The organism is Herbaspirillum sp. YR522, assembly GCF_000282575.1.
In the GTDB taxonomy this organism is placed as follows: domain Bacteria; phylum Pseudomonadota; class Gammaproteobacteria; order Burkholderiales; family Burkholderiaceae_D; genus Herbaspirillum.
On the sequence record NZ_AKJA01000024.1, the window covers coordinates 1 to 57,467 of the forward strand.

Here is a 57,467-nt window from a genome sequence, read left to right on the forward strand (position 1 = left end):
GGTCCAGCACATCGCTCTGGCGGCCGCCGAATTCGCCCGCCAGAGCGATGTGCTGGACCGGATGGTCAATACCTCCGACCGCACGCGCGCCGAGTTCGATTTCACCCAGCGATTCCCGGCGCCGCACCTGCCGGAGATGAATGCCGCCACCCGCCCGCTGGGGATGGAAAACGCCTGGGTCTATGGCCTGATCCGCCAGGAATCGCGCTTCATCAAGTCGGCGCGCTCGCATGTGGGCGCCTCGGGCCTGATGCAGCTGATGCCGGGCACGGCCAAGTTCGTGGCCAAGAAGATCGGCATGACCGAATTCACGCCCGAGCAGGTCAACGACATCAATACCAATTTGCTGCTGGGCACCAGTTATCTCGACATGGTGCTCAACAACATGAATGGCTCCGAGACCCTGGCCACGGCAGGCTACAACGCCGGGCCCGGCCGCCCGCGGACCTGGCGCGCGACACTGCCGCGCACGGTCGAGGGCGCGATCTTCGCCGAGATGATTCCTTTCAACGAGACCCGTGGCTATGTCAAGAACGTGATGTCCAACGCGACGTACTATGCTGCGATGTTCGAGAACCGCCCGCAGTCGTTGAAGCAGCGCATGGGCAACATCGCCCCCAACGCGGACGTGGCGACCGACCTGCCCTGATCCGCTTGCGGGCCGCATTCCAGGAGGCAAGGCATGGCTGTACGCAATATATTGGTATTGGGTGGCACCGGTTTCGTCGGCACCCGGCTGGTCCGGCTGCTGGGCAGCAGCACCGACTATCGCGTGATGGTGCCGACGCGCCGCATCGAGCGCGCCAAGCATCTGCTGGTCTCGCCGGTGGTGTCGGTGGTGCAGGCCGATATCCATGACGACGGCGTGCTGTCGCAATTGGTGTCGCAGGCCGATGTGGTGATCAACCTGGTCGGCATCCTGCACTCGCGCCCGGCCCGCAAGGGCCAGGCCTACGGGCCCGACTTCGAGGCCCAGCACGTGGCGCTGCCGCGCCGCATCGTGGCCGCCTGCCTGCGCCACGGCGTGGCGCGCTACCTGCACATGAGCGCGCTGGGGGCAGATCCCCACGGGCCATCGATGTACCAGCGCTCCAAGGCCGCCGGCGAAGCCGAGGTGACGGCCCAGCCGGGGCTGCCGGCGGTGATCTTCCGGCCGTCGGTGATATTCGGCGAGGGCGACCGTTTCATCAACCTGTTCGCCGGGCTGCAGAAGCGTTTTCCGGTGCTGCCGCTGGGTTCGGCCGAGGCGCGTTTCCAGCCGGTGTATGTAGGTGACGTCGCGCACGCCTTCAAGCAGGCGATCGACCAGCCGAAACTGGCGGGCCAGTGCTTCGAGCTGGGCGGCCCGCGCGTCTACAGCCTGCGCGAGCTGGTGCGCCTGTCCGGCTGGATGGTGGGCCGCAACCGGCCGATCCTGCCCTTGCCGTCCTCGGCGGCATTGCTGCAGGCCTGGTTGCTCGAACACCTGCCGGGCAAGTTGATGAGCCGGGACAACGTGGCATCGATGCGGGTCGACAACGTGCTGGCCGCCCCGATGTCGAGCGCACTGCAATGGGTGCCGACCGCGCTGGAAGAGGCGGCGCCGCTGTACCTGATGCCGCGTAACGAGCAACGCCAGTTCGATCTTTTTCGCAGCAAGGCAGGGCGCTGACGCCGCGCCCGTCTTTCAACCTTCCACAGAGCCCTTATGCAAGATACAGAACTGGACCCGGTACTGTCCGAAGCGCTGAAGAAAGCCGGCCGGCAGATGCCCACGCTGGTGATCGGCAACAAGAACTATTCGTCGTGGTCGATGCGCGCGTGGGTGGCCATGACTGCCTTCGATATCCCATTCAAGGAAGTGCGGGTGCTGCTCGACCAGCCCGACACGGCCGCCGAGATCGCACGCTATACCGCCTCGGGAACGGTGCCGGTACTGCTCGATGGCGACACCGCGATCTGGGATTCGCTGGCCATCTGCGAATACCTGGCCGAGCAGTTCCCCGACCGCGCCCTGTGGCCGGCAGAGGCCGATGCCCGTGCCATCGCGCGCAGTATCTGCGCCGAGATGCATTCCGGTTTTACCGGCCTGCGCAGCGCCATGAGCATGGATATCCGCGGCCGTTATCCGGGCCAGGGACGCACTGCGGCGGCGCAGGGCGATATCGGACGGATCTGTGAAATCTGGGAAGAATGCCTGGCCCGGTTCGGCCATCACGATTTCCTGTTTGGCGATTTCTCGATTGCCGATGCCTACTACGCGCCCGTGGTGATGCGCTTTGCCAGCTACCAGGTGCCGCTGGCGCCGGCATTGCAGGCCTATGCCGATCGCGTGCGCGAGCACCCGGCCGTGGCGCGCTGGATCGCCGAGGCGCTGGCCGAAAAAGAAATCCTGCCCGATCACAAATGAAGATCTACACCGTCGGCGGCGCCGTACGCGACGGCTTGCTGGGGCTGCCGGTGAAGGATCGCGACCATGTGGTGGTGGGCGCCACGCCGCAGCAGATGCAGGCACTGGGCTACCGCGCGGTCGGACGCGATTTCCCGGTGTTCCTGCATCCCGAGACCCATGAGGAATACGCACTGGCCCGTACCGAGCGCAAGACCGCGCCCGGCTATCATGGCTTTGCCTTTCACGCCGCTCCCGACGTCACGCTGGAACAGGACCTGGCCCGGCGTGACCTGACCATCAACGCCATCGCCCAGGACCAGGATGGCAGCCTGGTCGATCCGTATCATGGCCGCGACGATATCGCGCAACGGCTGTTCCGGCACGTCTCGGAGGCCTTCGTCGAGGATCCGGTGCGGATCCTGCGGGTGGCCCGCTTTGCCGCCAGGTTCGCCGACTTCCGGGTCGCGCCCGAGACCAATGCCCTGATGCAGCGCATGGTCGCCGAGGGCGAGGTCGACGCGCTGGTGCCGGAACGGGTCTGGCAGGAGCTGGCGCGTGGCCTGATGGAGCAGCGCCCTTCGCGCATGTTCGAGGTGTTGCGCGCCTGCGGCGCCCTGCGGCGCATCCTGCCCGAGCTGGACGCCTTGTGGGGCGTGCCGCAACCCGAGAAATACCATCCCGAGATCGACACCGGCGTGCACGTGATGCTGGTGGTCGACTGGGCCGCCAGGCAGGGACATGCCTTGCCGATCCGTTTTGCGGCGCTGCTGCATGACCTGGGCAAGGGCAGCACCCCGGCCGCGGAGTGGCCGCGTCATCACGGCCATGAGGCGCGCAGCGCCAAGCTGGTCGAGCAGGTCTGCACGCGCCTGAAGGTGCCGGGCGAATGCCGCGACCTGGCGCTGATGACGGCGCGCGAACACGGCAATGTCGGGCGCGCCTTCGAGATGCGGCCGGCTACGCTGGTGACGCTGTTTGCCCGCTGCGATGCCTTTCGCAAGCCGCAGCGCTTTGTCGATATGCTGCGCGCGGCAGAATGCGATCATCGCGGTCGCACCGGCCTGGAGCACCTGCCGTTTCCGCAGGCGGCCTATCTCGAAGGGGCGCTCAAGGCGGCCCGCGAGATCGATGCCGGGGCCGTCGCCAGCCAGTACCAGGCGCAGCCGCAGAAGATCCAGGACGCCATCCATGCCGCCCGCAGCGAGCAGGTGGCAGCGTTCGTGGCGCTGCATCGTCCGGCCGCGGGGTGACTGCGGTCATGACGTCCTTCCTCGCCCGCTTCAGGCGCCGCGGCGGCGCGGCCCCGCCGCCGGCACAGCCCGAGCGCCCGCTGGTGTTCGTCAAGGAACTCTCGGCGCGCTCGCGGCGCCACCTGATGCGCCATTTCCTGGCGCTGGGCGAGGCAGACCGACTGCTGCGCTTCGGCTCCAAGCTGTCCGATGAGCTGGTGGTGCGCTACGCCGAGCAGATCGATTTCGAGCGCGATACCGTCTTCGGCGTCTACGACCGGCGCTTGCGACTGCTGGGGGTCGGCCACCTGGCGTTCGCGCCGCGTGAGAGCTCGCGCATCAGTGGCGCCACCATCAAGCCGGTGGTGGCCGAGTTCGGGGTCTCGGTATCGGCCGCGGCGCGCGGCATGGGAGTCGGCACGCGGCTGTTCCTGCGGGCATCGATGCGTTGTCGCAATGCCGATGTCGACACGCTCTACATGCATTGCCTCTCGTCCAACAAGGTCATGATGCACATCGCCAAGAAGGCCGGCATGGAGATCCACCGCGACTATGGTGAAGCCGACGCCTACCTCAAGATCAAGCCCGCCAATTCGGCCACCCTGTTCCAGGAAGCCATGCAGGAGCAGGTTGCCATGCTGGACTATATCGTCAAGGCCAACTTCAAGGCCTTGCTCAAGTGGGGCGCGCGGGTCACCGGCCTGGGCCAGCGTCGCAAGCCGGACGACCCGGCCGGCCCGCGCTAGGGCGGCACCAGGGCGGCGTTCTACGCGACGCACGTGGGCTGGCGCGCAATGGCGCATAATATGCGCCTCGCACCGACATCAGAGCTTTCATGAGCACCACCCCCGATACCGACGACTTCTTCGCCACCGTCGCCACCAAGTCCGACAGCGGCGCCCTGCGCGGCGACTACAGTGGCGCCGACGCCAACTACGTCGTGCCCCAGCACTGGGACCGCTACACCCCCGAGCAGCACGCGCTGTGGCGCCGCCTCTACCAGCGCCAGGCCAAGCTGATCCCGGGCCGCGCCTGCGACGTCTTCATCGACAGCCTCAAGGCGCTCGACGTGTCCCAGGGCATTCCCCGCTTCGACCGCACCAGCGAGGCCTTGCAGCGCGCTACGGGCTGGACGCTGGTGGCGGTGCCCGGGCTGGTGCCGGACCATACCTTCTTCGAACACCTGGCCAACCGCCGGTTTCCCGTCACGGTGTGGCTGCGCCAGGAGCATGAGTTCGACTATATCGTCGAGCCCGACGTGTTCCACGATTTCTTCGGCCACGTGCCCTTGCTGTTCAACCCGGTCTTTGCCGATCACCTGCAGGAATACGGGCGCGGCGGCCTCAAGGCGCTCAAGCTCGATGGCCTGGCATGCCTGGCACGGCTGTACTGGTACACGATCGAATTCGGCCTGGTGCAGAGCGAGCAGGGGTTGCGCATCTACGGCGCCGGCATCCTGTCCTCGGGGGGCGAGGTCGAGTACTGCCTCACCAGCGACAAGCCGCGTCGTATCCCCTTTGCGGCCGAACGTGTCATGCGCACGCTCTACAAGATCGACTCGTATCAGGAAACCTATTTCGTGATCCGCGATTTCGAACAGCTGTTCAACGATACCGCACCCGATTTCACCCCCTTCTACGAGCGCTTGAAGACCCTCGAACCGTTGCCGGCCAATAGCCTCCTGCCCGGCGAAATCGACCTGCCGCCGCTGCGCTGAAGCCCGACCCGAACGGTGGGCGAAAAAAAACGGATCTGACAGGGGAATGTCAGATCCGTATGAGCTAGTGGTGCTTTCAACACTAGAGGGGAGGAACCTTGCTCAGAGAATGGATACCATCGCTGTTCAAAGTGATTACTATTAAACGCCAGGCCAAACCCAGGTCCAATGGCTTTTACCGGTTGTTACACTCGCGTCTTGCTTGTAACACTTGGGCTCTTTTTTTTCAGCCGGAAATATTGTTGTTTTAGACTTTCCGGCATTTTCTTCTTCGCTCCCGCCCTTGCGCCGCACGACCTGCCGATTCGTTGCCGGCTTGCCAAAAAAAGCCTGAACGCCCTGCTGCACCGTACGTAGCGGCGTGCCCAGCCGTGTGCTAACTTGATTTACATAATATCGAAAGCGGGCTTACCGGTACCGACTTTCCCAGACCTGGCGCCAGAGGTGGCGACCGGACCATGTGAACCAAGAACACGATTTTTGGCACGGAGACTGCATGAACGCCCCCTTACCCAACGGCCAGCGCCTGCTGCTGGACGACGTTTCGCTGGACGACAAATACACGCTGGAGCGCGGTCGTGTCTTCATGACCGGCATCCAGGCGCTGGTGCGACTGCCTATCCTGCAGCGCCAATATGACCAGCGCGCCGGCCTGGACACGGCCGGGTACATCACCGGTTATCGCGGTTCGCCGCTGGGCTCGGTGGACCAGACCGCGGCCAAGGCCGCTCGCCACCTGGAGGCGCACCAGGTACGTTTTCATCCCGGCATGAACGAAGACCTGGCCGCCACCGCCGTGTGGGGCACGCAGCAGGTGAACCTGTTTCCCGGGGCACGACACGACGGCGTGTTTTCGTTATGGTATGGCAAGGGACCGGGCGTGGATCGCTGCGGCGACGTCTTCAAGCACGCCAACATGGCCGGTACGTCGCGTCACGGCGGGGTGCTGGTCATCGCCGGTGACGATCATGCGGCCAAGTCGTCGACCACGGCGCACCAGAGCGAGCACATCCTCAAGGCCTGTGGCATGCCGGTGCTGTATCCGGCCACGGTGCAGGAATATCTCGACTATGGCTTGCACGGCTGGGCCATGAGTCGTTATACCGGGCTCTGGGTGGCGATGAAGTGCGTGACCGACCTGGTCGAGTCGGGCATGTCGGTGGTGCTCGACCCACAGCGGGTGCAGACCCTGCTGCCGCAAGACTTCGAGTTGCCCCCGGGCGGGCTCAACATCCGCCTGCCTGACAGCGTGCTGGCGCAGGAAGCCCGCATGAACAACTACAAATGGTACGCCGCGCTGGCCTATGCCCGGGTCAACAAGCTCAACCAGATCATCTGGGACAGCCCGCGTGCGCGCATCGGCATCGTCACCGCCGGCAAGTCCTATCTCGACACCCGCCAGGCCCTGGAGGACCTGGGTATCGATGAGCAGGTGGCCGCCGAGATCGGCATCCGGCTCTACAAGATCGGCATGACCTGGCCGCTCGAAGCCGAGGGCGTGCGCCAGTTCGCGCAGGGATTGGACGAGATCCTGGTGGTGGAGGAAAAGCGCCAGATACTCGAATACCAGATCAAGGAAGAACTCTATAACTGGCGCGACGACGTGCGCCCACGGGTGGTCGGCAAGTTCGACGACACCGGCGAATGGAGCGGCTCGCATCGTGAAGGGCACGGCAACTGGCTGTTGCCGGCGACCTATGAATTGAACCCGGCGCAGATCGCACGCGCCATCGCCGCGCGGATCTCGCGTTACTTCGCCGGCCATCCGGTCGAGCAACGGGTGCGCGCCCGCATCGCCTACCTGGAAGCCAAGGAGGCCACGCTCAATATCAGCAGCCAGCCCGATCCCCAGCGCGATCGCATTCCCCACTTCTGTTCCGGTTGCCCGCACAATACCTCGACCAGGCTGCCCGATGGCAGTCGCGCCCTGGCCGGTATCGGTTGCCACTACATGGTGACCTGGATGGATCGTGAAAGCAGCGTCTTTACCCACATGGGTGGCGAAGGCGTGACCTGGGTCGGGCAGTCGCCGTTCACCAGCGAGCAACACGTGTTTGCCAACCTGGGCGATGGCACCTATTTCCATTCCGGCCTGCTGGCCATCCGCGCCTCGGTCGCGGCCAAGGTCAACATCACCTACAAGGTGCTGTTCAACGACGCCGTCGCCATGACCGGCGGCCAGGAATTCGATGGCCCGCTCGACGTGGCGATGATCTCGCGCCAGCTGGCTGCAGAAAACGTGCGGCCGATCATCGTGGTCACCGATGAACCCGACAAATACGCCGCCGACACCCGCTGGGCCGACGGCATCACCATCCGTCACCGCAGCGAACTCGATGCCGTGCAGCGTGAATTGCGCGAGGTGAGCGGAGTGTCGGCAATGATCTACGACCAGACCTGCGCATCCGAAAAGCGTCGCCGTCGCAAGCGCAATGCCTACCCGGACCCCGCCAAGCGGGCCGTGATCAACGAAGCGGTATGCGAAGGATGCGGCGACTGCAGCGTGCAATCGAACTGCCTGTCGGTGGAACCGCTGGACACCGAGCTGGGGCGCAAGCGCCAGATCAACCAGTCTTCCTGCAACAAGGATTTCTCGTGCGTCACGGGCTTCTGTCCCAGCTTCGTCACGGTCGAGGGCGGCAGGCTCAAGCGCCCGGCGCGCGCGGCCGGCGAAGCCGGTGCCGACACCACGGCGCTGCCGCATCCGCCACTGGCCCCCTTGGCCGCACCCTATGGCATCGTGGTGACCGGCATCGGCGGCACCGGCGTCATCACCATCGGCCAGATCCTGGCCATGGCGGCGCACCTGGAGGGGCGCGCCTGCTCGGTGCTGGACATGAGCGGCCTGGCGCAGAAGGGCGGGCCGGTGACTTCGCATGTGCGCCTGGCCGACCACGGCGAGCAACTGCACTCGACCCGCGTGGGTACCGGTGCGGCCGACCTGGTGATCGGCTGCGACGTGATCGTCACCGCCAACCGCGATGCCCTCTCACGCATGGGCGAGGGGCGCACCCGGGCCGCGGTCAATTCGACCCAGACGCCGACGGCGGCCTTCGTGCGCAATCCCGACTGGCAGTTTCCGCAAGCCTCGGCCGAGGGCCGTATCGCCGAGGCCTGCGGGCGCGACAACCTCGACCTGATCGACGCCGGGCACATTGCCACGGCGCTGCTGGGCGACGCCATCGCCACCAATATGTTCATGCTGGGCTACGCCTGGCAAAAGGGCTGGGTGCCGCTATCGGAGGCCGCATTGCTGCGCGCCATCGAACTCAATGCGCAACAGGTCGAATTGAATCGCCAGGCGTTTGCCTGGGGTCGCCTGGGGGCGCATGACATGGCCGGCGTGTTGGCCAGGGCCGGGCGCAATGGCACCCGGGCGCAGGTGATCGAGTTCAAGCGCACGCCATCGGTGGACGAATTGACGGCGCGCCGGGTGGCGTTGCTGAGCGCCTACCAGGATGCCGCCTATGCCCGCCGCTACAGCGACTTCGTGGCGCAGGTGAGGGCCGCCGAGACGGCCTTGGGCGAGGCCGGAAAAACGTTGAAGCTGACCCAGGCGGTGGCACTCTACCTGTACAAGCTGATGGCCTACAAGGACGAATACGAAGTGGCACGGCTCTATACCGATGGCGCCTTCGGCGCCAAGATCGCGGCCATGTTCGAAGGCGATATCCGGATCAAGTTTCACCTGGCACCGCCATTGCTGGCCAAGCGCGACGCGCAGGGGCATCTGGTCAAGCGCCAGTATGGGCCGTGGATGATGCGCGCCTTCGGCGTGCTGGCGCGCTTGCGGTTCCTGCGTGGCAGCGTTTTCGATCCCTTCGGCCATACCGAGGAGCGACGCGAGGAGCGGGCCCTGATCGAGCACTATCGCACCACCATCTCGGCCCTGCTGGCCAAGCTGGACGCCGGCAACCTGGCGCAGGTGGTGGCGCTGGCGCGCATTCCCGAGGAAATCCGCGGCTACGGCCATGTGAAGCAGCGCCATCTGCTGGCTGCACGTCAAAAGGAGGCGGATTTGCTGGCCGCCATCGCACAGCCGGAGGATGGCGGCAAAAGGGCTGCCTGAGGGCACGTAAGGCCCGGGTTATCGCTGGCGGCTAGGCGGCTAGGCGGCTTGCGTGTCAGTCGTGGCCGGCGTTACCTGGTTGGCGTGACAGCCGGCCGCCGCTGACCCGTTCTATCCCCGCCAGGTCGCGCCAGCTCTGCACCTCGCAAAAGCCGGACCGATCCAGGAGCGCACGCACGGCCGCAGCCTGGTCGTAGCCGTGTTCCATCAGCAGCCAGCCATCCTGGACGAGGTGTTGGGCGGCGCCGCCGACGATGGCGCGCAGGTCCGACAGGCCATCGCCATGATCGGTGAGGGCATCGATCGGCTCGAAGCGCAGGTCGCCTTGCGACAGGTGCGGATCGCCATCGACAATGTAGGGAGGATTGGAAGCGATGAGGTCGAAGCGTGCGCCCTGCAGTTCGTCGTACCAGTGGCTCAGGCGAAAATCGACGCGCACGCCGTTGGCCGACGCATTGCCGCGCGCGATCTCCAGTGCCGCGGCGCTGGCGTCGAGCGCGGTGACCACCGCATCCGGGCGGGCGTGGGCCACCGCCACGGCGATGGCACCCGAGCCGGTGCCCATGTCGAGCAGGCGGGCGCCGCATGGCAAGCGTTCCAGCGACAGCTCGACCAGCAGCTCGGTGTCGGGGCGGGGAATCAACACATCGGGCGTGACCCGAAACGCAAGGCCGAAGAACTCGCGCGCACCGACGATGTAGGCGATCGGCTCGCCCCCCAGGCGACGCTCGAACAGGGCCGCCAGCGCTTCGGCTTCGTCCACCGCCAGCTGGCGCTCGGACTGGGTGATCAATTGCACCCGCGTCAGGCGCAGGGCGTGGCACAGCAGGATACGGTTTTCCAGCGCATCCAGCGGCCCCGTCTTCAATACGCTGGCCAGGGTGCAGCCGACCCAGGGCGATACCGGTTCCATGTCAGCGCCGTTGCAAGGCCAGGCGCGCCAGCACCAGGCCCAGGATCACGAACCAGATCAGCGCCCAGGTCGGAATCTGCAAGCCCAATACCGGCGGCCATGGCGCCGAGCAGAAGCCGTCGGCCGAGAACATCTGCGGAAACAGCTTGGCCGGCAGGATCTGGTTCAACGACGTCTCCAACGGATCGACCCCGCACGACACGCCGGGATGGGCCTTGACCCACAGGTGCCAGCCGGCCGTGCCGGCGCCGCCGATGGCCGCCAGCAGGCCCAGGCCGGCACCGGCACGACGGGCACCGGGTGGCATGAAATACGCCAGCAGGCTGAACACGGCGACCAGCACGAACAGGTAGCGCTGGATCACGCACAGCGGGCAGGGCTGCATCTCTTCGACGATCTGCAGGTACATGGCAAAGCCGAGCAGCGCGATCGAAACCAGCGCCACCAGCAGATACAGGGGGGATTTGGATGTCTTCATGATGTTGTTCGCTTTATGCTGAAAAGCATGCGCCTGCCGGCCATGCCGAAAGCTGGATTGTAGTGGAGAGCCCGATGGTCATGCGCGTCGCCACCCCAATGGCGACTTGTTTGATGCAAGCGTCTTGGAAACCGGCATCGGGGTTTGGTTCCGCTCAGTCGTCGCCCAGCTGCGCCAGCAGCTCGGCCTGGTGTTCGGTGATGAGCGCCGCGGTCAGTTCGTCGAGATCGCCGTCCATGATGAAATCAAGCTTGTAGAGCGTCAGGTTGATGCGATGGTCGGTCATGCGCCCCTGCGGGAAGTTGTAGGTGCGGATCCGTTCGCTGCGGTCGCCCGAACCGATCAGCGACTTGCGGGTAGCGGCCTCTTTCGATTGCTGTTGGCGCAACTGCACGTCCTTGATGCGCGCGGCCAGCACCTTCATCGCCTGCGCCTTGTTCTTGTGCTGGCTGCGGTCGTCCTGGCATTCCACCACGATGCCGGTCGGCAGGTGGGTGATGCGCACGGCCGAATCGGTCTTGTTGATGTGCTGGCCGCCGGCGCCCGAGGCGCGATAGGTATCGATGCGCAGGTCGGCCGGATTGATGTCGACGTCCTCGACCTCGTCGGCTTCGGGCATCACGGCCACGGTGCAGGCCGAGGTGTGGATGCGGCCCTGGGTCTCGGTGGCGGGCACGCGCTGGACGCGATGGCCGCCAGACTCGAACTTGAGCCGCGAATAGGCACCCAGGCCGGCGATACGGGCAATCACTTCCTTGTAGCCGCCCAGCTCGGACTCGGACGCCGAGACGATCTCGACCTGCCAGCGCATGCGCTCGGCATAGCGGGTGTACATGCGCAGCAGGTCGCCGGCGAACAGGGCCGATTCGTCGCCACCGGTACCGGCCCGGATTTCGAGGAAGATGTTGCGCTCGTCGTTGGGATCCTTCGGCAGCAGCATCTTCTGCAGGTCGCCCTCGAGCGCCGCCATGCGCGCCCGGGCAGCGTCGATCTCGTCCTGGGCGAAGTCCTTCATGTCGGGGTCCGACAGCAGTTCCTGGGCGGTGCCGATGTCGGCGCCGGCTTGCACGTAGTCGTGATAGAGGGCCACCAGCGGACCCAGCTCGGCGTGCTCGCGGGTCATCTTGCGATAGACGTCCATGCTGGCGGTGGCGTCTTCCTGGGCCAACAGGCTGTTGAGCTCTTCGAGCCGCTCGGAGAGCTGGTCGAGTTTGGCGAGCATCGATGGTTTCATGGGCTAGGGACAGTAGGAGAATGAGCGCCGCGCCGGGGCGCAGGCGGGCAGGGCGCGCGGCGAGGAGCACGCGATCGGGGCAAGGGGGGCGCTAACGCTTGGTGCGGAACAACTGCGGCAGCAACGACACCAGTTGCGTGCGCTGTTCGCCTTGGGCGTGATGCAGGGCCTGTTGCGGGCCGTGCAGGAACTTGGCGGTGAGGCCCCTGGACAGGGCTTCGAGCACGGCGTCGATATCGTCGCCGCGCGCCAGCAGCTTGCGGGCGCGTTCCAGTTCGGCCAGGCGCAGGGTCTCACCGGTTTCATGCAGGTCCTGGATCAGCGGCACCATGGCGCGGGTATCGATCCAGTGCATGAAGGACTGCACCCGGTTTTCGATGATGGCCTCGGCCTGGGCCACGGCCGCCTGGCGGTTCTCGACACCGCTTTGCACCACGGTGGCGAGGTCATCGACCGTATAGAGGAAAACGTCGTCCAGGCGGGCGACTTCGGATTCGATGTCGCGTGGCACGGCCAGGTCGACCATGAAGATAGGCTTGTGGCGGCGCGCCTTGACGGCCCGCTCGACCAGCCCCAGGCCGATGATCGGCAGCGACGAGGCAGTGCACGAGACGACGATGTCGAAGCGGGATAGCTGCGCCGGCAGGTCGGCCAGCCGGATGGCGCTGCCGTTGAAGCGATGCGCCAGCGACTCGCCGCGCTCCATGGTGCGGTTGGCCACCGTCAATGTCTTCGGGTTCTGCGCCGCGAAGTGGGTGGCGCACAGCTCGATCATCTCGCCGGCACCGATGAACAGTACGTTCTGGCCCGACACCGAATCGAAGATGCGTTGCGACAGGCGCACCGCAGCGGCCGCCATCGATACGCTATGCGCGCCGATCTCGGTGGTGGTGCGCACTTCCTTGGCCACCGCGAAGGTGCGCTGGAACAACTGGTGCAGGTAGGTACCCAGGCCGCCGGCGGCATCGGCCTGGCGTACGGCGTCCTTCATCTGGCCCAGGATCTGCGGCTCGCCCAGCACCATCGAATCGAGCCCGGAGGCGACCCGGAAGGCGTGGCGCACGGCATTGTCCTGCGGCAGGGCGTACAGGAAAGGGCGCAGGTCGGCGTAGGCAATGCCATGATAGTCGGCCAGGAACTGGGCCGTGCGGTCGATCGCGAAGTCGACCCCGTCGGCACCGGCGGCGGCAGCGGCATACAGTTCGGTGCGATTGCAGGTCGACAGGATCGCCGCTTCGCCGGCCGAGACGATACGGTCGTGACCGCCAAACCACGCGCGCGCCGCTGCCACCGCCTGACCGATCTGGTCTGCGGGGAATGCCACTTTTTCGCGCAATGACACCGGCGCGGTAGTGTGGTTGAGTCCGACAGCGAGCAAATGCATGGAATGACGCGGCGAGGGGCCGATGAGCTTGTATCGATGGCCTGGATCGGCCTTTTAAGACAGCGCAATTATACCCGCTGCGCAACTGGCCGTTGGCCGGCCCCCCGTTTTACCCCGCCGGGCGTGACCTGGATCAGTGTTTTGACTGCCTCGCGGGGCGCTGGCGCAACAGTTTGCCCCGCGGCAACCCGGCCGTCAGGCTGACGACGCTGCCTGGGCCGCCTGGTCCAGCCGTTCCAGCTGGTAGCCATAGCCATACACGGTGGCCAGCCGGTAGCCGTGCTGCGGCGTGAGGGCCAGCTTGTTGCGCACGCGCGAGACATGGGTATCGATGGTGCGGGTGGGCAGTTCGGGTTCGGGACCCCATACGCGCTCCTGGATGAAGGCGCGCGACAGCGGTCGTCCCAGGTTCTGCAGCAGCAGCATGGCCAGTTCCGCCTCCTTGCGTGTGAGCGTGGCCTGCAGTGTCGGCGTGCCAGGGCGGCTGACCTGCAGTCGTTGCAGGTCGAAGCTGAATTCGGCCAGTTGCAGTGTGTTCGGCATGCCAGGATCGGGATCGCTGGCCTGCAACAGCAGGCCCAGGCGCAATGCCAGTTCGCTGCGGCGGATCGGTTCCAGCACCAGGTCGTCGGCGCCCGCAGCGCGCAATGCGTGCAGCAGTGCGCCATCGTCGCCGGTGGCCAGGATCAGGAAGGCGGGCAGGCCGTGGCGCACCAGTTCGACTACCGCGGCCGGGTCGTGTCGCACGCAATCGAGGTCGACCAGCATCACGGCGACATCGGCGCCGGCCTGGGCCGCCGCATCGCAGCTGTCGCACACCACGCAGGCGCGCGCGGCTGCCAGCTGCCGCAGCAGGGCGATGGGCTCGGGCCGGCGCGACAGGATGCCGATCTTCTTCATCGCAATCTGCGCCCGCGAGGACGCATCACGTCAGGCGGGGGGCGTTTCGGCGTCAGGCAACACCACGTTCACGTCGAGCACTTCCAGGTTGCCCTGGCGGTCCAGCGAGATCTTGATGTCGTCGGCGTTGACCTTGGTGTACTTGGAGATGACCTCGATCAGTTCCTTGTGCAGCGCCGGCAGGAAGTCGGGACCCTGGCGGCCGTTGGAGCGTTCACGCGCGATGATGATCTGCAGCCGCTCTTTCGCCGCTACCGCGCTCTTGGGCTTGGTCGGAAACAGGAATGAAAGCAGCGACATGTCACTTACCTCCGAAGATACGCTGCAGCAGGCCCGGCTTTTCGTAGTTGGTGAAACGCATCTCGACGGTTTCGCCGAGGAAGCGCGACACCAGGTCCTGGTAGGCCTGTGCGACGTCGCTATCCTTCAGGTGGATGGCCGGGCTGCCCTGGTTGGACGCCGCCAGCACCGATTCGGACTCGGGAATGATACCGATGAGCGGAATGCGCAGGATCTCCTGGACGTCGGTAAACGACAGCATTTCGCCGCTTTCGACGCGCTTGGGCGAATAACGGGTGATCAGCAGGTGTTCCTTGACCGGTTCGCCGCCGGCCGAGGCGCGGCGCGACTTGGCCTGGATGATGCCCAGGATGCGGTCGGAGTCGCGCACCGACGACACTTCGGGGTTGGTCACCACGATGGCCTCGTCGGCGAAGGTCAGCGCCATCACGGCGCCATGCTCGATACCGGCCGGCGAATCGCAGACGATGTATTCGAAATCCATCTTCGAAAGGTCGTCGAGCACGCGCTCGACGCCTTCCTCGGACAGCGCGTCCTTGTCGCGGGTCTGGGAGGCCGGCAGGATGAACAGGTTGTCGCAGTGCTTGTCCTTGATCAGGGCCTGGTTCAGCGTGGCCTCCTTGTTGATGACATTGATCAGGTCGTACACCACGCGGCGTTCGCAACCCATGATCAGGTCCAGGTTGCGCAGGCCGACGTCGAAGTCGATCACGGCCGTCTTGTGACCGCGCATGGCCAGGCCCGATGCGAAACTGGCGCTCGACGTCGTTTTGCCGACGCCGCCCTTACCGGATGTCACGACGATGATTTTTGCCACAAAACACTCCTTGATAAAAGACAGATGCGCCAGACGCCGACGCGATATTTGAATAGTTGTCAGATCCGTGCCGCCGCCGGCCTAGGCCACCGGCATGGGCAGCACGTCGATGCGTTCGCCGTCGAGCCGTACCTGCACCTGCTTTCCCTTGAGTTCGGCCGGATGGCCGTTTTCAAAGGTTCGATAGACTCCAGCGATCGAAACCAGTTCCGCCTCCAGCGACTGCGCGAAGATGCGCGCGGTGGTGTCGCCCGAGGCGCCGGCCAAGGCCCGCCCGCGCAGCGGCGCGTAGACGTGGATGCAGCCGTCGGCGATGATCTCGGCGCCGTTGTTGACCGCCGCCATGATGACCAGGTCGGCGCCACGCGCATAGATGCGCTGGCCGGCGCGCACCGGCGTATCGATGATCATGGTGGACGCCGCCGGCGCGCTCGGCTGCTGCGCCGGCTGGGCCACCGGCGCCGGGGTTGCCACCGGGGCCGGTTCCGGCGCCACCGGTGCGGGCGCGGCGTCCTGGGCACGGGCGTTGCTGGCGCCGGCGCCGGCCGGGTTGTCGATCGCCAGGCCATGCGCCACGATGGCCTGCTGCAAGTCTTGCGGCGCGTGGCGCACCGCCACGGTATTGAGTCGGAATCGCTTGAACAGCGTCACCAGCGCGGTCCAGTCGATGCCGGCCAGCGCCTCGCCCGGCAGGTTGCCGACATCGAGCACCGCAAATTCGTCTTCGAAGAAGTCGGATACGCCGCCGGTCATCTCCTTGAGCGCCTGCTCCAGCACCGTCGGATCGGTCTCGTGAAGAATTGCCGAAATGGCAACTACGGTGGAGATCTTGATATCGATGGGTTTGCGGTTTTTTTGCATGGATCCTGGGGCGTGGAACGGCGAATGCGCGGGCCGGTCGACCGCGCGTAAATATTTGGCGTGAATTATACAGCCAGCTTAGCCGCCGATAGCGGCGTGCCGGGGCTTTTCGGCGCGCCGCAATGAAAACGGCCGGGGCGTCTGGCGACGCGCCCGGCCGTGGCCGCAGCAGTGCTGCCGGGTCCGCAAGCGATCAGCCAGGCACCTTTCCGTCCACGCCCTCGACATAGAACTTCACGCCATGCAGGAAGGCGTCGTCGGCCACCGCATCCTTGGCCAGCACTTCTTTTCCGGTGTTGTCCTTGATCGGACCTTTCCAGATCGGCGCGCTGCCATCGACGATGCCCTTTTTGCGCTCGTCCAGCAGGCTCTTGACGTCGGCCGGCAGGTCGGCGTTGTAGGCGCCGAGGTCGATGCCGCCTTCCTTCAGGCCGAGCCAGGTGGTGCCGGTCTTCCAGGTGCCATCCAGCGCCGCCTGCACGCGGGCGTTGTAGTAGACGCTCCAGTTGATGATCGAAGCCGCCAGGTGGGCCTTGGGGCCGAAGCTGGTCATGTCGCTGTCCCAACCGAAGGCGTACACGCCTTTTTCCTGTGCGGTCTGCACGACGGCTGCCGAATCGGTATTTTGCATCAGCACGTCCACGCCCTGGCCGATCAGGGTGGTGGCGGCTTCGCGCTCCTTGCCCGGGTCGAACCACTTGTTGACCCACACCACGGCGGTGGTGGCCTTGGCGTTGACCGAGCGCGCGCCCATGGTGAAGGAATCGATATTGCGGATCACTTCCGGGATCGGCACCGAGGCCACCACGCCCAGCTTGCCGGACTTGCTGAGCTTGCCGGCGGCCACGCCTGCCAGGTAGGCACCTTCATAGGTGCGCACGTCGTACTGGGCCAGGTTGTCGGCGGTCTTGAAGCCGGTGGCGTGTTCGAACTTGACGTCGGGGAAGTCCTTGGCGACCTTGAGCATGGCTTCCATGTAGCCGAAGGTGGTGCCGAAGATCAGCTTGTTGCCGTCGGTGGCCAGTTGGCGGATCACGCGTTCGGCGTCGGCCGCCGATTCGGGCACGTTTTCCACGAAGCTGGTCTTTACCTTGTCGCCGAACCTGGCCTCGACCGCACGGCGGCCGGTGTCGTGGGCGAAGGTCCAGCCGGCATCGCCGACCGGCCCGACATAGACGAAGGCCACCCGCAGCGGAGCGGCGGCGGTGGCGGCCGCCGTCGGCGCCGCGGCCGGTGCGGCAGCGGCCGGCTCGTCCTTCTTGCCGCAGGCGATCAGGCTGGCTGCGGCCAGGGTGGCGAGCATCGCCAGCGAGGCTCTGCGTGAAATAGTCATGGTGTTCTCCCTCGGGTCAGTGGTTGGGTTGGCTTGCGACGTTAAAAGAATGGCTCAGGAAGCGCCGGGGCGGAACGGCTTGCCCAGCGAAGCCGGCATGTTCAGGCGGATCCAGTCGGGATTGCGCGAGATCAGCGCCAGCACCACGATGGTGGCGACGTAGGGTGCCATCGACAGGATCTGCGGCGGCATCGTCACGCCCATGCCCTGCAAATAGAACTGGGCGATGGTGACGCCGCCGAACAGCAGCGAGCCGAGCAATACGCGGGCCGGGCGCCAGGTGGCGAAGGCCGTCAATGCCAGCGCGATCCAGCCGCGTCCGGCCACCAGGCCCTCGACCCACATCGGGGTATAGACCAGCGACATGTAGGCACCGGCCAGGCCGCAGCAGGCGCCGCCGAACAGCAGCGCCGCATAGCGGATGCCATGCACCGAATAGCCCAGCGCATGGGCCGACTCGGGCGACTCGCCCACCGCCCGCAGCACCAGCCCGGCGCGGGTGCGATAGAGGAACCAGATGCAGGCCAGGCATAGCGCCAGGGCCAGGTAACTCATCCAGTGCTGGTGGAACAGCGCCGGGCCGATGAACGGCAACTGGCCCAGCCACGGCACCGGATTGGTCTGCGAAGGCAGCGCCAGTCCGACGAAGCGCTGGCCGACGAAGGCCGACAGGCCGATGCCGAAGATCGACAGCGCCAGGCCGGTGGCCACCTGGTTGGTGGCCAGGGTCAGCGCCAGCCAGGCGAACAGGCTGGCCATGAGCATGCCGCACACGGCGCCGGCGACGAATCCCAGCAGCGGGCTGCGGGTGGTATAGCCTACCGCGAAGCCGGCGATGGCGGCCACCAGCATCATGCCTTCGGCGCCCAGGTTGAGCACCCCCGAGCGTTCGTTGATCAGCAGGCCGATGGCGGCCAGCAGCAACGGCGTGCCGGCGTTGATGGAAGCCGCGATGAGAGGGGCGAGTTGTTCCATGTCGATTCCTAGACGCGCTTTTTCCAGGCCAGCCGATAGTCGATCAGCGTGTCGCAGGCCAGCAGCAGGAACAGCAGCATGCCCTGGAACACGCCGGTGATCGCCGCCGGCAGCCCCAGGCGCGACTGTGCCAGTTCGCCGCCCAGGTACAGCAGCGACATGATCAGTGCGCCGAAGATGGTGCCCAGCGGATGCAGGCGGCCGATGAAGGCGACGATGATGGCCGCGAAACCGTAGCCGGGCGACACCGACGGCAGCAACTGCTGGATCGGGCCGGCGATCTCGAAGGCGCCGGCCAGCCCGGCGAAGCCGCCCGAGACCAGCAACGACACCCACAGCGCCGAACGGGCCGAAAAACCGGCATAGCGTGCCGCATGCGGTGCCACGCCGCCCACCATCAGCGAAAAGCCGCGCAGGCTGCGGGTCATGAAGACCGTCATGGCCAGCGCCGCCACGATGGCTACCGCAAAGCCTGCGTGCAGGCGGGTACCGGTCAACAGTACCGGTAGCATGAAGACCTCCGAGAACACCTTGGACTGCGGGAAGTTCATGCCGTTGGGGTCCTTGAGCGGACCGTTGACGGCATACATCAGCAGCAACTGGGCAATATAGGTCAGCATCAGCGAGACCAGGATCTCGTTGGCGTTGAAGCGGTCGCGCAGCAGCGCCGTGATACCGGCCCAGAATGCGCCGCCCAGGATCCCCGCCAGCACCATCAACAGCAGGCCGGCGCCGCCCGGGATGGCCTGGCCAGGCACATCCAGCCACACCAGCATGGCGCCGGAACACATCGCGCCGACCGTAAACTGGCCCTCGGCGCCGATGTTCCAGATATTGGCGCGAAAGCACACCACCAGCCCCAGCGCGCACAGCACCAGCGGAATCGACTTGAGCAGCAATTCGCTGATGGAGCGCCTGGTGGCGAACGGATCGACCAGGAATACCTTCAGCCCGGCCAGCGGGTCCTTGCCCAGCGCCATCAACAGCAAGGCCCCCAGCACCAGCGTGAGCACGATGGCCATCAGCGGCGAGAGATAGGTCATGGCGCGCGAGGGCGCACCCCGCAGTTCCAGCCGCAACGGCAGCGACAGCTTAGCCATGCGTCACCTCCGCGGCCGGCGAGGCGTCGTCCCACAGGCCGCTCATCCAGACCCCTACCTGTTCCCGGGTCGCTTGCTCGATCGATACCGAGGGCGAAAGCCGGCCCTTGGCCATGACGTGCAGGCGGTCGCACAGGGCAAACAATTCATCCAGTTCTTCCGAGATCACCAGCACCGCGCAGCCTTCTTGCTTGAGTTTGAGAATCCCGCCGTGGATCTGCGCCGCCGCGCCCACGTCCACGCCCCAGGTCGGTTGCGCCACGACGAACACGGCCGGCTTGCGTTCCATCTCGCGGCCCACGATGAATTTCTGCAGGTTGCCGCCGGACAGGCTCTTGGCGCTTGCGTCCGGTCCGGCGGCCTTGACCTTGAAGCGCTCGATGATGGCCGCCGCCGCGCGCCGGGTAAAGCCGAAATCGATCATGCCGTGCTTCACATAGGGTGTCTTCTGGTGCGACAGCAGCATGTTGGCCGTCAGCGACAGCGCTGGCACGGCACCGCGGCCGAGCCGCTCTTCGGGCACCAGCCCCAGGCCCAGCGCGCGACGCGGGTTGGGCGACAGGTGCCCGACCGGGTTGTCGGCCAGCATCAGCATGTGGGGCGCGGCGCGCTGGTCTTCGCCCGACAGCGCCGCCAGCAGTTCTTGCTGGCCATTGCCCGACACGCCAGCGATGCCGACGATCTCGCCAGCCCGCACTTCGCATTCGATGTCGTGCAGCTCGGTGGCGAACAGGTGCGCCTTGGGCAGCGACAGGCGGTTGACATGCAACTTGCGTTGGCTGCGATGCGACTGCGGGTTGCGTGCCCGCTGCAGTCGCACCAGTTCATCGCCGATCATCATGCGCGACAGGCTGGCGCTGGTTTCCTGGCGCGGGTCGCAGGTGCCGGTGACGCGACCGCCGCGCATGACCGTGGCGCTGTGGCACAGGGCCCGGATCTCGTCGAGCTTGTGGCTGATGTAGAGGATGCTGCAACCTTCGTCGGCCAGCCGGCGCAAGGTGACGAACAGTTTCTGCACCGCTTGCGGCGTGAGCACCGAGGTCGGTTCATCCAGGATCAGCAACTGCGGATTGGTCAACAGCGCGCGCACGATCTCCACCCGCTGGCGCTCGCCTACCGACAGCGTGTGCACATGCCGCTGCGGTTCCAGTTCCAGGCCGTATTTCTCGCCGGTTCGGGCGATGCGCAGGGCCAGGTCCTTGAGGTCGGTGGCGGCTTCCAGCCCGAGCGCGATGTTCTCGGTCACGGTGAGGGTATCGAACAGCGAGAAATGCTGGAACACCATGGCGATGCCCAGCTTGCGCGCGGCCTGCGGATTGGTGATCTGCAGCGCGTTGCCGTTCCAGCGGATCTCGCCGGCATCGGGCTTGACCGCGCCGAAGATGATCTTCATCAGGGTCGACTTGCCGGCGCCGTTCTCGCCCAGTACGGCATGGATCTCGCCCGGGGCGACCGCCAGGCTGACGTCGTCGTTGGCCAGTACGCCAGGATAGGCCTTGCTTATATGGCGGATATCAAGACGGAGGGGCGCTGCGCTCACGGGATTTTCCTGTGGTTCGTGGTTGGGCGGGCGTTATCTTAACCGCGAAAGCCGGATCGTCACTTGCCCCGGTGGGCCCAGCCGGTGGTGCGCCGCTCGATGACGGCAAACAGTTCGTACATGGCCATGGCCATGGCGCCGATCACCACCAGGCCGGCAAAGGCCAGCGGCATCTTCATCGATGAACCGGCCGACACCAGCAGATAGCCGATCCCTTCGTTGGAGGCATTCATCTCGGACACCGTGGAGCCGACGAAGGCCAGCGTGATGGAGACCTTGAGCGAAGCGAAGAAGTAGGGCATCGAGCGCGGCAGCCCGACCTTGAGCAGGATATCCATGCGACGCGCGCCCAGTACCCGCAGCACGTCTTCCAGTTCCGGTTCGAGCGTGGCCAGGCCGGTGGCGATGTTGACCATGATGGGGAAGAACGAGATCAGGAACGCGGTCAGGATCGCCGGCCCGGCGCCAATGCCGAACCACACCACCAGCACCGGCACGAAGGCGGCCTTGGGCAGCGCATTGAAGGCGGTCATGAGTGGATAGGCGGCGGCATACAGCAAGGGCGACGAGCCGATCAGGAACCCCAGCGTGACGCCTACCGCCACCGCGATGGCGAAACCCACCATGGTGACCCAGAAGGTCGACATGGCGTGTTGCGTGATGGGGCCGGAGAATTCGATCATCGCCTGGATGATCGACATCGGGCTGGGAAAGATGAAATCCGACACCTGCCAGACGCTGCAGATGAATTGCCACACGCCGAGGATGACGAGTAGCAGGATCCATGGCGCCAGGGTGGTGGCGGCGCGGTTCAGTTTGCCGTTGAACGGGTTTTTCATGGGATGTCCTGTGGCGGCCGGTCAGGTATTGCGCACATGGCCGATGTGCTCGCGCAATTCATGCACCAGCGCATTGAAGCCATCGGTATAGGTGGTGTCGAGCTCGCAGGGGCGCGGCAGCGGGTTTTCGCGGCGCACCACGATGCGTCCCGGGCGCTTGCTCATCACGTAGATGGTATCGGCCAGGAAGGCCGCCTCCCGCAAGTCGTGCGTGACCAGGATGACGTTGAAGCGGCGCTCGGCCCACAGGTCGCGCAATACGCACCACAGTTCCTCGCGGGTGAAGGCGTCGAGCGCGCCGAAGGGTTCGTCCAGCAGCAGCATCTTGGGTTCGTGGATCAGCGCGCGGCAGATCGATGCGCGTTGCTGCATGCCACCCGACAGCTGCCACGGAAACTTGTCGGCATAGCCCTCCAGCCCGACCGTCTTCAACAGCTTCAGGGCGCGTTCGGTGTACTCGGCCTTTTTCTTCTTGAAGTCGCGCCGGAACGGCTCGACGATCTCCAGCGGCAGCAGGATGTTTTCCAGCGTGCTGCGCCACGGCAGCAGCGTAGGCGCCTGGAACGCCATGCCGACGAACTTGAGCGGGCCGGTCACGGCCTGGCCGTCGATCACGACGCTGCCCCGGTTGGGTTGCTTCAGGCCCGTGGCCAGCTTCATGAAGGTCGATTTGCCGCAACCGGAGGGACCGACGATGGCGATGAATTCCCCGGCCCGTGTCTGCAGGTCGATGTCCTCGACGGCAAATTCGGAGGCGCCGTCATAGGCCAGGTAGACATGACGAAAATCGACGAAGGGCTCACTCATAGACTTGGCTTTTTCACTGGTAGGACAAGGCGGGCCGACGCCGGGCGCCGGCCCCGGAGACTACTTGGGCAACACGTCCAGCTCGGCCTTGGATGGCAGGAAGGCGCCGTTCCAGACGCGCTCGGCATTGACCCGGGTCTTGGTGCCATAGGCATCCGAGACTTGCGAGGCCATCAGCGTCAGGCGCGGACCATAGACCTGTCCGTAGCCTTCGGACTTGGCGTGCGGCGTGGCGATGGCGCTGGCGATGGCCAGTTTGAGGCGACGCAGCTCGAGCTTTTCATCGATCAGGCCATCGCGTTCCTTGACCACCTTGATGGCGGCTTCGGGGTTGGCGATGACGTCGCGGGTGGCCTTGGCAAAGGCGCGCAGGAAAGCCTTGATCGCTTCCGGCTTCTGGCGCGTCATGGCTTCGGAGGCGATGATGGCGTTGCCGTACAGGCGTACGCCGTAGTCCGGGTACATCATCACTTCGACATCTTCATCCTTGATGCCGCGCGCGTTCAGGTTCAGCAGCGACGTGAAATAGAAGCCGGTGATGGCGTCCACGTCGCCGCGTGCCAGCATGGTCTCGCGCAGCGGCGGGTCCATGCTGATCCAGTTCGCCTTGGCCGCGTCGAGGCCATTGGCCTTGGCGAAGATCGGATAGGCGCGGCGGCCGGCGTCGAACACCGGCGCGCCCAGCTTCTTGCCGGCCAGGTCGGCGGGTTTCCTGATGCCCGATTTCTTGAGCGAGAACACGGCCGCCGGGGTGTCGTTGTAGACCATCATCACGCCCACCGGCTTGGCCGGCGCATCGGGATTGTTGGCCACGAATTCCATCAGGGCGGCCATGTCGGCAAAGCCCATGTCATAGGTGCCCGAGGCGACCCGGTTGACGGCGTTGCCCGAGCCGTTGCCGGCGTCGATGGTGACGTCCAGTTTTTCCTGGGCGAAGTAGCCACGGGCCTTGGCCACCAGGAACAGCGCGGACGGGCCTTCGAAGCGCCAGTCGAGCTGGAATTTGATCTTGGTCTCTTGCGCGAAGGACGCGCTGGCCGATACCAGGCCGATCAGCAGTGCCGCCGAGCAGCCGAGGAAACGGAAAGGACGCATGGGAATCTCCCGAATAGCGATGAATGAAATTGGAAAAAAAGCGACGGGAACCGCAATGCGCACAGGCCAGCACGGCAGCGCGCATTCCGGTATTACGGTCCCCGCCCAAGGTCAGCCTCAAGACGGCAGGTCGGCCCAGAAGGAGTCGCCGACCTGCTTTACTACCCTTCTACAACAACTGCCACGACGGTCGATCAGAAACGGTGACGCATGCCCAGGCCGAACGACACACCGCTGCCGGTGGTGGAGACCTTGTCGTTCATGACGATGGCGTACAGGTCGGTGCGCTTGGACATGAAGTAGTCATAGCCCACCGAGGTGGTGTTGCGCGCCACTTCACGCGCCAGCAGGTCGCCGGTACGCTTGGTGCGGGCGAACCCGGCCAGGATCGAACCATTGCCCACCGGCGCCGACAGGCCCGCGCTGTAGACCTTGTCCTTGGCTTGCGGCGCACCGGCGGTAGTGTCCTTGCTGGTCTGGAAGGTGCCGTACAGCTTGACCACCTTGAAGTCGTAGGTGGCACCCACCATCCAGGTCTTCTGGCGGGTGATGCTGGCAAATGGGGTGGTGGCGTCGATGATGGCCGAACCCGAGTTGGGGTTGCTGACCTGGGCATCGAAATACAGGCCGGTCAATGCCAGGCCGCCATTGAAGTAGAGCGCGTTGACGCCGACGTTCTTCTTGCCGTTCTGGCCGGCCACTTCGCCCAGTTGGTAGTGGACGTTGGCCTGCAGGCCGCCGACCTTGGGCGTGGTATAGACGATCTGGTTGCTCCAGCCGCTGTCGGCCGCGTTGGCCTGGGTCCAGGAACGGGCGCCGAAGTTGCCGGTGGGGGTGTAGACGTGCAGCACCAGCGGCGAGAAGGTAAACGAATCGCCGAACGGGTTGAACAGCACGGTGGGCAGGAAGCTTGGCGCCAGCCCGCGGCCCAGGGCGATCTTGCCATAGCTGCCGACCAGCCCGATGTTGGCGTCGCGCGAGAACAGGTTGTCGCCCGAGAAGCGGCCCGAGGCGCCGGTGTCGGTCTGGAAGAACGAGGTCAGGGCGAATTCCGCCTTCATGCCGCCGCCCAGGTCTTCACTGCCCTTGAAACCGATCCACGACGTCGTCAGGCCACCCGAGTTGACGACCGCGCGGCTCTTCTCGCCGCTGTTCTTGATGCTGCCCATATAGGCGTCGACCAGGCCGCTGACGGTGACGGTCGATTGCGCCATCGCGCCGCTGGCCACGACACAGGATGCCAAGGCCAGTGCCAAACGAGTTTTCTTCATTACGCTCCCCAGTTCAAAAAGACGCCGGACACCTGGTCCGGCAGATTCAGGTTTTCCGTTCAATGGCAGTCGGATTGCTGCTCTCCCGTCCGTTCTGCCAGCGGACGCAGCACCGGGGTTTAGCAGATATCGTGCCAATGCCGGTGCCACCGCGCAGGAGGCGGCGGTCGGCAACATCAGGCCGTTTTGTCGACAATGGATTTTTGTATTTGCAACAACTTGGTGCTTTTCATGCACCCGATTCGACGCCGTGCACTAAAAACGTGGATGCGAAAAAGCGTAAGAAAAAAAGCACGGTCCGGCTGCAAGTCGCATAGGTAGCGCGTGGACTGGCCCATAGTGGGGGCCGGTGGCGGGTTTTCCGGTCTGCATGTTTTGTCGACAGTGATCGAATTGATTGTCGGCAATCCGTGTTGCATGGCATGCTGCGCCTACGTTGCGGCAGGCGGGCGCGCCAGGCACCATTTATGCTAAGTCTTGCGCCATATCCGCTGCGGCCCCTTCTTAGAGAAACAGAAAGCGAACACCCCATGGAAGCCTATATCTTCGACTGGCTCAATCTGCTGCTGCGCTGGCTGCACGTCATCACCGCGATCGCCTGGATCGGATCGTCGTTCTATTTCGTCTGGCTCGACAACAGCCTGGTGGCGCCCAGCGACCCCGAGTTGATCGACAAGGGCGTGGGCGGCGAATTGTGGGCCGTGCATGGAGGCGGCTTCTACAACCCGCAAAAGTACCTGCTGGCGCCCAAGGCCTTGCCGCAGCACCTGCACTGGTTCTATTGGGAAGCCTACAGCACCTGGCTATCGGGCTTCGCGCTGTTTTCGTTGCTGTACCTGTTCAATGCCAATGTGTTCCTGGTCGACCGCAACGTGTTCGACATGTCCGGGTCGATGGCGGGCGGGGTAGCGGTGGCCTTCCTGGTGTTCAACTGGCTGCTCTACGACACCATCTGCAGCACCCTGGGCGACCGTGCCGGAGGTGAGCGCAAGGTCAACCTGCTGGTGGCGCTGCAAGTGGTGGTATCGGTATGGGCCGCCTGCCACCTGTTCTCGGGGCGCGCGGCGTTCCTCATCAGCGGGGCGTCGCTGGCGACCATCATGAGCGCCAACGTGCTGGCCTGGATCATCCCCGGGCAGCGCAAGATGGTGGCGTCCATGCGTGCCGGCCAGGCACCGGACCCGATCCATGGCAAGCGCGGCAAGCAGCGCAGCGTCCATAACACCTACTTCACCCTGCCGGTGCTGTTTGCGATGCTCTCCAATCACTACAGCATGACCTACAGCGCCCCGCACAACTGGCTGGTGCTGCTGGCGATCATGGCCGCCGGCGCGCTGGTGCGCCAGTTCTTCGTGTTGCGCCACAAGGGCGTCAACAACTGGTGGTATCCCGGGGTGGCGGTGACGCTGCTGCTGGCGGTGGCCATCGGACTGAGCCCCATGATGCGTAGCAAGCCGGCCTTGGCTCCTGCCTCCACACCGGCCGCGGCGCCCGTGGCGACGACCCCGGCAGCGGCCGACGCCCCCGCCGCCGCTGGCGTCAGCCTGGCCCAGGTACAGCAGGTGATCCAGTCGCGTTGCATCCAGTGCCATGCCGAAAAGCCTAGCCTGATGCCGACACCGGGCAAGGGCATCCTGCTCGACAGCGCCGCGCATATCGCCCAGCATGCGCAGCAGATCTATCAACAGGCGGTGGTGGCACGGGCCATGCCGCTGGGCAACATGACCAACATCACCGATGACGAACGGGCGTTGATCGGCAAGTGGTTCGAAGCCGGGGCGCCGACCGAGTGACGCTTGTCGGCGCCTCTACGTGCTGAGTTGCATTTCCTGATTCTCCAACACCCGTTCGTATCGAGTAGATCCGCAGGATCGTATCGAAGGCGCACCTGCGGCAAAGTCATGTGCGCCGGACCGCTTCGATACGCATGCCAAGGCAGCGACTCAGTCCGAACGGAAGAGAGCGACCGAGACAGGCTCACGCCCCCGTGAACGGATGCACCTGCATCCAGTGCCGGGCGATATCGATGCGACGGGTGATCCATACCTTGTCGTGCGACTGCACGTAATCCAGGAACCGCTGCAGCGCGCGCATTCTCCCGGGCCTGCCCAGCAAGCGGCAGTGCATGCCGATCGACAGCATCTTCGGCGACTCTTCGCCTTCTTCGTACAGTACGTCGAAGCTGTCCTTGAGGTACTGGTAGAAATGCTCGCTGGTGTTGAAACCCTGCGGCGTGGCAAACCGCATGTCGTTGCTGTCGAGGGTATAAGGCACCACCAGGTGCGGCGTACGTTGTCCAGCCGCAGTGTCGACTTCGGTCCAGAACGGCAGGTCGTCGCCGTAGTAGTCGGAGTCGTAGGCGAAGCCGCCGTGCTCCACCACCAGCTGCCGTGTATTGGGTGAATCGCGACCGGTGTACCACCCCAGCGGCGCATGCCCGGTCAGTTCGCGCATGACCTGTACCGCCTGGCGCATGTGCTCGCGCTCGGTCGCCATGTCCATGCCCTGGTAGTGGATCCAGCGCAGGCCGTGGCAGGCGATCTCATGGCCCAGCTCGACGAAGGCCTGCGTGACATCGGGCGCACGCTGCAAGGCCATGGCTACGCCGAACACCGTCAGTGGCAGGCCACGCTTGTCGAACTCGCGCAGGATACGCCAGACGCCCACGCGCGAGCCGTATTCGTAGATCGATTCCATCGACATGTGGCGGGCCGGGTAGGCCGCCGCGCCGACGATCTCCGACAGGAACTGCTCGGAACCGGGGTCGCCGTGCAGCACGCAGTTCTCGCTGCCCTCTTCATAGTTGAGGACGAACTGCAGCGCCACGCGGGCCTGGCCCGGCCATTGCGCGTGCGGTGGGTTGCGGCCGTAGCCGACGAGGTCGCGCGGATAGGATTGTTGCGAAGACATGTTGCTGCTCATTGAGGTTGCGAAAAGAAACGCGACGCCGGCGGACCCGCGCCGCAGCTTGTGTCATGGTCGGGAAAACTCCTTCAATAGCCCTTGGTAGGCCTTGGGCAGGGGCGGCGCCAGCTCGCCCCGCTTGGACGTGGCCAGTCCCAGCGCCACCAGCGACTCGGCCAGCTTGACCGCGGCGGTCACGCCGTCGATCACCGGCACGCCGATATCGCGCGAAATGGCGCTGCACAGGTCGGCCATGCCGGCGCAGCCCAGCACGATGGCTTCGGCGCCGTCCTCGGCCAGGGCGCGCCGGCATTCTTCGGTGATGCGCGCGCGCGCCTGCGAGGCCGGATCTTCCAGCTCCAGTACGGCGATCTCGCAGGCCCGCACATTGCGGCAGAAACGCTGCATGCCGTAGCGCTCGGCCAGGTGCCAGGCCATGCCCGAGGTGCGCGCCAGCGTAGTCACCACCGAGAACGACGGTGCGATCAGGCTGGCCATGTGCATGGCTGCCTCGGCGATCCCGACGACGGGACCACGGGCCAGCTCGCGTGCGGCCGACAGGCCCGGGTCGCCGAAGCAGGCGATGACGTAGGCTTGGCAGCCGTCGCGTTCGCCCAGGGCGATCTCGTGCAGCAGGCCAGGCACTGCCAGTGCTTCATCGTAGTGGCTTTCGATCGAGGCCGGCCCCATCGTGGGGCTGACGCCGATCACTTCGGTACCGGGCGCGGCGACCGCGCGCGCGCAGGCGGTCATGGCCTCGGTCATCGACACCGTGGTATTGGGATTGATCAGCTTGATGCGCATGCCTTAACCCTTCCTTGCCAGGCCGAGGTAGAACAGCGCGCCCAGCGCGGCGCCGATGAACCACGAGAAGTCGGCCGCCGCGCGCAACTGCGGCAGCATCACGCACGCCACGCAGACGGCCGCGGCCAGTACCAGTGCCTTGACCGCGTTGCGGTTGACGCCGTTGCGGTACCAGTAGCGACCGTCGGGGTTCATCGAATACAGGTCCGCCACCACCACCTCGCGCTGCTTGATCAGGTAGTAGTCGGCCAGCAAGATGCCGTACAGCGGGCCGATGAAGCCACCCAGCACATCCAGTGTGTAGTGGATCACTTCCGGGTTGCCGAACAGGTTCCAGGGCGTGATGAAGATCGAGGCGGTGGCCGCGAGCATGCCGCCGGCGCGCCAGCTGATGCGGCTGGGCGCGAGATTGGAAAAGTCGAAGGCGGCCGACACGAAGTTGGCCACGATATTGATGCCGATGGTGGCCATCAGGAAGGTCAGTGCACCGATCACGGCGGCAGTGGTGTTGTCGATCCGGGCTACCGTTTCCACCGGGTCGGTGATCAGCTCGCCGAACACGGCGATGGTGGCCGAGGTGGTCACGACGGTGACGATCGAGAACGCCAGGAAGTTGACCGGCAAGCCCCAGAAGTTGCCGCGCTTGACATCCGAAAACGTATGGCAATAGCGCGAGAAGTCGCCGAAGTTGAGCATCGGTCCCGAGAAATAGGACACCACCAGCGAAATGGCCGTGATCATCACCGACACCGCCGCCCAGCCGCTGTACTTGATCTCGCCCAGGTTCAGGCCGATGTTCTGCCAGCCGGCCTTCCAGATCATCCAGCCGGCCAGCACGAACATCACCAGGTAGACCGCCGGCCCGGCGAAGTCGATGAACTTCTTGATGGTCTCCATGCCGTTCCAGAACACCAGTGCCTGCAACACCCACAGCAGCAGGAAACCGGCCCAGCCCAGCGCCGAAAGGCCGGCGAAGGCATGCACATGGACGTCGGCCCAGGGGCTGAGCGCGGGATAGAACTTCAGCACCACCACCACGAACGCGGCCGAGGCCAGGTAGGTCTGGATGCCATACCAGGCCACCGCAATGAGGCCGCGGATCATGGCCGCCACATTGGCGCCGAGCACGCCGAAACAGAGACGGCTCATGACCGGATAGGGCACGCCGTGCGCCTGGCTGGGCCGGGCCACCAGGTTGCACAGCAGGTACACCAGCGAAATGCCGACCAGCAGCGAGATCAGCACCTGCCAGCTGGTCAATCCCAGCGCGAACAGGCTGCCCGCGAAGACATAGCCGCCCACGCTGTGCACGTCCGACATCCAGAAGGCGAAGATATTGTAGGCGCCCCAGGTCTGCCGTTTCAACGGCGCCAGGTCTTCGTTGGTCAGGCGCGCGTCGTTGGCGCCGTAGAGGGTGCCGCTTGTCGCAGGGGATGAGTCGATGGTCATTACCGGTCTCCGTCCAGAGGGGATGGTGGATCAAACGAGCCCATCCGGCGCATGCGCCGGGTGGCTCAGCGTATCCTTCCTGCATGCTCTACGGCATTCGATCGTTCGCGCGACCTGCGCCACGCGGGTGGTCTTGTCTTATATTCCCTTGCCAAGCACGGCGCGCAGGTCGAACTGATCGTCCGCATCCGGCCGTACCCGGTCCTCGCACAAATGCAAGTGGTGTGCCATATGCTGCTGGGCAGCCTCGACGTCGCCGTTTTCCAGCGCCTGCAGCACCGTTTCGTGTTCGTCGAAGGAGCAGGCGTTGTGGCCTGGCGCTTCGGTCTTGGCGATCATCAGCGTGGTGCGCGAGACCAGCTTGCGCAGGGTGTCCACCAGCAACGCGTTACCGGTCAACTCGGCCAGCGCCAGGTGAAATTGCGCAGACAGCCGGATCCAGCGCGGCCGGTCGCCGCTCAGATAGGACTGGCGTTCTTCCTCGACCATGCGCCGCAGGCCCGCGATCTGGCGCGTGCCGGCTTCGCGTCCCACCTTTTCCAGGACCGCGTGTTCGAGGATATTGCGCAGTTCGAACATGTCGCGCACCTCGGCGTGGGACGGGCTGGCGATGAATGCGCCGCGGTTGGCCTCGAGGTCGACCATGCCTTCGGAGGCCAGGCGCGAGAGCACCTTGCGCACCGTGTGGCGCGCCGTGTCGTAGATCTGGCAGAGGGTCTGCTCGGTCAGCTTGGTGCGCGGGGGCAGGCGGTGTTCCATGATGGCGTCGTAGACGTCCTGGTACATGCGTTCTTCCACGGCGACCGCGGACTCGCGCTCGCGCGCCGCGGCGACCCGGCCCTGTGGAGCGGCCGGCGTATGCGGGGTCTTGCTGGCTTTGTTCATGATGCTCATGCTCTCGATGAAAATCCGGTCCGTGATGTCATTGCCGATCAACAACGAGTGCCAAGAATCGTCAACAATATGAAAAAGGATTTGCAACAAAACGGGGCTATTTTGCACCAAAAAGAATGGCATGTGCCTTTCTTTGGGGCGCGTCCCCAGGCTGTTTCGATGCTGCACCGCCAGGCGCCAGGCCTGGTACAGTCGCCCTTCGCAGTCCCTTTTCATCGGCCATCCATGCCCCGATGACCGCTTTTGCAGCGCATGAAAACGCCGCCGATTGTCGTCAATCCTATGTCGTATTGTCTGCAATGAAACTGGCGGATGTGGCCGTTTGCGCCGCCGATTGCCGGAAGAAACCGTCGCCAATCACGCCTGCCTGGCGTGATGCAAGAAGCGTGCTTGATCTGCCGCGCGCACGAAAAAGCCCGGCATGGGGCCGGGCGGGACGTGCGGCGGGGCTGGTCAGTGCGTCATGGCGTACTGTTCCAGTTCCTGCATCAGCACCGATTTTTCATGATCCGGCAGGAAACAGGCCTCGACGCCATTGCGTGCCAGTTGCAGCACCTGCTCGCGCGACAGGTCCAGCGCCTGCGCCACGGCCAGGTAGTTGGCCGTCATGTAGCCGCCGAAGTAGGCCGGGTCGTCCGAATTCACGGTCACGGCCAGGCCGGCATCGAGCAGGCGCGCCAGGTTGTGCCGCGCCATGTCGTCGACCACGCACAGCTTCAGGTTCGACAACGGGCACACCGTCAGCGGCACGCGCTCACGCGCCAGGCGCTGCATCAGTTGCGGGTCTTCCTCGCTGCGCACGCCGTGGTCGATGCGCTCGACCTTGAGCACGTCCAGGGCGCCGATGACGTAGGCCGGTGGACCTTCTTCGCCCGCATGTGCCACTAAGCGAAAGCCGAGTTCGCCGCAGCGGGCGTACACCCGTGCGAATTTCTCCGGTGGATTGCCGCGCTCGGACGAATCCAGGCCGATACCCAGCCACAGGTCGGCATATTGATCGCGCAGCGGCAAGGCGGCCTCCAGCGTGGCGAAAGCTTCGGCTTCGGACAGGTGGCGCAGGAACGACATGATCATGACGCTACCGAAGCCGTCGCGCTCGCGGGCTTCGCGTAGCGCCCGGGCGATGCCGGCGAACACGGTGGCAATCGGGATGCCGCGCTCGGTGTGGGTCTGGGGATCGAAGAAGATCTCGGCATGACGCACGTTGTCGGCGCGGGCGCGGGCGATGTAGGCCGCCGTCATGTCGAAGAAATCGGCCTCGGTGCGCAGCACGTCGGCGCCGGCGTAGTACAGGTCGAGAAAGGACTGCAGGTCGCTGAAGTCGTAGGCCGCGCGCAGTGCCTCCACCGATGCGTAGGGCAGGGTGACCTGGTTGCGCTGGGCCAGGGCGAACATCAGTTCCGGCTCCAGCGTGCCCTCGATGTGCAGGTGCAACTCGGTCTTGGGCATGCCGGCGATGAAGGCGTCGAGGGCCTGGCGCGACGAGGTGGTGGAAGTAACGGCTGGGTGCATGGCTTGGATCCTTCAAAAATGGCGAGAGCGCATTCGTACCGGTTCGATGGCGTACTGGTTATACGCTGGCAGCCGGCATTATCACGCAATTTTCGTGCTGATCCGGCGCCAAGGATGAACCAAGCCGCGCGGCAGGGTTCAGAAGCTGCAATTCAAGGCGGCGGCAGTCCGTTTGTAAAGATTGCATGAAAAGTGTTGCTGCCGCCCAAGACATGATTAAATGCAAACATTAATGGAGGGATGCATGGGCAACATGGTTCACAAGCGTATGCGAAGCATATCGGCCGCCGCTCTGCTGGCGATGACGGCCGGGTGTTCCTGGATGCCGTGGGGCGAGAAGGAAGATCCCACGATCTTGCCATTCAAGACCATACAGAGCGGGTCCTACCAGGGTTTCCTGAAGAATTGGGACGACACGCGCACCCCGGTGTTCTGCGCCCTGATCCGTTCGCGGGCGCAATGGGACGAGCTGATGCAGCCGGCGGCGACCATGGGCGACCGGCGCCCGGCCGGGCCGCCGGCGGCCTATTTCCAGACCAAGCAATACCTGCTGGTGGCGCGCGTGATGCAGGCGCCGGACGCGGCCGAGCGTCCCCACGTCTTCACGCCCTTGTCGGTGACGCTGCGCCAGGGCGTATTGCGGGTCAACTACCTGTATCGCGCGCCGGCGTCGGGGGCCTCGTACCAGGTCAAGGACTACATGATGCTGGCCATTCCCAAGGAGCGTTATACGACCGGGCCGGTGGTGTTCCAGGAGAACGACCGCAGGGTGTGCGAATTGCACTGAATCGCCAGGCCCATTGAAAAACCGCCGGGCTGCGACAGCAGCACGGCGGCTTTTCATGCGTGCGGCCGATGGCTGGCCGCGCGTCCCGATCAAATCCCCTGCGTCATCCCGATGAACTGTTTCAGTTCGGCTGTCTGCGGGTTGGTGAAGACCTGTTCCGGCGGGCCGATCTCGTGCACGCGGCCCTGGTGCATGAACACCAGCCGGTTGCACACTTCACGCGCAAAGCGCATTTCGTGGGTCACCATCAGCAAGGTCATGCCTTCCTTGGCCAGGCCGCGCACCACCGCCAGCACTTCATTGACCAGTTCCGGGTCGAGCGCCGAGGTGATTTCGTCGCACAGCAGGGCCTGCGGCTGCATCGACAGCGCACGGGCGATGGCCACGCGCTGTTGCTGGCCACCCGACAGCTGGTCCGGGAAGGCGTCGAACTTCTGGGCCAGGCCCACACGCTCGAGATTGGCCTTGGCGATCACCATGGCTTCGTCTTCGGACACACCCTTGACCTTCATCGGCGCGATCATCACGTTGCGACCCACCGACAGGTGCGGGAACAGGTTGAACTGCTGGAAGATCATGCCGACCTTCAGGCGCAGGTTGCGCAATTCCAGTTCGGATGCTCCCAGCTTGGCGCCGGCCACGCTGATGTTGCCTTCGTCGATGGTCTCCAGGCCGTTGATGCAGCGCAGCAGCGTCGACTTGCCCGAGCCGCTCTTGCCGATGATGGCGATCACTTCGCCGGGTTCGACGTCCAGGTTGATGCCCTTGAGGACTTCGTTGTCGCCGAAGCGTTTCTTGACGTTATCAATGGCGATGAGCGGCATTGTATTTCCTTTCTAAAGACTGGCTGTACTTGGACAGCGGCCAGCAAAGCACGAAGTAGAAGACACCCACGATGGCAAACACCGTAAAGGGGCGGAAGGTGGCATTGGTGATCACGGTGCCGGCCTTGGACAGTTCGATGAAGCCGATGATCGAGGTCACCGCGGTGGACTTGATGATCTGCACGCTGAAGCCGACGGTGGGCGCGATGGCGATGCGCAGCGCCTGCGGCAGAACGATATGACGCATCTGCTGGAAGTAGCTCATGGCCAGCACCGAGGAGGCTTCCCACTGTCCTTTCGGGATCGCCTCGACGCAACCGCGCCAGATCTCGGCCAGGTACGACGCGCTCCATAGCATCAGGGCCAGTCCCGCGGCCAGCCAGGCGGGCACCTCGATGCCGAACAGCGCGATACCGAAGAACACCAGGAACAGCTGCATCAGCAGCGGGGTGCCCTGGAACAGTTCGATATACAGGCGGGCGACCTGGCGCAGCCATGCCTGGCGCGAGGTGCGCATGAACAGGATGACCAGGCCCAGGGTGCCGCCGAGCACGAAGGTCACCAGCGCCAGCACGACGGTCCAGCGCCATGCCAGCATCAGGTTGCGGACAATATCCCAGAGGGTAAATGAAATCATGCGGTCCTCCGGGCAGTGATGAAGGTTTGGCCGATCAGGCGCAGCAGCTGGCGCAGCAGGATCGACATGACCAGATAGATCAGGGTGGCGACGATGTAGGCCTCGAAGGCGCGGAAGTTACGGCCCTGGATGAAGTTGGCCGCAAACGACAGTTCTTCCACCGCGATCTGCGAACAGACGGCCGAGCCCAGCATGACGATCACCACCTGGCTCGACAGCGCCGGCCAGATCTTCTGCAGTGCCGGACGCAGGATGATGAAGCGGAACACCTGCATGCGCGACATCGACAGCGACAGCGCCGCCTCGATCTGGCCGCGCGGGGTGGCCTGCACGCCGGCGCGGATGATCTCGGTGCTGTAGGCGCCCAGGTTGATGACCATGGCCAGGATCGCGGCCTGCATTTCGCTGATCTGGATGTTCAGCGACGGCAGGCCGAAGAAGATGAAGAACAACTGCACCAGGAAAGGGGTGTTGCGTATGGTCTCGACATAGGCGCTCACGATGGGCTTGAGCCACTTCGGTCCTTGGGTACGCGCCCATGCGCCGAAGATGCCGACCGCCACGCCCAGGACCCCGCCGATGGCGATCAGCTCGATCGTCGTCAGCACGCCTTTGACGATGACGTCGCCGTAATCGAAGGTTGATAGGAAATCGAATTGATAAGCCATGATTGGTGTCGGTCCTGCCTCAGTGGTACGTGGAATGACGCATGTGCCGTCATCCCGGTTGTCCGCCTGCCTGCTATTGCTACTGCTACTGTTATTGCCAGTGTTGGCGGCGCCAGGCGGAAATCGCGCCGGCAACACTGCTTGCACCCCGGAAATAAGCGATGCCGGATGCCTTATACCCGATCAGGCATCAACCATGCAAGTTAGAGTCCCGCGGGCAGGGGTTGGCCAAGCCATTTTTGCGAAATGGCGTTGAGGCTGCCATCCTTTTTCGCATCTGCCAGGATTGCGTCGACCTTGTCCTGCAGTTTCTTCTCGCCCTTGTTCAAGCCGATGAAGCAAGGCGAATCCTTGATCAGGAACTTGGTTTCGGGCTTCTTCGGCGGGTTCTTGGCGATGATCGCGGCGGCCACCACGTTGCCGGTCGCCACCAGTTGCACCTGGCCCGACAGGAACGAGCTGATGGTGCTGTTGTTGTCCTCGTAGCGCTTGACGGTGGCCGTGGCCGGGATGATCTTGGTCAGCTCCAGGTCTTCCACCGAACCGCGGGTCACCGCGATGGTCTTGCCGGCCAGGTCGGCCGCACCCTTGACCGGCAGGTCGGTCGGGCCGAAGACGCCATTGAAGAACGGCGCGTAGGCGCTGGTGAAGTCGATCACCTTCTCGCGCTCGGCGTTCTTGCCCATGCTGGAGATGATCAGGTCGACCTTCTTGGTGGTCAGGTACGGTACGCGGTTGGCGCTCGAGACGGGGATCAGTTCGACCTTGGTGCCGAGCTTCTTGGCGATCAGGTTGGCCACGTCGATGTCGAATCCCTGTGGCTTGAGATCGGCGTCGACCGAACCGAATGGCGGGAAATCGGCCGGCACGGCCACGCGCAGGGTACCGTTCTTCTGGATCTCGTCGAGCGCATCGGCGCGCGCCGCGGTAGCAGACAACAGCAGGGCGCCAGCCATCAGGCCGAGCAACAGTGTCGAGAGTTTCATAGCATTTTCCCTTGTGACGACGTTTGATGAATGGCTGTCGGCGCGTGCTGCCGCTTCATGGCCTTTTGGTTTGGGTACTGCGGTGGGACTGGATATCGGTAACGGCGGCGCCGGCACGCGATACAGGCGCCAGCGCTTGCCGCAATGGTTCCAGCGGATCGCTGCTGCGCACCTGGTTCAGGCCCGATTCAACGTGCTGCAGGTGAGCGTGCATCAGTTGTTCGGCGGCTTCGACGTCGCCCCGTTCGAGGGCGGCGACGATATGTACATGTTCCTCACAGGAATCCTCGGCCTGCTCCGACGACTGGTGCAGCATCGCCGTGAGGGTGGTGCGCGCGGTCAGGTCGCGCAGCGTTTCCGACAGCAGCGAGTTGCCCAGGCATTCGCACAGGCAGACATGGAAGTCGCCCAGCAGATAGCTGCGGGCGCCGATGTCGGCGCCGGCGATGGCCGCCTGTTCGCGCTCGATGTGCTCGCGCAGCTGGCGCACCGCCTCCACCGGGATGGCGCGGGTATGCATCTGGCGCAGCAGGCCCAGCTCGATCACGCGACGTGCCTCGAAGGCTTCCCGTGCCTGTTCAGGTGTCGGTTCGATCACGAACCAGCCGCGGCGCGCGCTGACGACCACGATGCCGCGCGCCATCAACCGGGTCAGCGCTTCACGCACCAGGGTGCGCGAGACGCCGAACAGGTCGGCCAGCTGCTGCTCGCCCAGGCGCGTTCCCGGGGCCAATTGCTTGGCCAGGATCGCCTCGGTGATCCGTACTGCGATCTGCGATGAAGACTTGATGGAAGGATGTGTGCCCATATCCACTCTTGAGCAAGTTGCGTGCCAGACTGATATACAAGATCGGCATACAAAACGATGCGCCGATTATTGGCGCGCAAACGGCGCTGTGACAAGGCTTTGCGGCCGATCGCGACAAACCGCCCGGGCCAGTGTTGCGCAACGGAAAGTTGCGTTGCAACATGCGCTGCCCGATTCGGTGCACCGCGACAGGGCAAGGCAGGCTGCGCTGGCCTGGCATGGTGCGCTAGCCCGTTGTGCAGTGCTTCCGTGATGAAGCCTGTTTGTGGATAAGTAACGACACTTTATAATTAGTATTTTTTTGACAACATTTATTAATAATTGTGATCCCGATTCGCCGGGTGTTGCCGTTCCTGCAACGCAATTTGCCGATAAATGTAGATAAACTCCAGCAACTCTAATAAATTCCCGACCGGGAAAATCCTGCCTTGGCGGCTATCGGGATTTTCCGGATACCGGGGGCACGAGCTTGATGGTTTCATCGCGGTCATCAATCGGTGGACGAGTAAAAGGAGGGGCGCGTGAGCCTTGGGTTGCAGCAAGGGGGGGCAAGATCGATGGCACCCCGCCGCGAGCGGCGCGTCGATCTCGCGCGCCTGGCTATCTGGATATGCGCATTGTTCTGGCTGGCCTCTGGCCCGGCCTGGGCGGCGGCGCCGGCCTCGGTCGCTTTCTATTACGGCCCCCAGCCGCCACTGGCCGATCTGCAAGCCTTCGATGCGGCCGTGGTCGAGCCCGAATACGTCACCAACCCGGCCGCGCGCACCCGTGCCGCCGCCGATGGTACCCACGAGCTGTTTGCGTATGTCGCGCTGGGCGAAGTGCAACCGTCACGTCCTTATTACAAGCAGTTGCCGGCAGGCGTGCTGCGGGGCGACAACGCCGCCTGGGGGAGTCGCGTGATCGACCAGGCCGCTCCCGGCTGGCGCGATTTCTTCCTCGACACCATCATTGCGCCGTTGTGGCAGCAGGGCTGGCGCGCCTTCTTTCTCGATACCCTCGATTCGTACCAGCTGTTCGCCCAAACCGATGCAGAGCGCCGCGTGCAGACCGAGGCGATGGTGGCAATCTTGCGTGAATTCAAGCGCCGCTACCCGCACGCCAAGCTGATGCTCAATCGCGGCTTCGAACTGTTGCCGCAAGTCGCGCCGCTGACCTATGCGGTAGCGGCCGAATCGCTGTACCGGGGCTACGATGCCGGCCGACGCAGCTATGGTCCGGTGCCGCAGCCCGATCGCCAATGGCTGCTGGGGCAGATGGAAAACGTGCGCGATCGTTATCACCTGCCGGTGATCGCCATCGACTACGTCGATCCGCAGCAACCCGGCGCCCGTGCCCTGGCACGCGACACCGCCAGCCAGATCGCAGCGCACGGCTTCGTGCCGTGGGTCGCCGATGGCGCGCTGATGTCGATCGGCGTGTCCAATGTCGAACTGGTGCCGCGCAACGTGCTGGTGCTGCTCGACGTGGCCGCCGGCGAAGACTTGCACACCAGCGAGGTGCAACGCTTCCTGGGGATCCATCTCAATCACCTGGGCCTACGCTACGAATTTCGCGAGGTCGGCCGCCAGGGCCTGCCGACCGAACCGCTGGCCGGACGCTATGCAGGCGTGGTGACCTGGTTTCGCAACGGTATCGACCATCCGCGGCTGGGGCCCTGGATCAATGCCCGCATCAAGGAAGGCGTGCCGGTGGCGATCTTCAATGCCTTCGGTTTCCAGATGACGCGCATCACCGCCGGCATGCTGGGCCTGACCAATTTCAGTGCGCCCGCACCGGATAGCCTGGCGATCATCGAATCCGATCCCGGGCTGATGGGCTTCGAGACCAAGCCCCGGGTCGACCGCACCCAGCTCGAATCGGTGCGCCTGACCGATCCGAAGGCGCCGACGCTGCTGCGCATGAAGGACAACCGCAACAACCTGTACGACGCGGCCGCGCTGACCCCCTGGGGTGGTTTCGCGCTGGCCCCGTTCGCCACCACCACCTTGCCGGTGCTGGACCCGCCGCGCTGGGTGCTGGAACCGCTGAGCTTTCTCAAGCGTGCGCTGCGCCTGCCCGACATCCCGGTGCCCGATGTGACCACCGAAGGAGGCCGGCGCATCATGATGAGTCATCTCGACGGCGATGGCTTTCCGTCCAAGGCCGAATACCCGGGCTCGCCCTTCGCGGTCGAAGTCCTGCAGCGCGAGATCTGGGACCGCTACCGGTTTCCGGTGACGGTATCGGTGGTGGAGGGCGAGCTCAGTCCCCAGGGCGTGTATCCCGCCTTGTCGGCGCAGACCACGGCGCTGGCGCGCAAGATGTACACCTTGCCCTATATCGAACCGGCTAGCCATTCGTTCTCGCACCCGTTCTCGTGGGCCGACGCCATGCACGGCACCAGCAGTGTCGATATCACCCAGCTCGATGGCGATGCGTCGCATACGCTGGAGATCCCGCACTACAAGTTCGATCTCAAGCGCGAGATCAAGGGGTCGATGGACTTCATCAACAATACCCTGCTGCCGCCGGGCAAGAAGGCCGAGATCTTCCTCTGGACCGGCAATTGCGTGCCGCCGCCGGAGGCGATTGCGCAGACCTACCTGGATGGTTTCCTGAACATGAACGGTGGCGACACCATGATCACCAACAGCCGCAAGAGCTGGACCGATATCGCCTCGCAGGGCGTGCGCAAGGAGGGCTGGTACCAGGTGTTTGCGCCCAACCAGGACGAGAACGTCTATACCGGGAACTGGACCGGGCCTTTCTATGGCTTCCAGCGCGCCATCGAAAGTTATGAATTGACCGGTGAGCCGGTGCGCTTCAAGGCGGTCGATATCTATTACCACTTCTATGCCGGCACCAAGCCGGCCTCGGTGGCGGCATTGCACCGCATCCATCGCTGGGCGCAGGCGCAACCGTTCACCCGCCTGTATGTGTCGCAGTACATCCGCAAGGTGATCGATTTCGAGAACACCAGCATCGCCCGCGCCGCCGATGGCAGCCTGGTCTATCGCACCGGCGCCAACCTGCGCACCCTGCGGGTGCCGGACGGCGCGCCTGCGGTCGACATGAACGGGGCGGGCATCGCCGGTAGTGCGCCGGGCCCGCAGGAGCGCTACCTGATCACCACCGAGAGCGAAGTGCGGCTGGCGCCACCGGCGGCCGACCAGGCGCCACCGGCGGTGCAATTGCTGGAAGTCAGCGGTCGGGTGGGTGACTTCTCGCGCAGCGTCGCCGGCAACCGGGTCGAACTGCGTTTTTCGCTCACCGCCAATGGCGCCGCCAACTTCAGCGTGAGCGGCGCGCGCCAATGCAGTGCCAGCGCAGACGGCGTGGCGCTGGCGACCAACAGGGATCGCAACAGCAGCATCGTGAACCAGGGCTGGTTCGGCAATTTCACAGGCAAGTCGGCAATACACCAATATGAACTCGGGACCGCAAACACTAAACTGGCGACAACAAGGCACCTGGTACTCGTTCAGTGCACCTTATGAACGGCTGAGCCTGTACTCGCCCTGGACCATGCTCGGCTTCGCGCTGGTCATGGTGGTGGTGCTCGTGCTGATCTTCCCGCGCCAGACGCTGCAGCAGCGCTTGCAGGTGGCCAATGCCAGCGGCCGCGCCGACCAGCTGACGGTGGAATACCTGAAGGTGTTCCTCAAGACGCAGCCCGACAATGCCGTGCTGCGCGCCGAGCTGGTCAAGCAGATGGTGGGATTGGGCCAATTCGAAGAAGCCCGCCGGCAACTGGCCATCCTGGCGCAATCGAACGACCCGACGGCGCGGCTGGACGCCACTTGGCTGCAATATCGCATCCTGCAGCAGGAGGCTTTCGCCCTCAAGCCCGGCGACCCCGAACGTGATCGCCTGTTGGCCGGCTTGCACGATGCCTTGCAGGCGCTGATGCAATACCGGCTGTCGACGGCGCAATGGCTGGCCCTGTCGCAGGATGCATTGGGGCTGGGCGACCGCGATGCGGCCAGGCTGGCATTCGAACGCCTGCTGTCGCAGCGCTCGGCGATCGAGCCCGAGGATGCCGAGCGCATGGCACGCCAGAGCCTGGGCCTGGGCGACTACCGCAGCAGCGCTGCGTTCTACCTGCTGGCGATGAACAGTGCCGGCTCGCTGCAAGCGCGGCGTGCGCATTTTCTCGACGCATTGCGCAATCTGCAGGCCGGTGGCCTGGTAGCCGAGGCACTGGAAGTGGCCGAACGCGACATCGGGCCGTTGGCGCAAGACCGCCAGACCCTGCTGTTCCTGACCCGGCTGGCACAGGCCGGCAACCGGCCCGACCTGGCGCAGCGCTACGTCAAGCAGTTGCTGCAGCTGTCGATGTCGGGCCGCTTGCCGTCGCTGGCCGCAGGCGACGGCGCGTCACCGACGCACGTGCATGTCGCGCGCATGCTGCAGTTCAGGCAGTCGATGAAGAAGACGCTGGCCCTGCTGCACGCGCCCGGTGCGGCCCGGCGCGAGATGCAGGCTGCCATGCGCCAGACCGGCATGCTGCGGGTGGCACTGGCGCGCGAGACGAGCGGCGAGCGCACCATTGCGCGCATGCCCTTCGACGACGACATCTATACGCTGGCCTACGAGGTGTTCCTGGCAAATCGCAACGTGGGCGATGCCCGGCTGCTGGCCCAGTCGGCAGTGCGCCAGCAGCCCGCCAATGCCGCCTGGCATCGACGCCTGGCCCAGGCCAGCGAATGGGACGGGGCACCCGACCAGGCCACGCCGCACTGGCTGGCCTATGCGCGGCTGTCGGGTGACGAGGCAGGTTGGGATAACGCCCTGCGCCTGTCGGCCGGCACCTTCGAGCAAGAGGTATTGCTCGAGGCGCTGCAGCACAAGATGAAGAGCGAGCCGAGCAACCCCAAGTGGGTCACGCAACTGGTAGCGCAATTGGAGAACGTCGGCCAGCCCGAACGCGCCGCCGAGCTGCTGGAGCAGCGCCTGCGGCACGGTGCGGGGCGCGCCCGGGCCGATCCGGGCCAGCGCAATGTCGAGATGGAAGCGCTGGCGCGCCTGTACCTGCGCATGGGGCGCGATGCGCAAGCCTTGCTGTTGCTGCGCCAGCAGCGCGCCGAATTCGGCGCCACCGCTTCCAACGCCTTGCTTTCGGCCAACCAGTTGTACATGAATGGCCGCATCGACGAAGCCATGTCCATCCTGGATGAGGCGGCTGCGGCCGCACCCGTGGCCAATACCGATTTCTGGCGCGCCTATGCGGAGGTGGCGCGGTTCCTGGAACGCGATGGCCAGGCCCGCGCAGGCTACGACAAGTTGCTGGCCTCGGACCTGGCCGACGAGGGCGACATCAGCAACATGATGGGCGTGATCCAGGACCAGCAGCCGCGCGCGGCGGCCGCCCTGGCCGAGTTCGGCTACCGCCGTACCGGCGTGGTCAACTTTGCGGTGCAGGCGCTGACCTATCGCCAGCGCAGCGCCGACCTCGATGGCGCGCAAGCCTTTCTCGCAAGCCTGTCGCCGCAGCAGAACGCAGTGCTCGAGAAGAGCGCGGCCTACCTCAGCGTGCGGGCCACCATCAGGCAGCTGCGACAGGACCTGGCCGGCGCCCGTGCCGACATGGTGCAGGCGCTCCAATTGCGGCCGCGTTCGGTCGAGGTACGCGCCGAACTGATCTGGATCCTGATCGCCAGCCGCGACACCGTGGCGCTGCAGCGTGCGCTGGGCATGTGGGCCGCCGATGCCGAAGGCGCCCCCGGCCTGTGGGGGCCGTTTGCCGCAGCCAACATGTCGCTCAACCGCCAGGACCTGGCGTTGCACTGGTTTCGCAAGTCCGGTTTCGCGCGCAACGACTACCTCTGGCTGATGAGTTATGCCGAGGCGCTCGACGCCACCGGTCAACCGGACCTGGCCTGGCGGATTCGCCGGCGTGTCTGGATCGAGCTGCGCGACCCGGCGGTATTGCGCAATATCCCGCCGGTGCAGTTGCGCGACTGGCGCGACCGCCTGGCGGCGCTGACCCCGTTGTTCATGCAGGCCGACGCCGGCTTGCGCGTGATGCAAGCCCTGTTGCGTGCCGATGCGGCCAGCCTGGCACCGGCACCCGAGCGCGTGGCCCCGCCCGGTACCGGTCCGGCACTGTTGCAGCAGATGGCTGGCGCGGCGCGCCGGGATGGCGCCGAGCGCGCCGAGCGTGACGGTATCGCCGCCGGCCTGGGGGCGGGGCCGGACGCCCTGTTTGCGCGCAATGCCGATTCCGGGGCCCGGCCGCGCGACGACGCGCGACTGTCGGCCAGCGTGCGCGAACTGGCGTTGGCCTACGCCATGAACCAGGGCGAGTCCGACCTGGCGCGCGCCTGGCTGGCCACCCGCTTTGCGCGCGAACTCGACAAGCCGTTGTGGGGCGAGCTGGCGCTATCGCTGGCGGCCGACGACCGGCAGGGGCTCGATCGCCTGCTCGACAACCTGGCCGACTGGTTGCCGATGTACGACCGCATCGAGGCCGCGCGCGTGGCGGGCCGGGTGCCCCTGGCGCAGACGCTGGCCTTCGAGCAACTGGCGGTGCTGCCGGCCGACGACGAACTGCATGCGCGGCTGACCAACCTGGTCATCGATGAGCCGGCGAAGTTTTCGGCGGGCGCCACCAGCAGCCGCGAGTTTCCACTGGCCACGCAACGCTTCGACCTGGGCACGGGGTTTGCCCTTACGCCCGGCACCCGGCTCAATTTCAACTACACCGAGCGCCACCAGCGTAGTGACGACCTGACACTGCTCGATGGCGTGCCGGCGGTCGACCGGTTGTTCGAGTTGAGCCTGCGGCGGCGCATCGAGGATGGCTTCGTCAGCGTGGCGCTATAGCATCGCGACGCCATGCAGGGGTTCGACGGGCTGGCGCTGGCCTTCTCGCGCCAGGTCACGCCGCGCCTGACCTGGTCTGGCACGGCCGGCGTCGATACCACGGCGACCGAATCGGCACTGATGCGGGTGGGCGCCAAGCGCAGTGGCGGCGAAGTGAACCTGAACATCCAGCTGAGCCGCACCGAATACCTGCGCCTGGGGGGCGGGCTGCAACGCTACAGCACGCAGGCCGGCACCCGACTGGGCAGCGGGCGCATGATCAACCTGGAGGCCGGCACCCATTTCCGGGTCGAGTATCCCAACCTGACCTTGCGCACCTTCGTCAACGACGCCCGCTTCAGCGATCGGGGCGCATCCGACGCCCAGATGGCGCGGCTGGTCCCGCCGGGCAACGACCCGGCCTCGTTTCGCTACATGCCATTGGATTCGCGGGTGCTGGGCATTGCCTTGGGTGCCGGGACGGTGGTCGAGAGCAACTACACGCGTGGCTGGCGCCCGTTTGCCGAGTTCGGGCTGACCCGCACCACCGATGTGGGCTGGGGGCGCAACCTGCGCGCCGGTGCCGCCGGCAGCGTGATCGGACAGGATTTGCTGTCGATCGGCTTGCAGAGCACCAGCGCCACGCCCAATGCACCGCAGCGCGGCTTCGAACTGGCAGTGCAGTACAAATGGCTTTATTGAACCGCAGTCCATCCGATTTCAATCTTGTTTCAACTCAACGGTGATCATCATGAAGAAACCAACCCTGTCTTGCCTCGCGGTGCTGCGAATGGCCGCACTGGCCGTGCTGGCCTTTGCCCTGGCGGCCTGCTCCACCACCGACATCGGCCGCGCACCGGCGTTGCCGGCCGACGCCTCGTGGGCGCTGCTGCCGTTTGCCAACCACACCGAGACGCCGCAGGCGGGCCTGCGTGCCGAGTCGATCGCCGAGAACGTGCTGCGCGCCAATGGCGTGGCCAACCTGCGCCGCTACCCGGCCTCGCTCAACAACGAGACCTTGTTCGAGCCGATGGATCGCAAGCAGATGGAGGCCGCACTCGAATGGGCCCATAGCGAGAACCTGTCGTATGCCCTCACCGGTACGGTGGACGAATGGCGCTACAAGGTCGGCATCGATGGCGAGCCGGCGGTGGGGCTGACCCTGCAACTGGTGGAAGTCGCCAGCGGCAAGGTGGTGTGGGCCGCCGCCGGTGGCAAGAGCGGCTGGAGCCGCGAAGCCTTGTCGGCGGTGGCGCAGAAGCTGGCGCGCACCCTGCTGGCGCCGCTGACCCATGCGGCACGTTAAATCCAGGATGCTGCCGTGAGCAATAGCGAACAACATCGGCCGCCGCCGCGCAAGCTGGTCGCCAATGCGCGTCCGCTGGCCCGGCGCATGCGGCGCAGCGGCGATTTCTGGTCGCGCATATTCGCCCGTTTCGATACCGACACCGCTTCGCCGCGCAAGGCCTTCTGGCGCACGGTCGAAACCGTGGTGCTGGTATTGGCATCGGTGGCGCTGTCGCGCTGGATGGCGCCGGACGACCCGTTCGGCGTGCAGGCCCAGTTCCCGTGGATCTGGGTGGTGCCGGCGGTGCTGGCGATGCGCTACGGCACCACGCTGGGCGTGGTTGCCGTGGTGACCATGCTGGCGGCGTGGCAGATGAACGTGCAATTGCTGTCCATGGGCCATGGCATGGGGCCGGTCTCGGCCGCGGATGCGTTTCCGCAGGCGTACTTTCTGGGCGGACTGGTGCTGACGCTGCTGTGCGGACAGTTCGCCGAAGTGTGGAACGCCCGCAGTCGCCGCCTCATGGCCATCAACGCCTATCTCGACGAGCGCCTGACCATGCTGACCAAGAACCACTTCCTGCTGCGCCTGTCGCATGAGCGGCTGGAGCAGGACTTGCTGGCCAAGCCGCTGACCTTGCGCGATTCGCTCGATCGCATGCGTTCCCTGACACTGACCCAGACCATGCTCGACCCGGCCAGGCTTCCCGCCGCCGACGCTTTCCTGCAGGTGCTGGTGCAGAGTTGCCAGATCGAGACCGCTTCGGTGCATGCCTGCGACGCCGACGGCAGGTTGCTGCCGCAGCCGCTGGCCAGCCTGGGCAAGCCCGCGCCCTTCGACGCCGCCGATCCGCTGGTGCACTACAGCCTGGAGCAGGGCAAGCTGGCCCATATCCAGACCGAGAGCGTACAACAGACGCTGCGCAACCAGAGCCGTTACCTGCTCAGCGCGCCATTGCTCAATTTCGAAGGCAAGCTGTTCGGCCTGCTGCTGGTGGAGCAGTTGCCATTCGTCGCGCTCAATGACGACACGCTGCAATTGATGTCGGTGCTGATCGACTACTACGCCGACGGCATCGAGATGGGCACGACGTCGCGCGCCATCATCCAGCAACTGCCGACTTGTCCGCCGCAGCTGGCGGTCGACCTGGTGCGCCTGCATCACCTCAAGCGCAACACCGGGATCGATTCGTCGCTGGTGGCGCTGGTGTTCGGCAACGACGATACCTCGCGCGACATGTTCGACCAGATCCGGCGCCTGAAACGCGCCGCCGATGTCATCTGGACCTACCGCGCGGGCGAGCGCAATGTATTGATGACCTTGCTGCCGCTGGCCGGCAGCGCCGCCGTCGACGGCTACCTGATGCGTATCGAGGCGGTGTCGCACGCGCAGTTCGGCAACAAGTTCCTGTCCAACTATGCCGAGGTGCATACCGCCGAAGTGGGGCAGGACGAGCCCGCCCGACTGTTGCCCAGACTGGTGGAACGCTGTGCCGAATAGAAAACCCGCCTTGGCCGTCTTCGCCGCCTTGGCAGGCTGCGGCCTGGAAGCCGCATCGCTGGCGCTGCTGCTGCGTGGCGGCAGCACTGCTGCGGCCGCCACCGTCGGCCTCTACCTGCTGCTGCACCTGGCCTCGAGCGCGCTGTTTGCGCTGGCGCTGGCAGCGGCCATGCCGCAGCATTACCGGCGACCGCGCAAATGGGTACTGGCCTACCTGCTGGTATTGAATTTCTTCATGCCGCTGGCAGGCCTGCTGTGTACCATGGTGGCGCTGGCAGTGGCCGTGCTGTGGCCCAGGGACCAGGCGGCCGACCGTTTCGATACCACCGATTCGCCCGAGTTCGTCACCATGCGCCGGCGCGAAGGCAGTGGTTTTCGCGGCAACCGGGTGCGCGCGCAACTGAGCAACCTGTCCACGCCGCTGGACGAGCGGCTCAACGCCCTGGTGGCGATCCAGAATACCCCCACCCGCAGCAGCGGCGATTCGTTGCGCAACCTGCTGGCCGATCCGGCCGACGACATGCGGCTGCTGGCCTATGGCATCCTCGACGCCAAGGAGAAGCGCATCACCCAGCGCATCGTCGACATGCGGACCCACCTGCACAGCGTGTCCGATCCCGAGACCCGCGCCTTGCTGCACCAGCAGGTGGCCGAGTTGTACCAGGAGCTGATCTACCAAAACCTGGTGCAGGGCGACCTGCTCACCTATTCGTGCGACCAGATGCGCGAGCATGCGCGTGCCTCGCTGGCGATCAGTGGCGACCAGCCGGGGTTGGAGTTCATGCTGGTCAGGCTGGAACTGATGAGCGGCAATGCCGAGGCGGCAGCGGCTGCCCTACAGAACGCCTACGAGCATGGCTTCTCGCGCACGCGCCTGTTGCCCTACCTGGCCGAGCTGAGCTATCTGGAACGCGATTTCGAACAGGTGCGCCGGCTGTTCATCGAAATGGCCTTCGACCCCAGCGTATCGTCCACGCCGCAGTTGCACCGCTTCTGGCGACACGGGCGCCGCACCTACGCCAACCACCCCGACATCGCCCGACGAGGCCCTGCATGATTCAAGCACCTTCATCGCCGCCGACGGCGGCCGACCCCTACGCGCGGCGCGCCGCCGACTGCGACGTCATGCTGCTGCTGGAAGGCACCTTTCCCTATGTCAGCGGCGGCGTGTCGAGCTGGGTCAACCAGATCATCCGCGGCTTTCCCGAGATCCGTTTCGGGCTGTGCTTCATCGGCAGCCGGTCGCAGGACTACGGCGCCCCCAGATATGCATTGCCCGATAACGTGGTGCACCTGGAGACGCACTACATCCACGAACACCTGGCCGCTTCCAGGGTGGTACGTTCGGGTGGCGATGCCCATGCGTTCGAGCGCATGCATGCGTTGCACGAGATGTTCCGGCGCCCCGGCGCCGATGCCGGCGAGCAGCACCAGGAACTGACCGCCCTGCTGGCGGAGCTGATGCCGCTGATGAACGACGGCCAGGCGCTCGACGAGGATGCCTTCCTGTTCAGCAAGCAAGCCTGGGATTACCTGGCCCAGCAATACCGCAGCTTTTGCAGCGATCCGTCCTTCGTCGATTATTTCTGGACCGTGCGCATCATGCACCTGCCGATCTGGACCCTGGCGCGCGTGGCGCGCGACATGATCCCGGCCAGGTGCTATCACACCATCTCGACCGGCTATGCCGGTTTCCTGGGCAGCCTGTTGAAGATGCAGACCGGGCGCGCGTTGCTGCTGTCGGAGCATGGCATCTACACCAAGGAACGCAAGATCGACCTGTTCCAGAGCGAGTGGATCCGCGACAACCGCAATGTGTTCGAGAAGGATGCCTCGCAGATCCCGTACTTCCGTGACCTGTGGATCCGCTTCTTCGAGGCGCTGGGCAACCTGTGCTACCAGGCGTCCAATCACATCGTGGCGCTCTACGAGACCAATCGCCTGCGCCAGATCAACGACGGCGCGCCGGCCGAGCGCACGCGCAACATCCCCAACGGCATCGACCTGCCGCGCCTGAGCAGGCTGCGCGCCCAGCGTCCCGAGAAGATCCCGCCGGTACTCTGCCTGTTGGGCCGGGTGGTGCCGATCAAGGACGTCAAGACCTTCATCCGCGCCATGCGCACCGTGGTCACGCAGTATCCCGAGGCCGAGGCCTGGATCGCCGGACCGGAGGACGAGGACCGCGCCTATGCCGCCGAGTGCCATGCCATCGCCGACGGGCTGGGCCTGACCGACAAGGTGAAGTTCCTGGGTTTCCAGAAGATCGACGACCTGATGCCCAAGATCGGCCTGGTGGTGCTGTCGAGCATCAGCGAAGCGCTGCCTTTGGTGTTGCTCGAAGGCTTTGCCGCCGGTGTGCCCGGGCTGGCCACCGACGTCGGTTCGTGCCGGCAGTTGATCTTCGGCCTGTCGGCAGAAGACCAGGCACTGGGCGCCGCCGGCGATGTAGTCGGCATCGCCGAACCGCAGGCGCTGGCCAATGCCGCGCTGGCACTGCTGACCGACCCCGAGCGCTGGCACGCGGCGCAGGCCGCCGGGATCGCACGGGTAGAGCGCTACTACACGCAGGAGATGATGTTCGGCGCCTATCGCCAGTTGTACCAGGACGCATTGGGGCAGGCGGGCGCCACGCCGCAACGGGCCGCGCTGCGTTGCCCGGTGAAACACTGAGGATGGAATAACATGGCAGGTATCGGATTCGAACTGCGCAAGATATTGAAGCGCGACAGCCTGCTGTCGCTGATGCAGGCCTATTCGTACGCGGCGCTGATCAGTTCCGGTCCATGGATCATGTCCATCGTCGGCATCCTGATCATCGGCGTGATGAGCTATACGGTGATCGTGCCCAAGCAGGTGATCGTGCAGTTCCAGGTCAGCATCACCTATGTGATCTCGCTGTCACTGGTGCTGACCGGGATCTTCCAGCTGGCGCTCACGCGCTTCTCTGCCGACCGCCTGTTCGAGAAGCAGCACGACGCCATCCTGCCCAATTTCCACGCGGTGTCGTTCGTCGTGACGGCGGCCTGCGGCGTGCTGGGCCTGTCGTGCGTGGTGCTGCTGTTTCCCGAGCAGAGCCTGCTGTACCGGCTGCTATTGCTGGCCTGTTTCGTGATCATGTGCAATATCTGGATCGCCACCATCTTCCTGTCGGGCATGAAGCAGTACCAGGCCATCTTCTGGATCTATGCACTGGGCTACGGCATCACGGTGCTGGCGGCGCTGGCACTGCGCAGTTGGGGCCTCGAAGGCCTGATGGCGGGCTTCGCGCTGGGGCAGGCCGTGTTGCTCACGGCGATGATGGCCCTGATCCTGCGCAACTTCGGTTCGGACCGGTTCATCTCGTTCGAATTCTTCCAGCGCGATCGTCTCTATCCTTCGCTCATGGCGATCGGGTTCCTGTACAACCTGGCGATCTGGATCGACAAGGCGATGTTCTGGTTCACCCCCGAGACCAGCCAGGCCATCATCGGCCCGCTGCGGGCGTCGGTGATCTACGACCTGCCGGTGTTCCTGGCCTACCTGGCGATCATCCCCGGCATGGCGATCTTCCTGCTGCGCATGGAAACCGATTTCGTCGAGGACTATGACGCCTTCTATGACGCCGTGCGCGGCGGCGCATCGCTGGAGACCATCGAGAAGCACCGCAACGGCATGGTGCAGACGGTGCGCCTGGGGCTGTCGGAGATCATCAAGATCCAGGCCATCGCGACCTTGCTGCTGATCGTGACCGGCGAGGCGATCCTGAACTGGCTGGGCATCTCCACGTTGTACCTGCCGCTGCTCTACATCGACGTGATCGCGGCCAGCCTGCAGGTGGTGCTGCTGGGCATTCTCAATGTCTTCTTCTACCTCGACAAACGCCGTATCGTGCTCGGCCTATGCGCCTCGTTCGTGGTGCTCAACGTCGCGCTGACCTGGCTATCGATACGACTGGGCCCGACCTACTACGGCTTCGGCTTCGCCCTGGCGGTGCTGGTGGTGGTGCTGGCCGGCGCCATGCTGCTGGCGCGCAAGCTGGAGCTGCTGGAGTACGAGACCTTCATGTTGCAGTGACTACCCGCGGCAGCACCAGGGCCTTCCACTTCTTCCACGGCTTGCGCCCCCTGGCCTGGCCGTGCGTTGCCTGCGCCGCCAGGTGGCCGCGCGCAAAGGCCACGCCGCTGGCCAGGGCCGGATGACTGCGGCGCAGCTCCTGCAGCAGGCGCTGTGCCACGGCGATGTCGTTCATGGCGCCCAACTGGTCTTGCAGGTGCGACAGCGCCTTGAGGAACGGCTTGCTGTCGCGCGCATCCAGTACGGCGTGGAAGAACTCGGTGTCGTAGCGCAGCTTCTTGGCTGCGATGCGGGCGCGGTGCCGGGCCCGGGCGTCGTCTGCCATCTTGCGTGCCCGCTTCTGCAGGCGTCGGGCATCGTGATGCAAGCGCTGGTGCACGAAGTCGACCAATGGTCGTTCGAGCGCCTGGTGCTGGTCGGGGCTCATCGCGCTGCGCCATTGCGAAGCCAGCAGCCATCGCGACAGTTGCAGCACCAGCGCCGTCATGCGCGGCGAAGCCACCGCCTGGGCCGCACTGGCGTGCAGCGCGCGCGCCCGCTTGCGGGCGGCGGCCTGCAGGGCCGCGATGTCGATGGCATCGCTGCGCTCCGGGGTGGGCAGCGACGCCAGCGTCGAATCGGCCAGCACGTCCCAGTCGCGCGCGGCGCCGATGCTCTCTGAGAGCCACTCGATCTCGGCGGCCAGTGCCGGCGGCAGGGCGATCACCTCCTCGAACAGACGCAAGCCCGAACGCAGCCGTCGCACGCCCACCCGCATCTGGTGCAGGCGTTCGATATCCTGCGGGTCGCCATCGGCGATATCGTTGGCCAGTACCTGTTCCAGGCAATTGCCGACGATGGCGGCGAAGGCCTGTTCCAGGCCCATCTTGCGCGACAGGTGCAGCGGCCTGGCCTTGCTCGCGTCCGACGGCGCCGGTTCGCCGCGCTGCTGGCGCAACTGCGCGTGATACAGCGCGTAGCCGCGTTGCGCCTTGCTCTGCACCCCGATGCGCAAAGGGATATCGCGCAACAGCGCCAGCGCGAAGTCGAACAGCGCCAGCGGGTCGCCCTGCTTCAGTTCCAGCTCGATCTCGCAGATCGGAACCTGGCGCTGGGCATGTTCCACGTTGCCCTGGTCCAGCACGAACTCGACCGTGCTGCCGTCGTCCAGCGTCAGGTCCCACAGCGTGCGCTGGATGCGGGTGGCGAAGATGGCGGTGAGGCGGCCGGCGATGTCCGGCGTCAGTATCTGGCCGGCCAGTTCGGTGTCGTCCGGCATCAACTGGCGCAGCAGCGCCAGGTCGGGTTGTTCGCCCGGTACCGGCGACTCCCATTCGAGGCGCTGGTGCAGTCCGCCCTGCACGCCGCCGCCGGCCTTCAGGGTCTGGATGCTTTCGTCGCCGCTACGGCGCACGCGCAAGCCGGCATCGTGATGGCGCAGGTCCAGCTCGGGGGTGTCGAAGTAGACCCCGGTCTGGTCCTTGGTGCGCGGTGCGGCCTGGGCGTGGCGCGCCAGTAGCGGGTGCTGGCGCAGGGCCTGGGCATCGGCCGGTGACAACAGCAGCTTCAGTTCGGTTTCCATGTGGTGGCCTTTCAGGCACGACCGGCGGTGCCGGTCTTGCGTGGGGGTGCGACCAGTGCGCCACCCTTGTACGGCACCCGCCCGGACGGCACCACCACCGCCGCCGTCTCGACGTGGCCTTCCTGGTCATCGAAGAACATATGGGCGCCGAAGGCCTGCAATACCTCGGTCTTTTTCAGGCCGCCGAGGAAGAATGCCTCGTCGACCGTGACGTTCCAGGTACGCAGCGTGTGGATCACGCGCTGGTGCGCCGGGCTGTTGCGGGCGGTGACGATGGCGATGCGCACCGGGCATTCGTTAGCCGGAAACTGTTTCTGTATCGCCGACAGGGCCAGCAGCAACTTGGCAAACGGGCCTTCCTTCATGGCCTTGTTGCGATGGCGCTGCTCGTGTCGCGCAAAGGCTTCCAGCCCCTTTTCGGCAAAGATGCGTTCGGACTCCGGCGAGAACAGCACGGCGTCGCCGTCGAAGGCGATGCGGATCTGCTTTTCGGGCGCGCTGTACTGCAGCGGCGCCGTATAGAGCTGGGCGGCGGCGACCCCGGCGTCGATGGCGTCCTGTACGTCGCGTGTGTCACGCGACAGGAACAGGTCGATCTTGAACGCCTGCAGGTAGGGCGCCGTGGGGGCGCCGCCGGTGAACGCCGCGCGGCTGATATCGAGCTTGTGGGCGGCGATGGCGTTGAAGGCGCGTAAGCCGGTGTCGGGCGTATTGCGCGAGATCACCACCACTTCCACCAGGCGCCGCTCGGGAATCAATTCATTCAGTCGCAGCAAGGCCTTGACCAATGGAAAGGCGGTGCCCGGCTGCAATGCGTCGGTTTCGTGCTGGCGCTGGTACTGCGAATAGGCGTCGACGCCCTGCTCGTCGTAGATGGTGTTTTCGGTCTCCAGGTCGAACAGGGCACGTGAAGAAATTCCGATGACGAGTTTGTCTGAAAGGTCGTAAGGCATGGGCGGCTGACGGCGAGGGGAAAACATGATTGTAGTAGCTAGCGCCTGCGGGCTGGCAAAATGGCGCCTGCAGCGCCCGCAATGCATGGACCGACCAGGTATGGTTTGAAGTAATTTTTCGGAATTGCTACCGGTTGTCACTTCATTTGTACCTAACTTCATTCATATCGCCCGATAAATCGCTGTTTCTGCGGGTAAATATGAAAAATTGGCATTGCCGGGCTTTCATTTAATTTGTATGATGACCGGATAACCTGATGAAAACGACCCGAGACAGCATGTTTCAGAAGATCCCAGCACAGGCGCTCAGCGAGACCGTAGCCAGGCAATTGCTGGAGAAGATCGACGAAGGTGCTTTTCCCCGCGGCGGCAAGCTGCCCACTGAACTGGTCCTGGCGCAAGAATTCGGTGTCAGCCGCACGGTGGTACGCGAGGCGATTGCGCGCCTGCGGCACGAGGGCGTGGTCGAGCCGCGCCAGGGTAGCGGCGTGTTCGTCACCGGGCAGGCGGGCATCAAGCCGTTGCGTATCGACTATGCCGAGGTGAGCTCGCCCGACGCGGTGCTGCAGATCGTCGAATTGCGACGCGCCATCGAAGCCGAGGTGGCGGCGCAGGCGGCCAAGCGACGCAGCGATGAAGACATCGCCGCCATCGAGTCGGCGCTGGCGCGTATCGGCCAGGACGTAGCCGCCGGCGGCGACGGGGTGCGGGCCGATGTGGCCTTTCACCAGGCGTTGGCGCAGGCCACCCGTAACCCGTATTTCATCAAGACGCTCGACTTCCTGGCGCAGTACCTGGAGGCGGCCACCGCGATCACGCGTGGCAACGAAGCGCGCTATGAGGATTTTTCGCGCCAGGTGCGCGAAGAGCATGAAGCCATCGTCGCGGCCATTCGCGCCGGCGACGAGATGGCGGCCCGCAACGCGGCGCAGACGCATATGTTCAATGCGGCGCGGCGCTTGAGCCAGGGGCAGCAGGATTGATCGTCCGGGCATGGCCTGGACTGATATCGAACACAGCGGCGGCGTGAACATCACGACGCCGATTCATCAACCGGCGCGGTAGTTCGTGCGGGAGCGAGACCAAACGCATCCCGCTGGCAGCGCCCTCGAAGGGAGACAACGATGTCCAGAAACGTAGGTGTGATCGGTTTGGGAGCAATGGGCTTTGGCGTAGCCAGTTCGCTGTTGCGCGCGGGTTTCAACGTGCACGCCTGTGACGTGCGCCAGGAAGTGCTGGCCAAGTTCGCCGCCGCCGGCGGCGTCGCCTGCGCCAGTCCGGCCGCCATGGGCAGCGCCGTCGACGTGGTCATCACGCTGGTGGTCAATGCGGCCCAGACCGAGGCCGTGCTGTTCGGCGACAGCGGCGTGGTGTCGACCCTCAAGCCGGGCAGCGTGGTGATCTCGAGCGCCACCGTGGCGCCGGACTTCGCCGTCGAACTGGGTAAGCGCCTGGCCGAAAGGCAGTTGTTGCTGCTGGATGCGCCGGTATCGGGCGGCGCCGCCCGCGCGGCCTCGGGCGAGATGACCATGATGACCTCCGGCCCGGCCGAGGTATATGCCAGGATCGAAGACGTGCTGGCCGGCATGGCCGGCAAGGTCTATCGCCTGGGCGACGCGCATGGCATCGGTTCCAAGGTCAAGATCATCAACCAGTTGCTGGCCGGTGTACATATCGCCGCCTCTGCCGAGGCGATGGCCCTGGGCCTGCGCGAGGGCGTCAATCCGGATGCCTTGTACGACGTCATCACCCACAGCGCCGGCAATTCGTGGATGTTCGAAAACCGCGTGCCGCATATCCTCAACGGTGACTACACCCCGCTGTCGGCGGTCGACATCTTCGTCAAGGACCTGGGCCTGGTGCTCGATACGGCCCGCCGCAGCAAGTTCCCGCTGCCGCTGTCGGCGGCGGCCCACCAGATGTTCATGATGGCCTCCACCGCCGGCCATGGCGGCGAGGACGATTCCGCCGTGATCAAGATCTTCCCGGGCATCGACCTGCCGTCGGCCAAGGCCAAGTAAGTCGCCACCCACCACAACGGAGTACACCATGTCCCAATCACGTCCCCTGCTGGGTTGTATCGCCGACGACTTCACCGGCGCCACCGACCTGGCCAACATGCTGGTGCGCGGCGGCATGCGCACGGTGCAAACCATCGGTGTGCCGGCCGAGATCCCGGCCGTGGCCGCCGACGCCCTGGTGATCGCGCTGAAGTCGCGCACCATCCCCGCCGCCGAGGCCATTGCGCAATCGCTGGCCGCCTTGCGCTGGCTGCAACAGCAGGGCTGCACCCAGTTCTTCTTCAAGTATTGCTCGACCTTCGATTCGACCGACGCCGGCAACATCGGCCAGGTAACCGACGCGTTGCTCAAGGAGCTGGGCCAGGATTTCACCATCGCCTGTCCGGCCTTCCCCGAGAACGGCCGCACCATCTATCGCGGTTACCTGTTCGTGGCCGATGGCCTGCTCAACGAATCGGGCATGGAAAACCATCCCCTCACACCGATGACCGACGCCAACCTGGTGCGCGTGTTGCAACGCCAGACGCCGTCCAAGGTCGGGCTGGTGCGTTATGACGCCGTGGCCCGTGGCGCCGCCGCTACCCAGGAGCGCTTTGCCGCGCTGCGTGCCGAAGGCGTCAGGATGGCCATCGCCGACGCCGTCTCGGACAAGGACCTGTTCACCCTGGGCGAAGCCTGCGCCGAACTCAAGCTCATTACCGGCGGTTCGGGCGTGGCGCTGGGGCTGCCCGAGAATTTCCGCCGCGCCGGGTTGCTGCAGGCTGTCGGCCAGGCCGCGCAATTGCCCAAGGTGGGCGGTCTGTCGGTGGTGCTGGCCGGTAGTGCATCCAAGGCCACCAACGCCCAGGTCGCCGAATGGAACAGCCGTCATCCGTCTTTCCGTATCGACCCGCTGGCACTGGCGCGCGGCGAGGACGTGGTGCAGCAGGCATTGGCCTTCGCCGATGAACGCATCACCACCGAACCGGTGCTGATCTATGCCACCGCCACCCCGGACGAAGTCAAGGCGGTGCAGAAGGAACTGGGCGTGGCCAAGGCCGGCCACCTGGTCGAGCAGGCGCTGGCGACGATCGCCGCCGGTCTGCGCCAGCGCGGCGTGCGCCGCTTCGTGGTTGCCGGTGGCGAGACCTCGGGCGCGGTGGTGCAGGCGCTGGACGTGCGGGCGCTGCGCATCGGGCCGCAGATCGATCCGGGCGTGCCGGCGACGGCCACGCTGGACGACGAGCCGGTGGCCCTGGCCCTGAAGTCGGGTAATTTCGGTGGCGTCGACTTCTTCGAGAAGGCGCTGCGCTACCTGGACGGGCAGGCGGCATGAGCGCCGAAGCCCGCCTGCGCGAAGAGATCTGCCGCATCGGCGGCTCGCTGTTCGCCCGTGGCTACACGGTCGGCTCGGCCGGCAACATCAGCGCCCGTCTGGATGACGGCTGGCTGATCACGCCCACCGACGCCTGTCTCGGTTTTCTCGATCCGGCGGCGATCTCCAAGGTCGATGCGAACGGCAACTGGGTCAGCGGCGACAAGCCATCCAAGACGCTGGTGCTGCATCGCGCGGTGTACGACAACAATCCCGAGATGCACGCGGTGGTCCACACCCATTCGACCTACCTGGTCAACCTGAGCATCAAGGGCGTCTGGAAAGAAGACGACGTGCTGCCGCCGATCACGCCGTACTACGTGATGAAGGTCGGCCATATCCCCTTGATCCGCTATGCGCGCCCGGGTGCGCCCGAGGTGGCCGAGCAGGTCAGCCGCCTGGCCGGCAAGGTGCGCGGCGTGCTGCTGGAGCGGCTCGGTCCGGT

At 65.1% G+C, this 57,467-nt stretch carries 48 protein-coding genes and 1 pseudogene (1 of these 49 running past the window's edge); 21 read left to right on the forward strand and 28 right to left on the reverse strand.

Annotated elements, in window-relative coordinates:
* From PMI40_RS04410 to PMI40_RS04440, 7 genes are all read left to right on the forward strand, one after another.
* On the forward strand, nt 1-649 hold a 649-nt coding region (locus PMI40_RS04410; RefSeq protein ID WP_008112556.1), incomplete at its 5' end, for a lytic transglycosylase domain-containing protein.
* 33 nt (nt 650-682) lie between these two features.
* Nucleotides 683-1,651 carry a complex I NDUFA9 subunit family protein gene (locus PMI40_RS04415; protein ID WP_008112558.1) on the forward strand — a complete coding sequence of 323 codons (969 nt, stop codon included), beginning with the start codon at nt 683-685 and terminating at the stop codon, nt 1,649-1,651.
* Nucleotides 1,652-1,687: 36 nt separating this feature from the next.
* Entirely contained in the window at nt 1,688-2,389 is a 702-nt protein-coding gene (locus PMI40_RS04420) for a glutathione S-transferase family protein (RefSeq protein WP_008112560.1), read from the forward strand.
* The gene (locus PMI40_RS04425; protein WP_008112562.1) at nt 2,386-3,621 is read left to right on the forward strand and encodes a multifunctional CCA addition/repair protein; all 1,236 of its coding nucleotides are present in this window, start codon (nt 2,386-2,388) and stop codon (nt 3,619-3,621) included. The genes PMI40_RS04420 and PMI40_RS04425 overlap by 4 nt, the downstream gene beginning before the upstream one ends.
* An 8-nt stretch (nt 3,622-3,629) precedes the next feature.
* On the forward strand, nt 3,630-4,346 hold the full coding sequence (locus PMI40_RS04430) for a GNAT family N-acetyltransferase (protein WP_008112563.1): 717 nt from the start codon (nt 3,630-3,632) through the stop codon (nt 4,344-4,346).
* A gap of 89 nt (nt 4,347-4,435) precedes the next feature.
* Entirely contained in the window at nt 4,436-5,317 is an 882-nt protein-coding gene (phhA, locus tag PMI40_RS04435; protein WP_008112565.1) for a phenylalanine 4-monooxygenase, read from the forward strand.
* A gap of 496 nt (nt 5,318-5,813) precedes the next feature.
* Entirely contained in the window at nt 5,814-9,386 is a 3,573-nt protein-coding gene (locus tag PMI40_RS04440) for an indolepyruvate ferredoxin oxidoreductase family protein (protein ID WP_008112566.1), read from the forward strand.
* A 55-nt stretch (nt 9,387-9,441) separates the two neighbouring features.
* On the opposite strand, the gene prmC is transcribed toward PMI40_RS04440, so the two are convergent.
* From prmC to PMI40_RS04520, 16 genes are all read right to left on the reverse strand, one after another.
* Nucleotides 9,442-10,299 (reverse strand): peptide chain release factor N(5)-glutamine methyltransferase, encoded by an 858-nt coding sequence (gene prmC, locus PMI40_RS04445; RefSeq protein ID WP_008112568.1) that lies wholly within the window; start codon nt 10,297-10,299, stop codon nt 9,442-9,444.
* A gap of 1 nt (nt 10,300) precedes the next feature.
* On the reverse strand, nt 10,301-10,777 hold the full coding sequence (locus PMI40_RS04450; RefSeq protein ID WP_008112570.1) for a disulfide bond formation protein B: 477 nt from the start codon (nt 10,775-10,777) through the stop codon (nt 10,301-10,303).
* 154 nt (nt 10,778-10,931) lie between these two features.
* Complete coding sequence (gene prfA / locus PMI40_RS04455) at nt 10,932-12,011, reverse strand: peptide chain release factor 1 (RefSeq protein ID WP_008112572.1); 1,080 nt, start codon at nt 12,009-12,011, stop codon at nt 10,932-10,934.
* 91 nt (nt 12,012-12,102) lie between these two features.
* Nucleotides 12,103-13,395 carry a glutamyl-tRNA reductase gene (gene hemA / locus PMI40_RS04460; protein WP_008112575.1) on the reverse strand — a complete coding sequence of 431 codons (1,293 nt, stop codon included), beginning with the start codon at nt 13,393-13,395 and terminating at the stop codon, nt 12,103-12,105.
* A 195-nt stretch (nt 13,396-13,590) separates the two neighbouring features.
* Nucleotides 13,591-14,295: a response regulator transcription factor gene (locus PMI40_RS04465; protein WP_008112576.1), complete on the reverse strand. Its 705-nt coding sequence runs from the start codon at nt 14,293-14,295 to the stop codon at nt 13,591-13,593.
* Between the two features lie 30 nt (nt 14,296-14,325).
* Complete coding sequence (gene minE / locus PMI40_RS04470) at nt 14,326-14,595, reverse strand: cell division topological specificity factor MinE (RefSeq protein WP_008112578.1); 270 nt, start codon at nt 14,593-14,595, stop codon at nt 14,326-14,328.
* Nucleotide 14,596: 1 nt separating this feature from the next.
* A complete protein-coding gene (minD, locus tag PMI40_RS04475) occupies nt 14,597-15,412 on the reverse strand; it encodes a septum site-determining protein MinD (protein ID WP_008112580.1) in 816 nt (271 codons plus the stop codon).
* 81 nt (nt 15,413-15,493) lie between these two features.
* The gene (gene minC, locus PMI40_RS04480; RefSeq protein WP_008112582.1) at nt 15,494-16,273 is read right to left on the reverse strand and encodes a septum site-determining protein MinC; all 780 of its coding nucleotides are present in this window, start codon (nt 16,271-16,273) and stop codon (nt 15,494-15,496) included.
* 193 nt (nt 16,274-16,466) lie between these two features.
* Nucleotides 16,467-17,606, reverse strand: a complete 1,140-nt coding sequence (locus tag PMI40_RS04485; RefSeq protein WP_008112585.1) for a BMP family ABC transporter substrate-binding protein — start codon at nt 17,604-17,606, stop codon at nt 16,467-16,469.
* Between the two features lie 54 nt (nt 17,607-17,660).
* Nucleotides 17,661-18,581 carry an ABC transporter permease gene (locus tag PMI40_RS04490; RefSeq protein WP_008112586.1) on the reverse strand — a complete coding sequence of 307 codons (921 nt, stop codon included), beginning with the start codon at nt 18,579-18,581 and terminating at the stop codon, nt 17,661-17,663.
* An 8-nt stretch (nt 18,582-18,589) separates the two neighbouring features.
* Entirely contained in the window at nt 18,590-19,681 is a 1,092-nt protein-coding gene (locus tag PMI40_RS04495) for an ABC transporter permease (protein WP_008112589.1), read from the reverse strand.
* On the reverse strand, nt 19,674-21,221 hold the full coding sequence (locus PMI40_RS04500; protein WP_008112591.1) for an ABC transporter ATP-binding protein: 1,548 nt from the start codon (nt 21,219-21,221) through the stop codon (nt 19,674-19,676). The genes PMI40_RS04495 and PMI40_RS04500 overlap by 8 nt, the downstream gene beginning before the upstream one ends.
* Nucleotides 21,222-21,280: 59 nt before the next feature.
* Nucleotides 21,281-22,060 (reverse strand): ABC transporter permease, encoded by a 780-nt coding sequence (locus PMI40_RS04505; protein ID WP_008112593.1) that lies wholly within the window; start codon nt 22,058-22,060, stop codon nt 21,281-21,283.
* Nucleotides 22,061-22,081: 21 nt separating this feature from the next.
* The gene (locus PMI40_RS04510; RefSeq protein ID WP_008112595.1) at nt 22,082-22,867 is read right to left on the reverse strand and encodes an ABC transporter ATP-binding protein; all 786 of its coding nucleotides are present in this window, start codon (nt 22,865-22,867) and stop codon (nt 22,082-22,084) included.
* A gap of 60 nt (nt 22,868-22,927) precedes the next feature.
* Nucleotides 22,928-23,962, reverse strand: a complete 1,035-nt coding sequence (locus PMI40_RS04515; RefSeq protein WP_008112597.1) for an ABC transporter substrate-binding protein — start codon at nt 23,960-23,962, stop codon at nt 22,928-22,930.
* Between the two features lie 194 nt (nt 23,963-24,156).
* Nucleotides 24,157-25,233: a porin gene (locus PMI40_RS04520; protein WP_008112599.1), complete on the reverse strand. Its 1,077-nt coding sequence runs from the start codon at nt 25,231-25,233 to the stop codon at nt 24,157-24,159.
* Between the two features lie 530 nt (nt 25,234-25,763).
* Here PMI40_RS04520 and PMI40_RS04525 point away from each other — a divergent pair.
* On the forward strand, nt 25,764-27,026 hold the full coding sequence (locus PMI40_RS04525) for a urate hydroxylase PuuD (RefSeq protein WP_008112600.1): 1,263 nt from the start codon (nt 25,764-25,766) through the stop codon (nt 27,024-27,026).
* Nucleotides 27,027-27,210: 184 nt separating this feature from the next.
* Here PMI40_RS04525 and puuE read toward each other — a convergent pair whose 3' ends face one another.
* The 5 genes from puuE to PMI40_RS04550 form a co-directional block, all read right to left on the reverse strand.
* The gene (gene puuE, locus PMI40_RS04530) at nt 27,211-28,143 is read right to left on the reverse strand and encodes an allantoinase PuuE (RefSeq protein ID WP_008112602.1); all 933 of its coding nucleotides are present in this window, start codon (nt 28,141-28,143) and stop codon (nt 27,211-27,213) included.
* 63 nt (nt 28,144-28,206) lie between these two features.
* Nucleotides 28,207-28,941: an aspartate/glutamate racemase family protein gene (locus tag PMI40_RS04535; protein WP_008112604.1), complete on the reverse strand. Its 735-nt coding sequence runs from the start codon at nt 28,939-28,941 to the stop codon at nt 28,207-28,209.
* Nucleotides 28,942-28,944: 3 nt separating this feature from the next.
* The gene (locus PMI40_RS04540; protein WP_008112605.1) at nt 28,945-30,390 is read right to left on the reverse strand and encodes an NCS1 family nucleobase:cation symporter-1; all 1,446 of its coding nucleotides are present in this window, start codon (nt 30,388-30,390) and stop codon (nt 28,945-28,947) included.
* Between the two features lie 138 nt (nt 30,391-30,528).
* On the reverse strand, nt 30,529-31,275 hold the full coding sequence (locus PMI40_RS04545) for a GntR family transcriptional regulator (protein ID WP_040501665.1): 747 nt from the start codon (nt 31,273-31,275) through the stop codon (nt 30,529-30,531).
* A gap of 462 nt (nt 31,276-31,737) precedes the next feature.
* Nucleotides 31,738-32,796, reverse strand: coding sequence for an adenosine deaminase (locus PMI40_RS04550; protein ID WP_008112609.1), 1,059 nt, complete (start codon nt 32,794-32,796; stop codon nt 31,738-31,740).
* Nucleotides 32,797-33,064: 268 nt separating this feature from the next.
* Between PMI40_RS04550 and PMI40_RS04555 the strand changes: the two genes are divergently transcribed.
* Entirely contained in the window at nt 33,065-33,583 is a 519-nt protein-coding gene (locus PMI40_RS04555) for a hypothetical protein (RefSeq protein WP_238540891.1), read from the forward strand.
* Between the two features lie 89 nt (nt 33,584-33,672).
* Here the strand turns inward: PMI40_RS04555 and PMI40_RS04560 are convergent, their stop codons facing one another.
* The 5 genes from PMI40_RS04560 to PMI40_RS04580 form a co-directional block, all read right to left on the reverse strand.
* Nucleotides 33,673-34,407 carry an amino acid ABC transporter ATP-binding protein gene (locus PMI40_RS04560; RefSeq protein WP_008112613.1) on the reverse strand — a complete coding sequence of 245 codons (735 nt, stop codon included), beginning with the start codon at nt 34,405-34,407 and terminating at the stop codon, nt 33,673-33,675.
* Entirely contained in the window at nt 34,388-35,044 is a 657-nt protein-coding gene (locus PMI40_RS04565; protein WP_008112615.1) for an amino acid ABC transporter permease, read from the reverse strand. The genes PMI40_RS04560 and PMI40_RS04565 overlap by 20 nt, the downstream gene beginning before the upstream one ends.
* A complete protein-coding gene (locus tag PMI40_RS04570; RefSeq protein WP_008112617.1) occupies nt 35,041-35,712 on the reverse strand; it encodes an amino acid ABC transporter permease in 672 nt (223 codons plus the stop codon). Before PMI40_RS04570 ends, PMI40_RS04565 begins: the two co-directional genes overlap by 4 nt.
* Nucleotides 35,713-35,915: 203 nt before the next feature.
* Entirely contained in the window at nt 35,916-36,698 is a 783-nt protein-coding gene (locus PMI40_RS04575; RefSeq protein WP_008112618.1) for a transporter substrate-binding domain-containing protein, read from the reverse strand.
* A 55-nt stretch (nt 36,699-36,753) separates the two neighbouring features.
* Nucleotides 36,754-37,506: a GntR family transcriptional regulator gene (locus PMI40_RS04580; protein WP_008112620.1), complete on the reverse strand. Its 753-nt coding sequence runs from the start codon at nt 37,504-37,506 to the stop codon at nt 36,754-36,756.
* A 557-nt stretch (nt 37,507-38,063) separates the two neighbouring features.
* On the opposite strand from PMI40_RS04580, the gene PMI40_RS04585 reads away from it, so the two are divergent.
* From PMI40_RS04585 to pelG, 8 genes are read left to right on the forward strand one after another with little or no spacing between them, the layout of a single operon-like run.
* Nucleotides 38,064-40,985, forward strand: coding sequence for a bifunctional glycoside hydrolase 114/ polysaccharide deacetylase family protein (locus PMI40_RS04585; protein ID WP_008112622.1), 2,922 nt, complete (start codon nt 38,064-38,066; stop codon nt 40,983-40,985).
* A complete protein-coding gene (locus PMI40_RS04590) occupies nt 40,915-44,313 on the forward strand; it encodes a tetratricopeptide repeat protein (RefSeq protein WP_157221441.1) in 3,399 nt (1,132 codons plus the stop codon). The genes PMI40_RS04585 and PMI40_RS04590 overlap by 71 nt, the downstream gene beginning before the upstream one ends.
* 12 nt (nt 44,314-44,325) lie before the next feature.
* Nucleotides 44,326-44,994 (forward strand): hypothetical protein, encoded by a 669-nt coding sequence (locus PMI40_RS04595; protein ID WP_008112626.1) that lies wholly within the window; start codon nt 44,326-44,328, stop codon nt 44,992-44,994.
* Between the two features lie 49 nt (nt 44,995-45,043).
* Complete coding sequence (locus PMI40_RS04600; protein ID WP_008112628.1) at nt 45,044-45,598, forward strand: hypothetical protein; 555 nt, start codon at nt 45,044-45,046, stop codon at nt 45,596-45,598.
* Between the two features lie 15 nt (nt 45,599-45,613).
* Entirely contained in the window at nt 45,614-47,080 is a 1,467-nt protein-coding gene (locus tag PMI40_RS04605) for a PelD GGDEF domain-containing protein (RefSeq protein ID WP_008112630.1), read from the forward strand.
* A gap of 10 nt (nt 47,081-47,090) precedes the next feature.
* Nucleotides 47,091-48,137: a hypothetical protein gene (locus PMI40_RS04610; RefSeq protein ID WP_157221442.1), complete on the forward strand. Its 1,047-nt coding sequence runs from the start codon at nt 47,091-47,093 to the stop codon at nt 48,135-48,137.
* On the forward strand, nt 48,134-49,750 hold the full coding sequence (gene pelF, locus PMI40_RS04615) for a GT4 family glycosyltransferase PelF (RefSeq protein WP_008112634.1): 1,617 nt from the start codon (nt 48,134-48,136) through the stop codon (nt 49,748-49,750). Before PMI40_RS04610 ends, pelF begins: the two co-directional genes overlap by 4 nt.
* A 12-nt stretch (nt 49,751-49,762) precedes the next feature.
* A complete protein-coding gene (gene pelG / locus PMI40_RS04620; RefSeq protein ID WP_008112637.1) occupies nt 49,763-51,133 on the forward strand; it encodes an exopolysaccharide Pel transporter PelG in 1,371 nt (456 codons plus the stop codon).
* Here pelG and PMI40_RS04625 read toward each other — a convergent pair.
* Both PMI40_RS04625 and PMI40_RS04630 read right to left on the reverse strand, forming a co-directional pair.
* The gene (locus tag PMI40_RS04625; RefSeq protein ID WP_008112638.1) at nt 51,120-52,694 is read right to left on the reverse strand and encodes a CYTH and CHAD domain-containing protein; all 1,575 of its coding nucleotides are present in this window, start codon (nt 52,692-52,694) and stop codon (nt 51,120-51,122) included. The two genes, pelG and PMI40_RS04625, sit on opposite strands and share 14 nt — an antisense overlap.
* 11 nt (nt 52,695-52,705) lie before the next feature.
* Complete coding sequence (locus PMI40_RS04630) at nt 52,706-53,647, reverse strand: 5'-nucleotidase (RefSeq protein WP_008112639.1); 942 nt, start codon at nt 53,645-53,647, stop codon at nt 52,706-52,708.
* 278 nt (nt 53,648-53,925) lie between these two features.
* Between PMI40_RS04630 and PMI40_RS04635 the strand changes: the two genes are divergently transcribed.
* The 4 genes and pseudogenes from PMI40_RS04635 to PMI40_RS04650 all read left to right on the forward strand — a co-directional run.
* Nucleotides 53,926-54,630: a FadR/GntR family transcriptional regulator gene (locus PMI40_RS04635; RefSeq protein WP_008112640.1), complete on the forward strand. Its 705-nt coding sequence runs from the start codon at nt 53,926-53,928 to the stop codon at nt 54,628-54,630.
* A 111-nt stretch (nt 54,631-54,741) separates the two neighbouring features.
* Nucleotides 54,742-55,668, forward strand: a pseudogene (gene ltnD / locus PMI40_RS04640) (L-threonate dehydrogenase); the annotation flags it as partial.
* Nucleotides 55,669-55,696: 28 nt separating this feature from the next.
* A complete protein-coding gene (gene otnK, locus PMI40_RS04645; RefSeq protein WP_008112642.1) occupies nt 55,697-56,983 on the forward strand; it encodes a 3-oxo-tetronate kinase in 1,287 nt (428 codons plus the stop codon).
* Nucleotides 56,980-57,467: the 5' portion of an aldolase gene (locus tag PMI40_RS04650; RefSeq protein ID WP_008112643.1), read on the forward strand. Its footprint extends 148 nt past the window's final position; only the first 488 of its 636 coding nucleotides appear in the window; its start codon is at nt 56,980-56,982; its stop codon lies off the right edge, out of view. Before otnK ends, PMI40_RS04650 begins: the two co-directional genes overlap by 4 nt.

What these genes read in the sequence shown, in the direction of transcription:
- PMI40_RS04415 (WP_008112558.1), top strand. Translation starts at nt 683, where the DNA reads ATGGCTGTACGCAATATATTGGTATTGGGTGGCACCGGTTTCGTCGGC.
- PMI40_RS04420 (WP_008112560.1), top strand. Translation starts at nt 1,688, where the DNA reads ATGCAAGATACAGAACTGGACCCGGTACTGTCCGAAGCGCTGAAGAAA.
- PMI40_RS04425 (WP_008112562.1), top strand. Translation starts at nt 2,386, where the DNA reads ATGAAGATCTACACCGTCGGCGGCGCCGTACGCGACGGCTTGCTGGGG.
- PMI40_RS04430 (WP_008112563.1), top strand. Translation starts at nt 3,630, where the DNA reads ATGACGTCCTTCCTCGCCCGCTTCAGGCGCCGCGGCGGCGCGGCCCCG.
- phhA (WP_008112565.1), top strand. Translation starts at nt 4,436, where the DNA reads ATGAGCACCACCCCCGATACCGACGACTTCTTCGCCACCGTCGCCACC.
- PMI40_RS04440 (WP_008112566.1), top strand. Translation starts at nt 5,814, where the DNA reads ATGAACGCCCCCTTACCCAACGGCCAGCGCCTGCTGCTGGACGACGTT.
- prmC (WP_008112568.1), bottom strand. Translation starts at nt 10,299, where the DNA reads ATGGAACCGGTATCGCCCTGGGTCGGCTGCACCCTGGCCAGCGTATTG.
- PMI40_RS04450 (WP_008112570.1), bottom strand. Translation starts at nt 10,777, where the DNA reads ATGAAGACATCCAAATCCCCCCTGTATCTGCTGGTGGCGCTGGTTTCG.
- prfA (WP_008112572.1), bottom strand. Translation starts at nt 12,011, where the DNA reads ATGAAACCATCGATGCTCGCCAAACTCGACCAGCTCTCCGAGCGGCTC.
- hemA (WP_008112575.1), bottom strand. Translation starts at nt 13,395, where the DNA reads ATGCATTTGCTCGCTGTCGGACTCAACCACACTACCGCGCCGGTGTCA.
- PMI40_RS04465 (WP_008112576.1), bottom strand. Translation starts at nt 14,295, where the DNA reads ATGAAGAAGATCGGCATCCTGTCGCGCCGGCCCGAGCCCATCGCCCTG.
- minE (WP_008112578.1), bottom strand. Translation starts at nt 14,595, where the DNA reads ATGTCGCTGCTTTCATTCCTGTTTCCGACCAAGCCCAAGAGCGCGGTA.
- minC (WP_008112582.1), bottom strand. Translation starts at nt 16,273, where the DNA reads ATGCAAAAAAACCGCAAACCCATCGATATCAAGATCTCCACCGTAGTT.
- PMI40_RS04485 (WP_008112585.1), bottom strand. Translation starts at nt 17,606, where the DNA reads ATGACTATTTCACGCAGAGCCTCGCTGGCGATGCTCGCCACCCTGGCC.
- PMI40_RS04490 (WP_008112586.1), bottom strand. Translation starts at nt 18,581, where the DNA reads ATGGAACAACTCGCCCCTCTCATCGCGGCTTCCATCAACGCCGGCACG.
- PMI40_RS04495 (WP_008112589.1), bottom strand. Translation starts at nt 19,681, where the DNA reads ATGGCTAAGCTGTCGCTGCCGTTGCGGCTGGAACTGCGGGGTGCGCCC.
- PMI40_RS04505 (WP_008112593.1), bottom strand. Translation starts at nt 22,060, where the DNA reads ATGAAAAACCCGTTCAACGGCAAACTGAACCGCGCCGCCACCACCCTG.
- PMI40_RS04510 (WP_008112595.1), bottom strand. Translation starts at nt 22,867, where the DNA reads ATGAGTGAGCCCTTCGTCGATTTTCGTCATGTCTACCTGGCCTATGAC.
- PMI40_RS04515 (WP_008112597.1), bottom strand. Translation starts at nt 23,962, where the DNA reads ATGCGTCCTTTCCGTTTCCTCGGCTGCTCGGCGGCACTGCTGATCGGC.
- PMI40_RS04520 (WP_008112599.1), bottom strand. Translation starts at nt 25,233, where the DNA reads ATGAAGAAAACTCGTTTGGCACTGGCCTTGGCATCCTGTGTCGTGGCC.
- PMI40_RS04525 (WP_008112600.1), top strand. Translation starts at nt 25,764, where the DNA reads ATGGAAGCCTATATCTTCGACTGGCTCAATCTGCTGCTGCGCTGGCTG.
- puuE (WP_008112602.1), bottom strand. Translation starts at nt 28,143, where the DNA reads ATGTCTTCGCAACAATCCTATCCGCGCGACCTCGTCGGCTACGGCCGC.
- PMI40_RS04535 (WP_008112604.1), bottom strand. Translation starts at nt 28,941, where the DNA reads ATGCGCATCAAGCTGATCAATCCCAATACCACGGTGTCGATGACCGAG.
- PMI40_RS04540 (WP_008112605.1), bottom strand. Translation starts at nt 30,390, where the DNA reads ATGACCATCGACTCATCCCCTGCGACAAGCGGCACCCTCTACGGCGCC.
- PMI40_RS04545 (WP_040501665.1), bottom strand. Translation starts at nt 31,275, where the DNA reads ATGAACAAAGCCAGCAAGACCCCGCATACGCCGGCCGCTCCACAGGGC.
- PMI40_RS04550 (WP_008112609.1), bottom strand. Translation starts at nt 32,796, where the DNA reads ATGCACCCAGCCGTTACTTCCACCACCTCGTCGCGCCAGGCCCTCGAC.
- PMI40_RS04555 (WP_238540891.1), top strand. Translation starts at nt 33,065, where the DNA reads ATGCGAAGCATATCGGCCGCCGCTCTGCTGGCGATGACGGCCGGGTGT.
- PMI40_RS04560 (WP_008112613.1), bottom strand. Translation starts at nt 34,407, where the DNA reads ATGCCGCTCATCGCCATTGATAACGTCAAGAAACGCTTCGGCGACAAC.
- PMI40_RS04565 (WP_008112615.1), bottom strand. Translation starts at nt 35,044, where the DNA reads ATGATTTCATTTACCCTCTGGGATATTGTCCGCAACCTGATGCTGGCA.
- PMI40_RS04570 (WP_008112617.1), bottom strand. Translation starts at nt 35,712, where the DNA reads ATGGCTTATCAATTCGATTTCCTATCAACCTTCGATTACGGCGACGTC.
- PMI40_RS04575 (WP_008112618.1), bottom strand. Translation starts at nt 36,698, where the DNA reads ATGAAACTCTCGACACTGTTGCTCGGCCTGATGGCTGGCGCCCTGCTG.
- PMI40_RS04580 (WP_008112620.1), bottom strand. Translation starts at nt 37,506, where the DNA reads ATGGGCACACATCCTTCCATCAAGTCTTCATCGCAGATCGCAGTACGG.
- PMI40_RS04585 (WP_008112622.1), top strand. Translation starts at nt 38,064, where the DNA reads ATGGCACCCCGCCGCGAGCGGCGCGTCGATCTCGCGCGCCTGGCTATC.
- PMI40_RS04590 (WP_157221441.1), top strand. Translation starts at nt 40,915, where the DNA reads ATGAACTCGGGACCGCAAACACTAAACTGGCGACAACAAGGCACCTGG.
- PMI40_RS04595 (WP_008112626.1), top strand. Translation starts at nt 44,326, where the DNA reads ATGCAGGGGTTCGACGGGCTGGCGCTGGCCTTCTCGCGCCAGGTCACG.
- PMI40_RS04600 (WP_008112628.1), top strand. Translation starts at nt 45,044, where the DNA reads ATGAAGAAACCAACCCTGTCTTGCCTCGCGGTGCTGCGAATGGCCGCA.
- pelF (WP_008112634.1), top strand. Translation starts at nt 48,134, where the DNA reads ATGATTCAAGCACCTTCATCGCCGCCGACGGCGGCCGACCCCTACGCG.
- pelG (WP_008112637.1), top strand. Translation starts at nt 49,763, where the DNA reads ATGGCAGGTATCGGATTCGAACTGCGCAAGATATTGAAGCGCGACAGC.
- PMI40_RS04625 (WP_008112638.1), bottom strand. Translation starts at nt 52,694, where the DNA reads ATGGAAACCGAACTGAAGCTGCTGTTGTCACCGGCCGATGCCCAGGCC.
- PMI40_RS04630 (WP_008112639.1), bottom strand. Translation starts at nt 53,647, where the DNA reads ATGCCTTACGACCTTTCAGACAAACTCGTCATCGGAATTTCTTCACGT.
- PMI40_RS04635 (WP_008112640.1), top strand. Translation starts at nt 53,926, where the DNA reads ATGTTTCAGAAGATCCCAGCACAGGCGCTCAGCGAGACCGTAGCCAGG.
- otnK (WP_008112642.1), top strand. Translation starts at nt 55,697, where the DNA reads ATGTCCCAATCACGTCCCCTGCTGGGTTGTATCGCCGACGACTTCACC.